The organism is Streptomyces sp. NPDC017448 (genome assembly GCF_044330565.1).
Classification (GTDB): Bacteria; Actinomycetota; Actinomycetes; order Streptomycetales; family Streptomycetaceae; genus Streptomyces.
Genome location: NZ_JBIRLM010000011.1, coordinates 54502 through 110451, shown reverse-complemented (window position 1 = coordinate 110451; position 55950 = coordinate 54502). Strand labels below are relative to the sequence as shown.

The following is a 55950-nucleotide window of genomic DNA, read 5'->3' as shown; positions in this document are numbered from 1 at the left end:
GGTCCGGCAGGGCGGCGACGAAGGCCCGGCCCGCCGCCCCGTTGTACCGGGACTGCGTGGCGGCCAGCTCCGCGGGGATCTCGATCACGCCCCCGATCCTAGGGAGGGGCGCGGCAGCGGAAGGGGAAACGATCCGGACCGGGCGATACGGCACAGGAGACGGATCGGCCCCGCGCGCAGTAACGTCCCGCCAGACATACGCTCGGCATCTCACCGCACAGGGACACCAGGGGCATCATGGGCACCGTCAGTACCGTCGTCGGCGGCATATCGTTCTGGTACGCGCAGGAGGGCGTCCCCGCCCCGCGCGAACCCCTCCCCGGCGACACGAACGTCGACGTCTGCATCGTCGGCGGCGGCTACACCGGGCTCTGGACGGCGTACTACCTGAAGAAGGCGGCCCCCTTCCTCAACATCACCGTCCTGGAGGCCAGGTTCTGCGGGTACGGGGCCTCCGGCCGCAACGGGGGGTGGCTGTACAACGGCGTCGCGGGCCGCGACCGGTACGCGAAGCTGCACGGCCACGACGCCGCCGTACGGCTCCAGAAGGCGATGAACGAGACCGTGGGCGAGGTCGTCCGGGTCGCCGCCGAGGAGGGCATCGACGCGGACGTCCACCGGGGCGGCGTCCTGGAGGTGGCGCGCACCCCGGCCCAGCTCGCCCGGCTCAAGGACTTCCACAGCGTGGAGATCGCTTTCGGGGAGACCGACCGCGTCCTGCGCGGGGCCCGCGAGACGGCCGAACGCGTCCACGTGGCCGGGGCGGTCGGCTCCACCTGGACCCCGCACGGGGCCCGCCTGCACCCGGCCAAACTGGTCAAGGGCCTCGCGGACGCGGTGGAGGCGCTCGGGGTGACCATCCACGAGTCGACGCCGGTCACCGAGATCAAGCCCAAGCACGCGGTGACCCCGTACGGCACGGTCCGCGCCCCGTACGTCCTGCGCTGCACCGAGGGGTTCACCGCGAGCCTCAAGGGCCAGAAGCGCACCTGGCTCCCGATGAACTCCTCCATGATCGTCACCGAGCCGCTGCCCGCCCGGATCTGGGACACGATCGGCTGGGAGGGCCGCGAGACCCTGGGCGACACGGCGCACGCCTACTTCTACGCCCAGCGCACCGCGGACGACCGCATCGCGCTCGGCGGGCGCGGCCACCCCTACCGCTTCGGCTCGGCCACCGACGACGACGGCCGCACCCGGCCGGCCACCGTCGCCGCCCTGCGCGACCTGATGGTCCGGCTCTTCCCCACCACGGCGGGCGTCCCCATCGACCACGCCTGGTCCGGCGTCCTCGGCGTCCCGCGCGACTGGTGCGCCACGGTCACGCTCGACCGCTCCACGGGGCTGGGGTGGGCGGGCGGTTACGTCGGCTCGGGCGTGGCCACCGCCAACCTCGCCGCCCGCACCCTGCGCGACCTGATCCAGCAGGACTCCGGCCAGGCGGGCCCGACGGACCTCACCGCCCTGCCGTGGGTGAACCACAAGGTCCGCCGCTGGGAGCCGGAGCCCTTCCGCTGGCTGGGCGTCCACGGGATGTACGCGGCCTACCGCGCCGCCGACCGCCGCGAGACCACGTCGCCGCGCCCCGGCACCGACCCCGTGGCGAAGGCGGCGGACCGCATCGCGGGCCGCCGCTGAACCCGCTCCCGGACCGCCCCCGCCCCGGTGTCAGTCGCGGGGCCAGGGCCGTCCGTCGAGCTGTTCGATGGAGAGGTTCAGCCGGCTGAGGGAGGCGGCGAGCTGTTCCGCCTCCTCGGGGGTCCAGTCCGCGAGGACCTTCGCGAGGCCCGCCACGTTCCGGGACCGGTCGCTGTCGAGGCGGCGCTCCCCCTCCTCGGTGATGGCGAACTTGCGGGCGATCCCGCCGTCCGGGTCCGCGATGCGCTCGACGACCCCGGCCCGCTGCATCGCGGCGGTCTGCCGGTTGAGCGTGGAGGCGTCCAGGCCGAAGGCGTCCCCGAGCTGCCCGATGGACATCGGGCCCTCCGCCTGGATGCGGCTCAGCAGGATGTAGGCGGAGCGGTCGAGCCGCCACTCCACGCGCGGGGTGAGCAGGTGCATGTACCGGCCGAGGAGCATGGTCTCGCGTTCGATCCGGTCGATGGGCTTGTCCACGCGCTCTTCCGCTCTTCCTTCGGTGACCTGCGCCTCTCACGATAGATGTGCACTGTACACACGATATGCATGATGCACATTACGTGTATCTTGCATGGTCGGACATCCGAAACGACCGCCCGGCCCGCGAGGGCACGAAGGACACGAGGAGCAGTACCCGTGGAGAGTTCACCCCCCGCACCCCGCCCGGGAGGCGTGGTCGGCATCCTGGCCTTCGCCGGCATCGTGGCGGCGCTCACCCAGACCCTGGTGGTGCCGCTGATCGCGGAGCTGCCGAAGATGTTCGACACCTCCGCGTCGAACGCCTCCTGGGTGATCACCGCCACCCTGCTGGCCGCCGCCGTGGCCACACCCGTCGCCGGCCGGCTCGGCGACATGTACGGCAAGCGGCGCATGCTGCTGCTCTCGCTGGCCCCGCTGATCCTCGGCTCGGTGGTCTGTGCCCTGTCCTCGTCGGTGGTCCCGATGATCGCCGGTCGCGGGCTCCAGGGCCTCGGCATGGGCGTCGTCCCGCTCGGCATCAGCCTGCTGCGCGACGTGGTGCCGGCCGAGAAGCTCGGCCCGTCCATCGCGATCATGAGCGCGTCGATGGGGGTGGGCGGCGCGCTGGGCCTGCCGTTCGCCGCCGCCGTCGCGGAGAACACGAGCTGGCGGGTGCTGTTCTGGGTGGTCGCCGTGCTGGCCCTCGCGGTCGGCGCGCTGATCCTGGCCCTGGTCCCCGGGGACCGCCCGGCCACCCGGTCCGGCTCCTTCGACCTGCTCGGGGCGGTCGGCCTCGGCGCGGCGCTCGTCTGCCTGCTGCTCGCCGTCTCCAAGGGCGCCGACTGGGGCTGGACCGACGGCACCACGCTCTCCCTGTTCGCCGCCGTCGCCGTGCTGCTGCCCGCCTGGGGCCGCTGGGAGCTGCGCCGGAGCGACCCGCTGGTCGATCTCCGGGTCACCGTCCGCCCCCAGGTCCTGATGACCAACACGGCCTCGGTCCTGGTCGGCTTCGCGATGTACGCCCAGTCCCTCGTCGTGCCCCAGCTGCTCCAACTGCCCGAGGCCACCGGGTACGGCCTGGGGCAGTCGATGCTCGCGATGGGGCTGTGGATGGCCCCGGCGGGGCTGATGATGATGGCGATGTCCCCGGTCGGCGCGAAGCTGTCCGCCGCCAAGGGCCCCAAGGTCACCCTGGCCGTGGGCAGCCTGCTCATCGCCGCCGGCTACGGCCTGTCCGTCCCCCTGATCGGCTCCGGCTCCCCGTGGAGCCTGCTGGTCGTCACCCTGGTCTGCAACTCGGGCGTCGGCTTCGCGTACGGGGCGATGCCCGCGCTCATCATGGGTGCGGTGCCGCAGTCCGAGACCGCGTCGGCCAACAGCTTCAACGCCCTGATGCGCTCGATCGGCACGTCGTTCGCGGCGGCGGTGATCGGGGTGGTCCTCTCCCGGATGACCACGGACTTCGGCGGCTTCCCGCTGCCCTCCGAGAACGGCTTCCGGGCCGCGATGCTGATCGGCTGCGGGGTCGGCCTCGCGGCGGCCGTGGTCGCCGCCCTCATCCCCGTACGCCCGGCGGCCGGACTCCCCGGCCCCGCCGCCGTCTCCGAACCGGCGGCCGGCGCGGCGAAGGCGTCCCGGTCCACGGCCTGACCGCCCACCGGACACACGACGGCCCGGGGCCCCGCGGTGCGAACCGCGGGGCCCCGGGCCGGACTTCGTACGACGCCGGTACCGATGCGGCTACCGCTGCCGGTGCGGGTGCACCGCCGCACCGGGCGTCGTACGGCTCGGTACGGGCCCGCGTCAGCGCACCGGCCGCAGCAGCCGCCGGGACCTCGCCGTGGCCACCAGCTCCTCGACCGTGGCGAGCTTCACCCGCGGCCGGCCCGTCGCCCGCCCGCGCTCGCGTTCCGCCCGGTCGATCGCCGCCAGGCCGCGGGCGTCCACGACGCGGCGGTTGCGCTGCCGGACCAGGCGGCGGAACGCCTTGGCGTCGCCCGCCGGGGCGGGCAGCCTCCCGGCGACCGCGTCGGCCAGGAGCGTGCCGACCGTCTCGGCCGCGCAGGTGCGGTTGGCGCCGATCCCGCCGGAGGGCCCCCGCTTGATCCAGCCGACCACATAGCTGCCGGGCATCCCGGCGATCCGGCCGCCCTCGTGCGGGACGGTTCCCTTCGCCTCGTCGAACGGCAGCCCGGCGACCGGGAGGCCCCGGTAGCCGATGGCCCGCAGCAGCAGCCCGGCGGAGAGGTCCGCCGTGCCGTCCCCGCCGCCGTCCGTGACGCGTACGGAGCGCACGCCGCCGTCGCCGTCGCCGTCGCCGTCGCCCAGGATCTCCACCGCCTCGGAGTGGAAGCGCAGCACGATACGCCGGGCGGAGTCCCCGGAGGCCGTGGCGGCCGAGGCGTCCGTCCGCACCCGGGCGAGACCCCGCAGGTCCCCGGCCCGGTCGCCCGGACCGGCCGCGTCGATCGCCGCCGCCGTCCGGGGATCATGGTCGTCCACCACCAGCTCCACACCCGACAGGTGCTTCAGCGCGAGGAGTTCGGAGCGGGTGTACGCCGCGTCCTCGGGGCCCCGCCGCCCCAGCACCACCACCTCCCGCACCCGGCTCGCCCGCAACGCGTCCAGCGCGTGGGCGGCGATGTCGGTGGCCGCCAGCGCCTCCGGGTCGGCGACCAGGATGCGGGCGACGTCGAGGGCCACGTTGCCGTTGCCCACCACGACGACCCGCTCGGCGGAGAGGTCCAGCCCCTGCGCGACGGCCTCCGGGTGGGCGTTGTACCAGGCGACGAACGCCGTGGCCGACAGGCAGCCGGGCCGCTCCTCCCCCGGCACGCCGAGCCGCTTGTCCGTGGAGGCCCCGACCGCGTAGACCACCGCGTCGTGGTGGGCGGACAGCTCCTCGGCGGTGACGTCCCGGCCCACCTCGATGCCCAGGTGCATCCGGACCCGGGGGTGGGAGTGGAAGCGGGAGAAGGTGTCGCCGACCTTCTTCGTCGCGGGGTGGTCGGGGGCCACCCCGTACCGGACCAGCCCGCCCGCCACCGGCAGCCGGTCGATCAGGGTCACCTCGGCGGCCGTGTGCAGCAGCAGGTCCTGTGCCGCGTACATCCCGGCGGGCCCGGTGCCGACGACCGCCACCCGCAGCGGCCCGAAGTCGGACGGCAGGGACCGTTCGAAGACCGGCTCGCCCCAGACGTGGAAGTTCGGCCCCTCCACCTCCGCCGCGGGCGGTTCCGCGTCCGCGTAGTAGGCGGCGTTGATCTCCGCGTACTCCTGCTGTCCGCCGGTCAGCGAGTCCACCGGGAAGATGGCGTCCACCGGGCAGGCGTCCGCGCAGGCCCCGCAGTCGATGCACGCCCGGGGGTCGATGTGCAGCATCTCGGTGGAGCCGAAGGCGCGTTCCTCCGGCGTCGGGTGGATGCAGTTGACCGGGCACACGGCCACGCAGGTGGCGTCGTTGCAGCAGGTCTGGGTGATGGCGTAGGTCATGTCCCGGCTCAGATCAGGTTCGCGCGCTTGTAGAACGCGAGGGCGGGCTTGGTGAGCAGGCGGGCGGAGGCCAGGAAGTCCATCAGCCCCGAACAGCTCGACCGCATCATCGACTTGTGGTGCTCGTTGGCCTTCGCGGCGGCCAGCGCCCGCTTCCGGTCGAGCCCGGCCCGCCGGTAGACCTTCGGGTTCACCATGCTGGTCACGATGAAGTACGAGGCGACGGCGACGACGAACGCGTTGATCTGCCGCCGCGCCCACCCCGCCCCCTCCAGCCGCTTGAGGGTCTCGTCCCGGGCGAACTTCATGTGGCGGGACTCCTCCACCACGTGGATGTTGTTGATGGTGCGGACGAACGGCACGACCCGCTCGTCGCGCATCCAGTCCCGCTGCATCACGTCGAGCACCTCCTCGGCCACCAGGATCGCCGCGTACGCCGCCTCGCCGAACGCCAGCGTCTTGAACGCCCGGCCCAGCTCCATCACCGCGCGCCGCGGGCGGTAGTGGGGGGCGCCGAGCTTCCGCGCGCCGCGCGCGAACATGATCGAGTGGCGGCACTCCTCGGCTATCTCGGTGAGCGCCCACTGGAACTCCGCGCCCGCCGGGTCCTTCATGTAGATGTCCCGCAGCACCATCTGCTGAAGGATCATCTCGAACCAGATGCCCGTGCTGGCGACCGACGCCGCTTCCTGCCGGGTCAGCTCCTTGCGCTGCGCCTCGGTCATCTCTCCCCAGTACGCGGTCCCGTAGAGGCTGCACCACTCCGGGCTCGCGCCGTGGAAGTCCTTGTCCAGCGGGGTGTCCCAGTCCACCTCGGTGGCCGGGTCGTACGCCAGCTGCGCGGCCGAGTCGAGCAGCCGCCGTGCGACGTCGTCGCCCTCCGGGCTCTCCTGGACCTTCGACGGAACAGTGCTGCCGGCCATGCTGCGGCTCCTTGGGTCGAGTGCGGTGATCCTTGGTCGTGACGAGGGCGTACGTCGGCGAACCCGTGGGGTACGGGGGCCGCGCGGGATCACTGGAGCCGGGGCGACGGCCCGCACCGCCGCCCGCCCATGCCGGAGTCGGCACCGGCCGGGGCCCCACCCGCTTGTTAGACGCAAGGTATAACAAGGACCCCGGGTCGGCCTACCCCCTGGTAGAAATCAGCCCGGATACTCACCGCATCTCCTTGCCGCACAAGGGAAGTTCACGCCCCGCGCCACTCCGGCCCCAGGGCTCGCACCGCGGCCCCCGGCTCAGCGGACGGGCCCCCGGCAGGCCCGTCCGACGACCGCCGCCGTCAGCCCGTCGAGCTGTTCGCGGAGTTGGGCGACCCGCCGCAGGGCCTCCGCGTCGTCGGCGGTCGGCAGCCGCCGAACGAGGTCGTGGGCCTGCTCCCGTACCCGCCGGGCCAGTTCGGCGACCGCGTCGGCCGAGGGGGCGGGGGGCGCGGGCCGTCGCGGAGGGGTTCTCCCGGCGGGGCGCCCGGGGGCCCGCACGGGCGTCGCGGGGGGTCGCACGGCGGGCACGGCGACGGGCCGTACGGCGGGCGTCGCGGTGGACCGCACGGCGGGCACGGCGACGGGCCGTACGGCGGGCGTCGCGGCGGGGCGTACGGCGGGCGTCGCGGCGGGGCCCGCGCACAGGCGGCGGCGGTGGGCGGCCTGGCGGCACTCCTCCCCGCAGAATCTGCGGGGAGCGCCGGTGACCGGGGCGGCGGCCAGCCCGCGCCCGCAGAACTCGCAGACGCGCCGCACGGGCGTACGCGTCTCCCCGCCCCTCACCAGGACGACCCGTCGCGGTCGCCCGCGCCCGACGTCTCCGCGACGAGGGCTTCCCGGGTGGCGGGTCCGTAGACGCCGGGCTCGTCGTCCACCCCCCGTATCCACTGGAACCGGTACACGGCGTCGGCCAGCTCGTCGTCGTACACCCCGTCGTAGGGGCCGTGGTAGACGCGCACCTGATCCAGCCGCCGTTGGAGTTCGGCCACGACGGGCCCCGTGCTGCCGACCGACAGCCGGGGCGGCGCCTCCGGCTCCCGGGAGGGCCGCGCGGGCGGCGGGGCGGGGGTCGGGGAGGCCGAGGGGGCCCGGGCGGCCTCGCTCGGCGTCGCGCTCGGGCTCGGCGTGGGGGCGGCGGACGGGGTCGCCACGGGGGTGGGCGTGGCGGAGGCGGAGGCGGTCGCGGTCGCGGTGGGCGACGGGACCAGGTCGGGGGCCACGGAGCTCTCGACGGCGGGCGGCGTCGCCGGGGCCGCCGGCGGGGGCCCCTCGACGGTGACGACCCGGTCGGCCTCCTGGGCGCCGGCGAACCCGTACAGCACGGCCGCCGAGGCGGCGCAGACCACCATGCCGCACACGGCGAGCCACCCGAAGGTGCGGCGGCGGGCGCGGCGGCGCGTCTCCTGCGGGGCGGTGGCACGGGGTACCGGTACGGGGCCCGGCTCCTCCTCGGGGCAGGGCCCGGGCGGTCCCGTGTCCGGCGCGGCGGGCCGGGCCGGGGGCTCCGCGAAGAGGCTGAGCACCTCCTGGTCGACGGTGGCGTCGGCTCCGTCCGGAGGAGCGAGGTACCCGAACACGGGGCTCGCCTCGAAACAGACGGCGCCCCGCCTCGGCGCGTCCGCACTTCCCTGCGGGCCGGTCCGCGAGTGCTGCCGGGAAGTCATGGTCCTGTGGCCTCCGTTGTGGTGGTCGTCACGCCCCGGGTATGTCGCGGGGCGGGGCACGGGCGGCGGATCTGCGCTCCGTCCGCCCGTGCGGGGCGACGCCGACGCGCCGCCCCGCACGGGGGGCCGCTCACCCGGTCCGGCGCGTCACGCGCGGCGGCGGCGCGTCATGAAGGCGATGGCCGCGCCTGCGGCGATCACCAGGGCGGCGGCGCCGGCGATCATCCCCGTCGAACCGGCGCCGGTGAGGGCGAGGTCGCCTTCCTTCTCGGGCTCCGGAGCGGGCTCCGACGGCTCGGCGGACGGCTCCGACGGCTCGGCGGAGGGGGTCTCCTCACCGGGCTCGGACGGGGTGCCCGGCTCCTCGGGCGTGCCGGGGGCCTCCGGCTCCTCCGGCGTTCCGGGCTCCTCCGGGGTGGCGGGGGGCGTCGGCGTGGACGGGGCCTCCGGCTCCTCCGGCTTCTCCGGCCCACCCGGCTCGCCCGGCTCGCAGGAGAAGGGCGGAGTGCCGTTCCAGGGGTAGTTGTGGCTCTCGTTCCCCGAGCCCCGGGTGGTCAGATCCCCTCCGACGTACAGCCGGCCGTTGGTGCTCGCGGTGATGTCCGCGGAGGCCGCGGGGGCGAGAACGGACCCCATGAAGTTGCCTCCGCCGCCCAGGGTCAGCGACGTGGAATCCTCGAAGTTGTAAAGAATTCGTGAAGCAGCTTCACCGAATTTCGACGAGCTGTAGACGTCGACCCGGTCGTTGTCGAAGCCGACGGCCATCGGGGAAATCTTCACGGGCTGGGAGCCGGTGACATTGACGACGACGGACGATCCGGCCGGCAGGGACTCGAAGGTGAAGGTCGAGGCGTCGTTGATGTCGGCGGCGGAGATCTCGAAGACCTGGAGCCCGCCCTTCCCGGCGCCCCGGAAGGTGACCGAGCCGCCCTTCGCCTCGGTCTTCCCGGTGGGCTCCAGCGCCCCCAGGCGCGCCGACTCCTTGGTGATCGTGGCGCCGGAGCCGGCGTGCGGCTTCAGCGCGGCGTCCTTGCCGAGCCCGTCGGGACTCTGGCCGCCGTTCGTCTCCAGACCGCCCTGGACGTCGAGCTTGCCGCCCACGCGGACCGAACCGCCGTAGCGCGGGCCGGAGGTGAGGCCGTGTCCGACGTCGAGGGTCACCCCCTTGGCGACCGACAGGTTCCCTCCCACGGCGAGCATCACGTCGCCGGAGGCGGGGATGATCCCCGAGCCCATGCCGACCCGCCCGACGTTGAAGACCCCGCCGCTCTTGGCGAACGTGGCGTTCCCCCCGACGAGGAGCAGCCCCTCGGCCTCCGCCGAGCCGCCTTCGGCGGTGTAGTCGCCACCGGCGAAGAGGGCGACGCCGCCGTCCGTGAACGTCGGGTTGTGGCCGAGGCCGGGCATTTCTCCGGGAGCGGGGCACGAATCAGATCTGCCCGCCTTTCCCGTGGCGAATGCAGGGGTGGCCGAAACGATGGTTCCGGCACCGATGAGACCGAGCGAAAGAGCCAATGCGGCTGTTATGCCGGTACTTTTGAATGTAAGTTCTCGCTTGCGCACAGCGGTGACGATAGCAGCGGAGATCACCCGCAAAAAGGGGCGTCACCACGTTCCCGGAAGTGCCCATTCCGAGAAATTGCTAACGCTGTCTCAGCGCATGGTTAAGGGAGTTATAAGCCGTACGGAGAAAGGGTCCGGAACGGTGGCCCCGGGGGGCGTCCGGGCCGGTCCCACGGCTTCGGGGTCCGCCGGCCGCCCGTACGGCTCCGCCCCCCTCCCCCATTCCGCCGGGAGACGGGGTTAACGCTGCCGAGTCCGGATCGTTACGGACGCGACCGGGCGGTGCCGCAGCGGCTCCCCGGCCGCGCGCCGCCCCGGAGCGTCCGGCTCCCGGCGCCCGTCCACCGCCTCTCGCGACGACCGCCCCGGCGCCGCCGCGGGGCCTGGCCCCCGGTCCGCGATCCCGGCCAGGGGGGGTCACTGCCCCTCGATCCCGGCCGGGGGGGGTCACTGCCCCTCGATCTCGACCAGCGGCGGGTGCTCGTGCCAGCTGCAGAAGACGCTGATCTCGCGGTCGCCCTGGGTGAAGGTCACCCGGATCCAGAGCGGGTGCTTCCAGACCTGCATCCGCCACCCCGCGTTGGGGGCCGCCGAGACCAGTTCCGCGTAGTCCCGCTTCATGTCGAAGGCGACCCGGCCGCCGTCGACGGCGTACCCCTTCACCTCGCCGGTCCCCTCCGTGGGCCGGTCGTCCGAGCCGCCCGCCGCCCCGTCCGGCTCCGGCGAGGGGGAGGCGGCGCCGCGGGACGGTGTCGGGTACGCCCCGATGCTCGGCGTGGGGCCCGGCGAAGGCTTCTCCGCGGGCTCGCCGCTCCCGCCCGTCGGCGTCGGCCGGGCGGTCGCCTTCCCGGCGTCCGGCCGGTGCGTGGGGGCCGGCCCGGAGTCCTCCCGCCGCTTTTCCTCCACCTGCGTCTCCGTCAGGGCTATCGGGGACGGCGGCGGATAGGCGGTGGCCGCCATCACCGTATGCACGCCCCACCACGACACCATGCCCGCCGCCGTCGTGGACAGCGTCCAGGCAATTCCCTGCTTCAGTAGTCGTCGCATCCTGATCCATGGTCGCCGGGGGTTCTTCGCCGAAGGCGCTGCAAATCGTTTCATTGAATAGCGTACGGTTCCGTTCATGGCTAGTGTGCTCCTGGTCGAGGACGACCACTTCGTACGCGCTGCCCTCATTAGGCACCTCACCGACGCCTCCCACAGCGTGCGGAGTGTGGGCACCGCACTGGAGGCGTTGCGTGAGATCTCCCAACTCCATTTCGATGTGGTGATACTCGACCTGGGGCTGCCCGACCTCGACGGCGGCAAAGCCCTGAAGATGCTCCGCGGCATCGCCGACGTCCCCGTCATCATCGCGACCGCCCGGGACGACGAGGCGGGCATCGTCCGGCTGCTCAACGACGGCGCCGACGACTACCTGACCAAGCCGTTCTCGGCCGAGCACCTCACCGCCCGCATCGCCGCCGTCCTCCGGCGCTCCGGCGCGGGCGCGGGCGGCCGGAGAGCCGCCGCACCGCCGCCCCAGGTGATCAGCGTCGGCGGGATATCCGTCGATCCGACGCGCCGGGCCGCCTCCCTCGACGGCAGGGAACTCGACCTGACGCGACGCGAGTTCGACCTGCTGGCCTACCTCGCCGAACGCCCCGGCCGGGTCGTCTCGCGCAAGGACCTGCTGGCCGAGGTCTGGAACCAGCCCTACGGGGCCGACAAGACCGTGGACGTCCACCTCTCCTGGCTGCGCCGGAAGCTGGGCGAGTCCGCCGCCAGCCCGCGCTACCTGCACACCTACCGGGGCGTCGGCGTGAAGCTGGAACCCCCGCGGTGAGATGGGCGCTGATCAAGGTCTGCCTGGCCGTGACCGGCATGGTCGTCCTCGCCTTCGCCGTGCCGCTCGCCCTGGTCGTCAAGGAGATGGCGTCGGACCGGGCGTTCTCCCAGGCCGAACGGCAGGCGAACGCGCTCGGCCCGACGCTCTCCATCACCACCGACCGTGAACAGCTGCTCCAGGCCGTCCTGTCCACCGAGGCGGGCGCGGACGGGCGCATGGCCGTCCACCTCCCCGCCTCCAAGGGCGGCGGGGAGGTGGAGATGGGCCGGGTGCGGACCGACCACGAGGCGGTGGAGATCGCCCGGGAGCTCAAGCACGCCGGGGTCACGGCGGTGCCCGGCGGCTCGGCGTTCCTCCAGCCCTTCGCCCTGGGGTCCGGGAAGATCTGCATCGTGGAGGTCTTCGTACCGGAGGCCGAGGTCGGCCGCGGGGTCGCCTTCGCCTGGCTGGTGCTGGCCGGTGTCGGCGCCGCCCTGGTCACCGGCTCGGTGCTGGTCGCGGACCGCCTCGGCGTACGGATGACCCGGCCGGCCGAGCGGCTGGCCGGCGCGGCCCAGCAGCTCGGCCGGGGAAGCCTGGAGGTCCGGGTGCCGGAGGAGGGCCCCGGGGAGCTGCGACGGGCTGCCGAGGCGTTCAACGCCATGGCCGACCAGGTGGTCGAACTCCTGGCCAACGAAAGGGAGCTGGCCGCCGACCTCTCCCACCGCCTGCGCACCCCGCTGACCGTGCTGCGGCTCAACGCCGCCTCCCTCGGGGAGGGGACCGCCGCCGACCAGACCCGTTCCGCCGTCGCCCACCTGGAGCGCGAGGTGGACACCATCATCCGCGCGGCGCGCGAGGCCAAGCCGAGGACGGCCGGGCCGCTCCTGGGCGCGGGGTGCGACGCGTCCGAGGTCATCCGCGAGCGCATGAACTTCTGGGCGGCCCTCGGTGAGGACGAGGGGCGTGCCATCGACGTCGCGGGGGCCGAGGAGCCGGTGTACGTCCCCGTGCCGCGGGCCGACATGGTGGCCGCTCTCGACGCGCTGCTGGGCAACATCTTCCAGCACACCCCGGAGGGGACCGCCTTCTCGCTGGACATGCACCGCAGCCAGGACGCGGTGATCATCCTCGTCTCGGACGCCGGGCCGGGCATCGCGGACCCGGAGGCCGCGCTGGCCCGGGGCAACGACGGTGGGCGGGACGGTTCGACGGGGCTGGGGCTGGACATCGTGCGGCAGATGGCGGAGTCCACCGGCGGCGACGTCCGGATCGGCCGCTCCGTGTACGGCGGCGCGGAGGTCCGGGTCTGGATCCAGCTCAACGCGGGGCCCGGGGAGCAGTCCCGCCGCCGCGACCGCAGATCGTCCCGGCGTCGCGGCCGACCGGGCGTCACGTCGAGCTGAGCACCGGGGGCCCGCGGCCGGAAACCCGTACGCGGGGGCCCGTACAGGGTTTTCCGCCCACGGCCTCCCCCGCCCCGGCGGCCGACCGGACGGACGAGCCGAGGGGCGTACGGGCCGACGGGCATACGGGCGTACGGATCGAGGGGCGTACGGGCGTACGGGCACGGGCCGAGGGGACGTACGGGCATACGGGCCGCGGGGTGAGGGGACGTACGGGCGGCGGGGCGTACGGCGTACAGGCACGGGCCGAAGGGGGCACGGGCCGCGGGACGTACAGGCGCAGGCGCAGGCGCTGACGGGCGCAACCGTCGTCGGACGGGTCAGGACGCCCGCCCGGACCCCTCCGCGGTGGGCCACAGCACGACGCGGGCGCCGAGCGGTTCGGCCGCCGCCCCCGCAGCACGGCCGGAGGGACGGCCGGAGCCGTGACCGCTGCCGTGACGGGCTCCGGACGCGCGCACGGTCCCGGCCCACCGGGCAGAGACGGGCACGGTCGCAGGGAGCGGGTCGAGCCCGGCGCCGGTCCCCGGCCCGGCCGCCGGACCCCGTTCGGGCCCGCCGCCCGTGCTCGTCCCGCCCCCCGGCTCCCCCCAGGCCGCCGACCCCGTTCCGGTCGTCGTCCAGGCCGCCGTACCCGTCGTCGTACGTCCGTCGTGCCCCGCCTCGGACGACGCGTGGCGGGCACGGCGGCGACGCCGTCCCGAGGGCGGCCCCCCGACCGCGGCCACCTGCGTGTCCGGGTGGGGCAGCCCCTCCGCCGTGCCGGCCGCCGAGCGGACCGGCAGCTCGATCACGTACACACCGCCCCCCGCGCCCGGCGCCTCATACCACTGCACGGCCCCGCCGTGGACGCCCACGACCCCGGAGACGATCGACTGGTGGACCGGGTCGCCGCCGACGTACGGCCCCCGCACCTCGATGCGCACGGCCTCGCCGCTCCGGACCACCGCGACCGTCGTCAGGGCCTCCTCCTCCGGGCCGGCCGAGACCCGGCCCTCCGGGAGGGCGACGTCGGTGAGGAGGTGGGAGAGGGCCACGGCCAGCCGCTCGGGGTCCACCTCCGCCCGGACCGCCGGGCTGCGCAGGGCGAACCGCGCCCGCTCGGGCCCGAGCAGCTCCGTGGACCGGCGCACGCCCTCGCGCACGACGTCGCCGACGTCCACCGGCTGCCGCCGCAGCTCCACCGCGCCGGAGGCGAGCCGTTGGTGGTCGAGCACGTCGTCCAGCACGGCGGCCATCCGCGTGTACCCGGTGGCGAGCCGGTCGAGCAGCCGCCCGGCCTCCGGCCACAGCCGGCCGGCGTCGTCGGCGGCCAGGGTCATGAGTTCGGAGCGCAGCTCCTCCAGGTGCCCGCGCCGCGCACCGTCCACCGCGGCGGTCAGGCTCCGGTGGCGCTCGGCCAGACCCTCGTACCGCTGCTCGTGGCGGCGCAGCTCGGCCCCGTGGCGCTGGGCCTGGGCGGTGAGTTCGGCCGCGTGCCGGTGCGCGAGCCGCTGCTCGGGGCCCCGGTCGCGGAAGGTGAGGACGGCGCCGGCCACCTGGTCCCCTTCCCGGACCGGTACCACGGTCAGGTCGACGAGGAGCCGGTCTCCTTCGCGGTCCCACAGGGTCTGCCCCCGGACGCTGTTCGTCCGTCCGGTGCGCAGGGTGTCGGCGAGCGGCGACTCCGCGAACGGGAACGGTTCGCCGTCCGCGCGGGAGTGCAGGACGAGCGGGTGGAGCTCCTGGCCGCCCAGCTCGCTCGCCCGGTGGCCGAGCATCCGGGCGGCGGCCGGGTTGACCAGCACGATCCGGCCTTCGGCGTCGGTGCCGACGACGCCCTCGGCCACGGCCCGCAGCACGGCCTTCGTCTGCCGCCGGGCTTCCGCGAGTTCGGCCTCGGCGTCCAGTGCGCCGGTGAGGTCCCGGACGACGAGCATGAGCAGGTGGCCCGGGGCGTCCCGGCCGTACGGACCGGAGTCCGGTATGCCCGCGTCCGGTACGCCGGTGACGGAGACCTCGGCGGGGAACGCGGAGCCGTCGGTGCGCCGGGCGCTCATCCGCCGCGCCCCGGCGCGCATCCACGCGCCGGTCCCCTCGGGGCTCGGAGCGGGGCGGTCGGCGGGGCCCGGGGCCTGCCGCCAGTCGAACTCCGGCAGCAGGTCCAGCAGTCCGCGCCCGACGACGGCCGTGCCGGGCGTTTCGAAGAGGGCCAGCGCCATGGCGTTGGCGTTGACGACCGTGCCGTTGTCGTCGACGAGCACGAGACCGTCGGGCAGCGCGTCGAGGACGGCGGCGGGACGGCCGATACCTGGCGGGGACGGGTGGTTCACGACGGCGCTCCCTGTCACGGGCTTCTCTCGCGTGGGCGCTGGGGCGCCACAGCCGGACGGCGAACTCAACCTAGACCCGGCGAACCCCGCCCCCGGCCCGGCCGGAGGGGCGCGGCCGATCTTTAGGGGTGCCTTAACGAGCCCCTGTGCCTGCCCTCACGTACCCCCTCGGCCCCGGGCCCGTACCGGGTCGGCGTCCGGCTGGTACGGGTACGCGCGCCGGGCCCGTACGGCACCCCGTACCGCGCCCTCGCGCCGGGTTCGGGAACGGCGGCGGCCCGCGCTCGGTTCGAGCGCGGGCCGCCGCCGGGGCTTCCGGGACCGTTCGGGGCCCCGGGGCGGGCCGGCTACCGGGGGTCCTGGGCGAACTTCGCGGTCGACCAGAAGTAGCCGAGCACCACGAGCCCGACGCTCCAGCCCACGGCGAGCCAGCCGTTGTGGCCGATCCCGCTGCCGAGCAGCAGCCCGCGCAGCGTCTCGATGGCCGGGGTGAAGGGCTGGTACTCGGCGATCGGCCGGAACCATCCCGGCATCGTCTCCACCGGGATGAACGCGCTGGACAGCATCGGGAGCAGGATCAGCGGCAGGGCGTTGTTGCTGGCCGCCTCGGCGTTCGGGCTGATCAGCCCCATGCCCACGGCGATCCAGGTGAGGGCGGCGGAGAAGAGGACGAGCAGCCCGAACGCGGCCAGCCACTCCAGGGCGGTGGCGTCCACGGACCGGAACCCGATGGCCACGGCGACCGCGCCGACCAGGACCACGCTCAGCACGCTCTGGAGCACGCTGCCGACGACGTGCCCGACGAGCACGGAACCGCGGTGGATCGCCATGGTGCGGAAGCGGGCGATGATGCCCTCGGTCATGTCGTTGGAGACGGAGACCGCGGTCCCGATCACCGTGGAGCCGATGGTGAGCATCAGCAGGCCCGGAACGATGTAGGCGATGTACGTGGAGCGGTCGGCCCCCTCGCCGCCGATGCCCGCGCTCATCACGTCGCCGAAGATGTAGACGAAAAGCAGCAGGAGCATGACAGGCGTGAGGAGCAGGTTCAGGGTGAGGGAGGGGTAGCGCCGGGCGTGCAGCAGGTTGCGGCGCAGCATCGTGGACGAGTCGCGGACGGCGAGGGAGAGGGAGCTCATCGGACAGCCTCCTTCGGCTGGTGGGTCGGGGCGGGCACGGGGGCGCCGGTGAGGGCGAAGAACACGTCGTCGAGGTCGGGGGTGTGCACGGTCAGCTCGTCGGCCTCGATGCCGGCCGCGTCGAGCCGGTCGAGGACGGAGCGCAGATCGCGCTGGCTGCCGTCGCTGGGGATCTGGAGCGACAGGGTCTCGTCGTCCCCGGCGCCGCCGCGCAGGGCGGTGGCGGCGGACCGGTAGGCGACGGGGTCGGTGAACCGCAGCCGGACGTGGCCGCCGGGCACGATCCGCTTCAGCTCGTCGGCGCTCCCCTCGGCCGCGATCCGCCCGCCGTGGAGGACGGCGATGCGGTCGGCCAACTCGTCGGCCTCCTCCAGGTACTGGGTGGTGAGGAAGACGGTGACGCCGTCGGAGACCAGCTCGCGGACGATCCCCCACATGGTGTGGCGCGAGCGCGGGTCCAGGCCCGTGGTCGGCTCGTCGAGGAAGATGATCCGCGGTCCGCCGACCAGCGTCATGGCGATGTCGAGGCGGCGCTTCATACCGCCGGAGTAGCCGGAGGCGGGCTTCTTCGCCGCCTCCACGAGGTCGAAACGCTCCAGCAGTTCGGCGGCGACCCGCCGCCCCTCGCGCCGGGACAGGTGGTGCAGGTCGGCCATGAGCAGCATGTTCTCCTCGCCGGTGATCAGACCGTCGACGGCGGAGAACTGGCCGGTGACGCCGATCGCGGCCCGCACGGCGTGCGGATCGGCGGCCAGGTCGTGGCCGCCGACGCGAAGGTCGCCGGCGTCGGCGGAGACGAGGGTGGAGAGGATCTTGACGGCGGTGGTCTTGCCCGCGCCGTTGGGGCCGAGCAGGGAGAAGACGGTGCCCTGCGGGACCGACAGGTCGATGCCGTCGAGCACGACCTTGTCGCCGTAGGACTTGCGCAGTCCGGTGGCGGCGATCGCCGGTGTCGCGACCTGGGCGGCACGCGGTGCGGGGGGCGGGGTGGCAGTCATGCGGAGTCCCTTTCACAGCGGTGGGCGCGGGCGGCCCGAGGGCAGGAGCGGATACGGACGACCCGGAACAGCGGGGGGCATGGGCAGCCCGGGGGCCGGGGCGGAGGCGGGCCGGAACAGCGGGGGGCGCGGGCGGCCCGGGGGCAGGGGTGGGGGCGGGCCGGCCCCAGGGCGTGCGGGGGCCGGGCCGGCCCGGTGGGAACGTGCGGGGTGAGTGGCGGTGCGGGCGGGGAGAGGCGGTGCGGGGCCCGGAGGTCAGGCGCGGCGGATGAGGATGTCGCCCGCCCCGGTCCGGGCGTGCACCTCGGCGGTCTCGTCGGAGTCCTCGGGGCCGGTGGCGGCGCCGAGGCCGTTGCGCACGGTGCCGTACTTGGGCTCCAGGTCGAGCCAGGCCGCCGTGCCCTCGTGGATGCCGACCTCGACGTCGCCGACGGAGGTGCGGAGGGTGACGCGGCCGCGGACCACGTCACCGACGCGGATGCGCCCGTTGGAGGTGGTCGCCTCCACCCCGGCGTGGGCGGTGCCGATCTCGATCCGGCCGTTGGCGGCCTTGGCGACGGTGCTGCCGTGGACGACGCCGACGGAGATGTCGCCGTTGGCCGCGTTGGCCTTCAGCTCTCCGAAGACCTCGTCGATCCCGGTCGCGCCGTTGCCGTTCTTGACGACGGCCGACCCGGCGACCGCACCGACCTCGACCCGGCCGGAGCCGGTGATCCCGGCGTCCCCGGTGGAGCGGTCCAGCCGGATGTCCCCGTGGTCGGTGGAGAGTTCGGCGCGGGCCGCCTCCTCCACCCGGAGGTCGCCCAGCGAGGTCTTGAGCCGCACGTCCCCGAGAGGCCCTTCGCAGGTGAAGCCGCCCAGGGCGGAGGCGCCCCGCACGTCGGACCCGGCGGGCAGCTCGATGCTCACCACGACGGAGCCCGGCCTGCCGAACAGGGACCGCTTCTTCGGGGTTCTGACGGTGAGGCGTCCGTCCGTGCAGGAGACCTCGGTCTGCTGCACGGCGCGTACGTCGTCCTTGTCGGCCCCGTCCGCCGGCAGCACCTCCACGATCGTGTCGGCGCGCTTGCCGGCGGTGATGCGGGCGGTGCCGGCGTCCAGCTCGATGACGGCGGAGATCGGCGCGGGGGTGGCGAAAGAAGGCATGGTCGTCCCGTCCTCGTGGCTCGTGGTGTGGGTGAGTGCTCGGTTACGTCGGCGGGATCGGGCGATCCGCCGGTGAAGGTGGTACGGAGAGGACCCGGGCCCTCCGGGGCCTAGCGGACCCAGCCGGTGTAGCCGCCGGAGCTCTTGGTCCGGCGCGGCGCGCCCGGCCGCTCGCCGCCGTCGAGGGCGAGGGAGACGGCCCGTACGAGCCAGGCGTTGACCGACAGGCCCTCGGCCGCCGCCGCCCCCTCGGCCCGGCCCTTGAGGTGGGCCGGGAGGCGGAGGTTGATCCGCACCATGGTCCCGTCGTCGGCCTCCCCGGCCGGGGGCGCGGCTACGACGGGGGCCGGGGCCGGCTCCCGCACCTCGGCCGCCGGCTCCGGAGCGGGCGGCGGCGTCACCACGAACTCGGGGTCGAGTCCGCGCAGCCGCACGTCCACCGAGCCGGGCGCCAGCTCCCGGGTGACCTCTCCCATGGCGGCGGAGAGCACGTTGAGAAGGGTCAGCCGGGCGGCGGATTCCAGGGGAACGCTGAGCCGCTCGGCCAGGGCGCGGGCTTCGTCTCCGCTGGCGTCCGCTGCGGCGGCGAGCTCCCGCCGGAGGTTGTCGACATAGGGGGTGAGGTCCATGGCTCAACTATGGCACATGAATGGCACCACGTCGAGCCACATTGGCACAGGTTTCTGAAGAACCTATCTGACCTGCCGCTTTACCGCCTACATCGCCACCACGGCACCACAAGAACCCCTCAACCACCCCGCGGTGGCACCAAACAAGCGCCACATGGCACCACGCGGCACCTGCGTGTGCCACCTGACGCCACTCCGGCGCCCCATGGCACCACCCCCCGCGTGGCGCACCCGCTGTCGCCGTAGGCCGAGGTACAGACGGAGAACGACCACGCCGCGCACCGGGCCGCACGGCCTCGCGCCCCCACCCACCGGAGCCCCATGCCCCCCACGCCCCCGCCGCAGAACCCCGGAAGCCCGCAGAACCCCCGAAACCCGCAGGACCGCCGGAGCCCGCAGAGCCCCGAGGCCGCCCGCCGGGCCGAAGACCCGCCGGCCTCCTGCCTGGCCCTCTGCTCCCACACCCACCTGTTCCCGGGCGTCCGCTGCCGCCTCCAGGGCCTGCACCGCCCGAAGGCGTTCGCCACCGCCCCGGAGCCCCTCGACCTCTACCTGCGGTTCTCCGACGGCACGGCCGCCGCGGCCGAACTCCGCACCGGTACCGCCACGACCCTCACCGTCGCCGCCCACACCACGGCGGCCGGCACTCCCCTCGACGAAAGCACCTGGAGCGTCAAGGGGATGGCCCTCCAGCAGGACGAGGTGGAGCTGACCATCGGAGCCCGGTCCCCCCTGCCTCCGCCCGGCACCCCCGGATGACGCGGCGACGCTCGCCGCCCGCGGGGCGGGACGCGAGGCCGAAGGGGCGCACAGCCGGCTCCCCCGGACAGACGAAAAGAAGGTCCCGCCCGGGTGAGGACCGGGCGGGACCGACTCCGACAGCGGCTGCTCCCGCTCCCGCTCCCGCGAGAGCGGTGCCGAACTCCGCGGAATGATGACCGTACGGATGGGCGCGGCCCCCCGGGGACGGTTCCGGGCCTCCCGGCCCTCGGCCCCCGGGGCGCTTCACTCGACCCAGCGACCGCCGTTCCGGCGACGCTCGGGAGGCGGTCCACCCGTGCCGGTCCGCTGCTCCTTGGGCTGTTTCGCGGCTTCGGGGACCTGCCCGTGGAAGTACACGAGCTTCCCCTGCCCCCGCGCCCCCAACCCGTGCTGGCCCTTCGCCGGTTGCTTCTTCCCCATGAGTCGGCCTCCTCGCGTGCATCGCGTCCAGGACCCTGGCGTTCGGAAGACAACGTTCCCCATCACCGTACTGCGGAGCCCGTGGCGCGGCGACCGGCGGACGCTCGCGCTGCGGCGCCGCGAAATCGGTGTGATGCTCACCACGTGCATATCTCTGAACTGACTTCCCAAATCCGTGCAGAACTGGGAAAGCCTCGGTCGTACCCGGCGATCACCTTGGTCATGCCGACCGACCCGGACTACCGGTTCAACGACAAGGACCGCATCCTGCTGCGCGACCTGGTGACGGAGGCCAAGCGCCGTCTGGCCGACGATCCGGACGTGGAGAGGGAGGCGCGGCTGCAGCTGAGGGACCGCCTGCTGGACCCCGACGCGATCGAGCGGGCCGCCGATCCGTCGCCCGAAGGCGACGCCATGGTGGTGTACGTGGCGGCGAACGAGCCGGTGCAGGTGTGGCGCGTGACGTCACCGCAGGAAGTCCGGCCGCGGGTGGAGTTCGCCCAGGAGTTCCTCGTGCGGTACCTGGTGGACGCCGAGCAGCGGTCCCGGCCGTACCTGGTGCTGGTCCTGGACCAGGAGACGTCCCGGCTCTACCGCGGGTCGGTCCGGAGGCTGACCGAGGTGACCGAGCACGGTTTCCCCGCCGCACCGCAGATCCCGTCGCCCGAGGACGCGATCCCGGGGCCGATCCCGAGCGCGGCCCCGTACCGGGGGCACGAGGAGCGGGTGGAGCAGTACCTGAAGGCGGTCGACGGGCACCTCGGCGAATACCTCGACGCGCACGGCCCGCTGCCGCTGTTCGTCATCGGAGGCACGAAGGTCCTCCCCGCGTTCGAGGGGCTCACCGCCCACGGCAGGCAGGTCGCCGGGACGCTCGCGCTGGCCGGCATGGGCAGCGCCTCCCCGCAGGACCTGGCGGAGCGGCTGCGGCCGGCCCTCGACGACTTCCACGCCCGGCAGACCGCCGAAGCGGTGTCGGAGCTCGATGAGGCGCGCGGGCAGGACAGGGTCGCGGACGGCCCGGAACAGGTGTGGACCGCGGTCGCGGACCGCCGCGTGCGGCGGCTGGTCCTGGAGGAGTCGCTGGTGCTCGCCGGCCGCATCGTCGGCGCGGGCCGCGAACTGGAGACCGTCCAGGTCCCCGACCCCGTGACCCTGCCGAACCCGGACCCCGACGTCCGGCCGTCCCCGCCCGGTGTCGCCACCGACATCGTGGAACGCCTGGTCGACGGCGCCGTGGCGGCGGAATCGGAGGTGCTGTTCGTCCCGGACGGCACCCTCCCCGACTCCGCCGGCGTGGCCGCGCTGCTGCGGTACTGAGACCCGCGCCCGCCCCCGGCGCGGCTGGCTCCCGCCGATGCCGCCGCATCCACGGCGACGACAGAAGCCCAGGTCAGACAAGACCTGACCTGGGCTTCTCGCTGAGCCCCCTGTCGGATTCGAACCGACGACCTGCTGTTTACAAGACAGCTGCTCTGGGCCGGACTGAGCTAAGGAGGCAATGCCGCACGCCGAAGACGCGCATCGGGACGCCACAACTCTACACAGCCCTGCTTCCCCATGAGCAGGCATATCGGGCGGCCGTAACCTCTCACTCACCTGTTCGTTGAACGCACTGCAGTGCCATCCGAATATCGGACAGGGGGCGTGATCGTGGCCGCAGGAGGGAACGGGCGACTCCGCGTCACCGGCGCGGAGGCCGAGCGCGTCAAGCGCGAGGCGCTGGGCGTTCCCGACCGGGTCAAGCATCGGCAGCGGATAGCCGTACCGGTGCAGCGGCAGGCGCCTGGGGCCGATACCCGCCCGCGTGCCTACCGGTACCGCTGCTATCCCTCCCCCGCCCAGGCCGAGCAGCTCATCAAGACCTTCGGCGCCTGCCGCTGGGCCTACAACGAGGGCCTCGCACTGCGGGACAAGGCGTGGCGCGAGCACCGCGTGCCGCTCGGGTTCGCCGAGACCTGCCGGGCTCTCACGGGTTGGCGGAACGCCGAAGGGACACGATGGCTTCAGGAGGTCTCCTCGTCCGTCCTCCAGCAGGCGCTCCGCCACCTCGACGCTGCGTTCGGGCGGTTCTTCCAGGGCTCGGGGAAGCACCCGAAGCGTAAGAAGAAGAGCCGCTCCCCCGACTCCGCGACCTATGTCCGTACGGGCTTCCGCTGGGTGGAGGACCCGGAGCGGCCCGGTACGGGGCTGATCGCGTTGGCCAAACAGTCCGGGCCGTTGCGTATCCGGTGGTCCCGGCCGCTTCCGGCGGGGGAGCGGCCGGTGAAGCTGACCGTGAGCCGGGACCGGGCGGGGCGCTTCTTCGTCTCGGTGCTGGTGGAGGAACGGATCGAGGCGCTGCCGCCCGTGCTGGGGCGGGACGGTGGTGGGCCGAAGGCGGTCGGCCTGGACCTCGGGCTGGCGGCGCTGGTCACGCTGGACGACGGGGAGAAGGTGGGCCGCCCCCGGCTCCTCGAGAAGTACGGGGCACAACTCGCGGATCTGCAGCGGAGCCTGCACCGCAAGGAGAGAGGGTCGAGGAACAGGGACAAGGCGCGGCAGGAGATCGCCCGGTTGTACGCCCTCATCGGTGACGTTCGCAGGAATGCGTTGGACCAGCTCACCACCCGCCTCGTGCGCGAGAACCAAGTGCTCGTGGTGGAGGATCTGGCCATCGCCTCTCTCTTACGGTCGCCGCGGGGAAAGGGGCGCCGACGAAAAACGGGGCTGAACCGGGCGATCCTCGATGCCTCCTGGGGCGAGTTGCTCCGGCAGTTGCGGTACAAGTGCGCGTGGTACGGGCGGACGCTGGTCGTCGTCGACCGCTTCTTCCCCTCGACACGGCGCTGCTCCGCATGCGGGGTGACGGGGCCGAAACTGGATCTGGCGGTGCGCGGCTGGTCGTGCGGCGGATGCGGTGAGGCGCACGACCGGGACGTGAACGCGGCACGGAATCTGCGGGACGAAGGCATGCGGCTGTACGAAGAGGTGGCCTCGTCGCTGCCACCGGGAAGGACCATGCCCTCGATGATCAGGGCATCCGGGATGCCGGACGTGGAGCTGACGACGTAGTCGGCTCAGGAAGAGGTGAGAAGTGTGTGCCGGACCGACGGGCCGTCGGCCGTGATGCCTGTGGAGTCCGTGTGAGACCGGCGGGGCGTGGCTTTCAGGGCCATGTCCGGTCGGCGGCGGGTGCCGAAGCAGGAAGCCCCCCTCGCACAGGGGCAGGTCAAAAGTGCGTTGCTCTGGCATCTCCCGGTTCACGGAGGCGATTTTCGTGACCCGAGAGGTACTGACAGGACGCAGGAACGCCAGGTAGCGTCACGGCAGGTTCGCGTCTGTGGACCAGACCACTCCCTACTCGGATCGTCCGGCACGTTCCTGCCGGTTGAGGAGAAGATTCATCATGGCCAGCGTCACGTTCGACAAGGCGTCCCGTGTCTACCCCGGCTCCACGAAGCCGGCTGTGGACCAGCTCGAGATCGACATCGCCGACGGCGAGTTCCTCGTCCTCGTCGGTCCCTCCGGTTGCGGCAAGTCGACCTCCCTGCGCATGCTCGCGGGTCTCGAGGACGTCAACGGCGGCGCGATCCGCATCGGTGACCGCGACGTCACGCACCTGCCGCCGAAGGACCGGGACATCGCCATGGTGTTCCAGAACTACGCGCTCTACCCGCACATGACCGTCGCGGACAACATGGGCTTCGCGCTCAAGATCGCCGGTGTGAACAAGACCGAGATCCGGGCGAAGGTCGAAGAGGCCGCCAAGATGCTCGACCTCACCGAGTACCTGGACCGCAAGCCGAAGGCGCTCTCCGGTGGTCAGCGTCAGCGTGTGGCGATGGGCCGGGCCATCGTGCGCGAGCCGCAGGTGTTCCTCATGGACGAGCCGCTGTCGAACCTCGACGCCAAGCTCCGCGTCTCCACCCGTACGCAGATCGCCTCGCTGCAGCGCCGCCTCGGCATCACCACCGTGTACGTCACCCACGACCAGGTCGAGGCCCTCACCATGGGCGACCGGGTCGCGGTGCTGAAGGACGGACTGCTCCAGCAGGTGGACTCCCCGCGCAACATGTACGACCGCCCCGCCAACCTCTTCGTCGCCGGCTTCATCGGCTCCCCCGCGATGAACCTCGTCGAGGTCCCGATCACGGACGGCGGCGTGAAGTTCGGCAACAGCGTCGTCCCGGTCTCCCGCGAGGCCCTCACCGCCGCCGCGGACCGCGGTGACACCACCGTCACCGTCGGCATCCGCCCCGAGCACTTCGACATCGTCGAGCACGGCGGCGCCGCCGCGAAGACGCTGACCAAGGGCTCCTCGGACGAGCCGGCCGGTCTCGCCGTCTCCGTCAACGTCGTCGAGGAGCTGGGCGCCGACGGCTTCGTCTACGGCTCCACGCGGGTCGGCGGCGAGCACAAGGACCTGGTCGTCCGCGTCGGCGGCCGCGCCGTCCCGGAGAAGGGCACCGAGCTGCACGTCGTCCCGCGCCCGGACGAGCTGCACGTCTTCGCGACCTCCACCGGCGAGCGCCTCACCAACTGACGCCGGGCCGGTCACCGGGGGCGTCCGTCCCCTCCGGCGCCCGGCGCGCACCCGCCGTACCCACGGCTCCGCACACGGTTCCACGCGCGGCCCCGCCTCCCCGGCGACACCCCGGGGGCGCGGGGCCGTCTGCGTGGTGCCGGTGGGCGGGGGTTTCGACGACGTACGAGGTCAAATACCCCGGCACACTGCGCATTTCACCCCGCCCCGTCAACCTCGTATTCGAAAGGGCACGTCGAACCATCCCCCACGAGAGTGACGAATTGTCGTCGAGTCATCACCGGCCGCTACGCTCGCTGCGTGACCCACACCGCGCGCCGCATCGGCCGATCCCTCGCTCTCGTCCTGCCCGTCGTCATGGTTCTGTCCGGGACTCTGGCGGTCACCACCGTTCCGTGGGCCGCGACGGACAACGACTCCCAGCTGCTCGCCGCCTCCTCGGAGGCCGTGTCCAAGCCCGCGAAGTCGCACGCCCCGCAGGACCTCCTGCGCGAGAAGCTGCTCGTGGAGCTCCAGGAGAAGGACCCGGGCGCCGCGCTCACGGGCCTCCAGCGCGCCGTGGAGCAGCGCCCCTCGCTCGCCCGCCACTGCATGTCGATCGCGAGGGCGCTCGGCAAGGCGGCCGTCGAGCAGTACGGCCCGACCCGGGCCCACCGCTTCTCCCGCCCCGTCTGCGACACCTCCTTCGCCTCCGGCGTCGCGCAGTTCAGCTGAGCCCGGAAGCCGGTCGCGGCGGCTGAGCCCGGAAACCGGTCGCGTCGGCCGGGCCGGGGAGACGGACGCGTCGAGCGCCGCCTTCCCCACCAGGCGGCGTCAGGCGGCGGCAGGTGATGTCAGCCACCGCCTATCGTGCCTGGCATGCATACGTATCCGACGCAGGCCGTGATCCTTGCCGGCGGCCAGGGGTCGCGGCTGCGGCCGTACACCGACGACCGCCCCAAGCCGATGGTCGAGATCCCCGGAACCGGGACGCCGATCATCGGCCATCAGCTGTCCTGGCTGGCCGCCGAAGGCGTCACCGACGCCGTGGTCTCCTGCGGGCACCTCGCCGAGGTGCTCCAGGCATGGCTGGAGTCGGCCATGCTGCCGCTCCGGGTCACCACCGTCGTGGAGCCCGAACCGCTGGGGCGCGGCGGCGGGTTGAAGTACGCGGCGAGCCGGCTGCCCGATCCGGAGCAGCCCTGGTACGCCACCAACGGCGACATCTGGACCCGCTTCTCCCTGCGGGAGATGGCCGCCTTCCACACGGAGCGCGACGCCACCGCCACCCTCGCCCTCGCCCGTCCCCGCATTCCCTGGGGCGCGGTGGAGACGGACGCGTTCGGGCACATCACGGACTTCATCGAGTCGCCGCCCTCGCCGTATCTGATCAACGCGGGGGTGTACGTGTTCTCGCCCGCCTTCACGAAGCTGCTGCCGGACCGGGGCGACCACGAGCGGACCACGTTCCCCCGGCTCGCCCGCGAGCGGCTGCTGGCCGGTTACCCGTTGCCGCACGGGGCGTACTGGCGGGCCATCGACACCGCGAAGGACCTCACCGAGGCGGCCCGCGAACTCGGTTCCCCCAACGGCTGACCCGCGCCTCCGCACACCCCGGCCCCTGCCCCCGCCCAGCACAGGGAGGGGCGGCCCCCACCCGGTTCTTCCGTCCGGGTGGGGGCCGCCCCTTCCTGCCGTCGCGGTCGCGGTCGTACGAGCGTCGTACGGGTCAGCCGAGGAGGCCGCCGATGGGGTTCCGGCCGCCTCCGCCCGAGGTCGAGCCCTCGCCGCCGGAGGAGGTCGAACCGCCGGTGGGCTCCGGTTCGCCGCCGCCGGTGCTGCCGCCGGAGGAGCCGTCGCCGCCGGTGGAACCCGCGGAGGTGGGGCCGGCGCTGGTGGCGGGCGGGGGCTCCTGCGGGGTGGACTGCTGCGGGGGCTCCTGGGCCGTGCCCTGGGTCTGGCTGGGCTGGGTGCCGTCCGAGCCGGTGCTCTGGCCGCCCCCGGTCTCGCGGGCGGCGCCGGAGCCGGTCTGTCCGGCGGTGGGCGTGCTCGCGGCGCCGGAGGGGGTGGGCCGCGGCTTCTGCGGCTGTTCCGGCGTACGGGACGCCTCGCGCTCGCCCGTGGACTCCTCGGGCAGCGGCATGCCGGGGAGGCGGTTGGTGGGGTTGTCGTTGCGGCCGGGGACGGTGACGACCTCCGTGGAGCGGACCGCGCCGCCGAGGATGGAGCCGATGAGCAGCGTGAGGCCGACGACGACCGTGGCGATGACGGTGCCGCGCCGCAGGACCCGGCGGCGCAGCTCCCAGAGGGCCGAGCGCGGGCCGAGCGTGCGCCATGCCTCTCCCGCCAGCCGGCCGTCCAGGGAGTAGACCGGGGCGCCCGCGATGATCAGCGGGGACCAGGCGGCCAGCAGGATGATGTCGGGGGCGTCGTACACCGGGACCGAGCGCCAGCTGACGGTGAGCAGCAGCGCGGCCGAGAGCAGCGCGCCGAACGCGGCGGCGACCCGCTGCCAGAGTCCGAGGACGGTGAGCACGCCGACCACGACCTGGAGGAAGGCGACGGTGAGCCCGGCGCCGACCGGGTGGGAGAGCGCGGCGTCGCGCAGCGGCTCGGCCACCGCCCACGGGTGCAGGGAGGTCAGCCACTTCACCATCGAACCGCGCTCGCCGCCGTCGAAGTAGACGGGGTCGCACAGTTTGCCCATGCCGCCGTAGATGGAGATGAAGCCGAGGAGGACCCGCATGGGGAGCAGGACGACGCCCAGGTTCATCCGGTGGCCCGGGTAGTAGGCGTGCCGGACGGGGTCGCCGTTCCCGCGCCGGGCCCCGGCCGGTTCCGCGGGGTCCGGGGCGTCGGCGTCCTCGTCGTGGTCGACGCCGGGGCCGTCCACCGGGTCGTCGTACGCGCCGACGGCCTGCCGCATGGGCGGCAGCAGGGGGCCGGTGCGCTCCGGGGGGCGGGGCGCGGTCAGGACGGGGTTGGGCTGCGTCTCCTCCAGGAGCGGGATGACCTGCGTCGCGCCCGCTCCGTGACCGCCTCCGGACGACCCGCCGAGTCCGGCGTCGAGGTGTCCGGCGTCGAGGTGTCCGGCGGTGGAGTTGCGCACGGCCTGGAGGAGGCCGGTCGCGCCGGGAGCGGACTTCCCGCTCCAGACGACCGGCGCCCGCCTGCGGCCGCCGCCGGCGCCGCTCATGGCGGGGATGCGGGCCGTCTCCGCGGGGGCACCGCGCAGCCGTGCGCGCTGGCCCGGGGCGAGCTGCACCCGGAAGCTGGCGTGGTTGACGATGACCTGCGCGGGGTCGCTGTCCACCTTGGTCATGCTCAGGGCAGGTTGCTCGTCGAACCGAGGCGTTCTGGTGTCCACACTCATCTAACCGAGTGATGGGTGGTTAGGACACTGCCTTGACCGCACGGGATCTGTCCGAGACCCGTCAAGATCAGGCCAAACTCGGGCATCCTGGATGGGTGTTCGGCTCTCGCGCGTCAACTCCGGTGAACGACGCCTCCGCCGACCGTCCGGGGCCGCCCCGCGGGCGCGGCGCGAGGGCCCCGGACGGGAGGTACGGCTCCGCCCGGCCGCCCCGGACGGAGGACGTCGGGCGGCCGGGTCAGGCGGTCACGCGCGGCGGCGCGCCACCTCGTACAGCACGATGCCCGCCGCGACACCGGCGTTGAGCGACTCCGCCCCGCCCGGCATCGAGATCCGCACCCGGTAGTCGCAGGTCTCGCCGACGAGGCGGCCGAGCCCCTTGCCCTCGCTGCCGATGACGATGACGACCGGGCCGTCCAGCGCCTCCAGGTCCTCCACCGTGTGCTCGCCGTCGGCGGCCAGGCCGACGACCGTGAGGCCCGCCTTCTGGTAGCCCTCCAGCGCGCGGGTGAGGTTGGTGACCCGGGAGACCGGGGTGCGGGCCGCCGTGCCGGCCGAGGACTTCCACGCCCCGGCGGTCATGCCGGCCGCCCGGCGCTCGGGCACGACGACGCCGTGGCCGCCGAACGCGGAGACCGAGCGGACGATCGCGCCGAGGTTGCGCGGGTCGGTCACCCCGTCGAGGGCGACGATCAGCGGGTCCTCGTGGCTGTCGGCGGCGGCGGCGAGCAGGTCGTCCGGGTGCGCGTACTCGTACGGCGGGACCTGGAGGACGAGGCCCTGGTGGTTCAGGCCGTTGGTCATCCGGTCCAGCTCGGGGCGCGGGGCCTCCATCAGGTTGATGTTGCCGCGCTCGCCCGCGAGCTTGAGCACGTCGCGGACGCGCTCGTCGTTGTCGATGAACTGCTGGACGTAGAGCGTCACCGCGGGCACGCCGTCGCGCAGGGCCTCGTAGACCGGGTTGCGGCCGACGACCATCTCCGAGGTGCCCTTCACGCCGCCGCGCCGGGGCGCGGGGCGGCGGGCCGCGGCCTGCTTGGCCTGGGCGTTGGCGACCCGGTTCTTCTTGTGCCCCTTGCGGGCGGAGGCGGGCGGCGTCGGTCCCTTGCCTTCGAGACCACGGCGTCGCTGGCCACCGCTGCCGACCTGCATGCCCTTCTTGTTGGACGTGCGGCGGTTCCTGCGCTGGCTGTTCCCGGCCATGATCTACCTGTTTCGTTGCTTTCAGACGTACGTACGTATGGGGAAAGTGTGCCGCCCGGACCGCCGGGCGGCACATTCGCGCTGTCCGGCCGGGGCGCTCAGCGCGGTCCCAGCGTCCAGCGGGGGCCGCCGGGGCTGTCCTCGATGACGAGGCCGGACTGGTTGAGCTGGTCGCGGATGGCGTCGGCGGCGGCCCAGTCCTTGCGGTCGCGGGCCGACTGCCGCTGGTCGAGGACGAGGCGCACCAGGGTGTCGACGACGCCGTGCAGGTCCTCGCCGCGGTCGTTCTCGCCCGCCCAGTGCGGGTCGAGCGGGTCCAGGCCGAGGACGCCGAGCATGGCCCGGACCTCGGCGAGGCGGGCGGCGGCGGCTTCCTTGTCGTCGGCAGCCAGCGCGCTGTTGCCCTGGCGGACGGTGGTGTGGATGATCGCCAGCGCCTGCGGGACGCCCAGGTCCTCGTCCATCGCCTCGGCGAAGGCGGGCGGCACCTCGGGGGCGGGGGGGACGGTCTCCCCCACCTTCTCGGTGACGCGCTGGACGAAGCCCTCGATGCGGGCGAACGCGGACTCGGCCTCGCGCAGGGCCTCCTCGCTGTACTCGATCATCGACCGGTAGTGCGGGGTGCCCAGGTAGTAGCGCAGGACGATCGGGCGCCAGTGCTTGACCATCTCGCTGACGAGGACCGAGTTGCCCAGCGACTTCGACATCTTCTCGCCGGACATGGTGACCCAGGCGTTGTGCACCCAGTAGCGGGCGAACGTGTCGCCGTACGCCTTGGCCTGGGCGATCTCGTTCTCGTGGTGCGGGAAGACCAGGTCGAGGCCGCCGCCGTGGATGTCGAACGCGGAGCCCAGGTACTTGTGGGCCATCGCGGAGCACTCCAGGTGCCAGCCGGGCCGGCCGCGGCCCCACGGGGTCTCCCAGCTGGGCTCGCCCGGCTTGGCCGCCTTCCACATGGCGAAGTCGCGCGGGTCGCGCTTGCCGGTCTCGCCCTCGCCGGAGGGCTGGCGCAGATCGTCCAGCTCCTGGTTGGACAGCTCCAGGTAGCTCGGGAGCGAGCGCACGTCGAAGTAGACGTTGCCGTCGGCCTCGTAGGCGTGGCCGCTCTCGATCAGGCCGCGCATCATCTCGATCATCTCGGGGACGTGGCCGGTGGCGCGGGGCTCGTAGGTGGGCGGCAGGCAGCCGAGCACGTCGTAGCCGTCGTTGAAGGCGCGCTCGTTCTCGTAGCCGATCGCCCACCACGGCCGGCCCTGCTCGGCGGACTTCGCGATGATCTTGTCGTCGATGTCGGTGACGTTCCGGATGAACGTGACGTCGTAGCCGCGGTACGCGAACCAGCGGCGCATGATGTCGAAGTTCAGGCCCGAGCGGATGTGGCCGATGTGGGGGGCCGCCTGGACCGTGGCGCCGCAGAGGTAGATCGAGACGCAGCCCGCGGTGAGCGGGACGAAGTCACGGATCTGCCGGGCGTTGGTGTCGTGCAGGCGAATAGTCACCCCTCAAGGGTAGTAGGCCGACACCAGTGCCCCGCGACCCTTGGGGATCGCGGGGACAACTTTCTGGTACCGGGAGGGGCCGCGGCGGCCCCGGGAGCGTTCTCCGGGGGCCTTCGCGGCGCCGCTCGCGGTCGTGCCCGGCCCCCCGGGGGGCCTCAGATCCGGCCGACCACCTTGCGCGGGGAGATCCGGACGACCACGCGCGGGGCGTCCTGGGCGGAGTCCGGGTTGAACTCCGCGTACGGCTTGCCGGTGTACTTCACCGACAGCTCGTCGATCAGCTCCTGCCCTCCCTCGGTCGTCAGCGTCGCCTCGCCGCGGATCTCGGCGTAGCTGTAGGGGGCGTCGAAGGGCTGGAGGAGCACGGTGACGCGCGGGTCGCGGCGGAGGTTCTTCTCCTTGCGGCGGCCGAGGGTGGTGGAGATGAGGAGGTCGTCGCCGTCGCGCTTGACCCAGACCGGGGAGACCTGGGGGCTGCCGTCGGGCTGGATGGTGGCGATGTTGACGAAGACGGGGGTGTCGAGCAGGTTCTTGAGCTCGGGGGAGAGTGCTGCGGTCATGCGGGCGTCCTCCTGTGCGCTGCGGTTCGGTCGGTACGGGGGCCGGGTCCTGCCGGACCGGTCCTGGCGTCCCGTACCGCTCCTACCCGGCCGCCGCGCGTGCTCCCGGTTCCTTTCGGCCGCGTCCCGCCGGAAGGGTGAACGCCAGGGCCGCCCCGGCCAGCGGGACCGTCGCGAGCACCGTCCACCGCACGGGCGCGGGCGCGTCGAGCAGGGCGCCGGTCGCCGCGCTGCCCCCGAGGACGGCGAGGCCGGAGACGGAGGAGAGCGCGCCGGTGGCGAGCCCGAGCCGGCCGTCCTCGACCAGGTCCGGCACCAGGCCGCGGGCGGCGGGGACCAGCAGCATCTGGCCCAGGGTCAGCAGGACGACGAACGCGGCGGCGGGCAGCAGGCCGCCGGGGCCCGCGGGCGTGAGCGGTACGGCGGCGAACCCGGCGGCGACCGTCGCGAGGCCGGTGGTCAGCGCGGTGCGCGGGGCGAGGCGGCGGGCGGACCAGCGGGTCAGCGGCAGTTGGACGGCGACGACGAGCAGCGAGGACAGGGCGAAGAGCCAGCCGAGCGCGGCCTGCGACCCGGTGGCCCGTTCCACCTCGGCGGGCAGCGAGAGGTAGAGCTGGTTGTACGCGACGAGGTAGCTGCTGTACGCGGCGCAGAGCAGCAGGAACGCCCGGTTGGCGAAGACCGCCCGCCGGGCCGACGGCTCCGGCCGGGCCGTGCGGGGGGCGGCGTCGGGGGCCGTCCGCGGCATCAGGAGGGCGTGGCCGGCCAGGACGCCGGTGAAGACGAGGGCGCCGGCGAGGCAGGCGGCCCGGAAGCCGCCGCCGAGCAGCAGGAGCAGGGAGCCGAGCAGCGGTCCGAGGAACGCCCCGGCCTGCCCGGCGGCGGAGAACAGGGCGAGGACGTGGGCGCGCGGGGCGCCGGTGCCGTGTTCGTGCCGGACGGCCTCGCGGGCGGCCTCGGACTCCACGGCCGGGGAGAACAGCGCGGCGGCGAAGCCGATGAGGAGGACGGCGGCGATGACAGTGGCCGTGGAGCCGGCGAAGGCGAGCCATCCGAACCCGGCGATCCGCAGGGCGCAGCCCACCAGCACGACGGGGCGCGGCCCGTACCGGTCGGTGAGCGCGCCGCCGACCACGAAGAGGCCCTGCTGGCTGAAGGTGCGCAGCCCGAGGACGAGTCCGACGAGCCAGCCCGCCATGCCGAGGCCGCTGCCGAGGTGGGCGGCCAGGTAGGGCAGGACGGCGTAGAAGCCGATGTTGAAGGCGAACTGGGTGGCGGTGAGGAGCCGCAGATAAGGGGTGGAGGCACGGGTGGGCCGGAGCCGCCGGCGGGTCTCCTCGGCGGACGCGCGCGGGGGCGGGGTCATGGGGCGCCCTCTCCCCGGGCGGGGGTGTGCGCGGCGGCGAGGGCCAGTGCGGGCGTGCGCGCCGGAGTGCGTACGGAGGCGGTGGGGGGCGTGCGTACCGGCGCGGGGCCGGGGTGTGTCCGTACGGGGAGCGGCGCGGGGGCGTTCATCGGGCGCCCTTCAGGGCCGCCGGTGTGCGCCCGCGTACCGCCGCCGAGGTGAGGACGGCCAGCGCGCCGAGGACGGCGAGCGCGGCGGCGGGGGCGAGGACGGCCCAGGGGGCGCGCTCCGCGTAGGGCATGTTCTCCGACAGCATGCGGCCCCACTCCGGGGCGGGCGGCTGGGTGCCGAGGCCGAGGAAGCCGAGGGAGGCCAGGGCCAGCGCGACGGCCGGGATGCGCAGGAGGGCGTGCCGGGCGACGGGCGGGAGGACGCCGGGCAGCACGTGGCGGCGCAGCAGGTGGGCCCGGCCCGCGCCGAGGGCGACGGCGGCGGCGAGGTGCGGGGCCGCTTTCTCCTGGGCGTACAGGGCGGCGGTGTGCGCGGCGAGCGGGGCCCAGGCGACGGCGGCCACGGCGGCGGCCGCGCCCCGGGGCCCGGGTCCGGCGATGCCCGCGACGACGAGTCCGGCGAGGACGGCGGGGAGCGCGTTCGCGGTCTCGGTGAGCGCTCCGGCGCGCAACGCTCCCAGGAGCAGCCCGAGCGCCAGGGTGACGGCTCCGACCGCGACGGCGGCCAGCGCGGTGCGGGCGGCCCCGTGGCCGAGCCGGGCGAGGACGTCGCGGCCGAGGCCGTCGGTGCCCAGGGGGTGCGCGGCGGAGGGTCCGGCGAGCCGGGCGGCCGTGTCGACGTGGAGCGGGTCGCGCAGGAGGCCCGCGACGGTGACCGCGATCAGCAGGCCGCCGAGGACGAGGGCGGCCGCGGCGAGCGTGCGGCGGACGGGCAGCCGGGGTGCGGCGAGGGCGGGCAGGGCGCCCTCGGTGAGGGCGGGGCCGAGCAGGAGGCGGGCGGCGAGGCGGGCGAGCAGTCCGGCGGCGATCCCGAGGAGCAGCAGGACGAGCACGGCCGCCCGGAGGACGGGCAGGTCCTGGGCGAGGGCGGCGGCCAGTGCCGTGCCGCCGAGGCCGGGGATCGCGTACAGCGTCTCGACGGCGACGGCGCCGCCGGTCAGTCCGACCACGACCAGGCCGAGTTGGGGCAGCAGCCCCGGAAGCGTCCGGCGCAGGGCGTGCCGGGCGATGATCCGCCCGGGTATCCCGCCGGCGGCGGCGGTCCGCGCCCAGGGTTCGGCGAAGGCGCCGGGCAGCGCGTCGTCGAGGAGCCGGCCGAGCAGCGCCCCGGCGGGGACGCCCATGGAGAGCGCGGGCAGCACCAGGTGGTGGGGGGCGCCCCAGCCGAGCGCCGGGAGCCACCCGAGGTGCACGGCGAACACGGTGGCGAGGACGGCGGCGAGCAGGAACTCCGGCAGCGCGGCGAGCACCGCCGCGCCCACTCCGGCGCGGGTGCGGACGATCCGGCGCCCGGCCCCGCGCCGGAGGGTGGCGGCGCTCAGCGCGAGGGCGAGGAGGACGGCGGCGGCGAGCGAGGCGCCCATGAGGGTCAGGGAGTTGCCGAGGGCGGCCGCGACGTCCGGCCCGACGGGCTGCCCGGAGACCCAGGACACCCCCGCGTCGCCCCGCGACAGCCCGCCGAGCCAGTCGCCCAGGACCTGCCGCGGTCCGCCGTCGAGGCCGGTCTCGGCGCGGATCGCGGCGAGCGTCTCGGGGGTCGGGGCCCGGTCGGCGTACCGGGCGTGCAGGATCGTGCGGGCGGGGTCGGTCCGGGTCAGCCAGGGCAGCAGCCCGAGCACCGCGACGACGGCGAGGAGGGCGCCGAGCCGCCCGGCGAGGTACTTCACGCGGTCACCCGAGGCGGGTGTCGGCGGTGATGAGGGTGCGTTCCATCGGGTCGAGGGCGACGCCCCGGACGCGGGTCTCGTCGTACCCCTGCACGAAGCGTTCGTGGACGAGGGGGACGAGGGCGTCCGCACCGAGGATCGCGGCCTCGGCCGCCATCTCGGCCCGGTGGCGGGCGTCGGTGTCGGCGAGGGAGGCGGCCTTGTCGACGGCGGCGTCGACGGGCTTCGAGCAGAGCTGCGAGATGTTGAAGCTGCCGTCGCAGGTGAAGTCGGAGGCCAGGTAGGAGACCGGGTCGGCGGTGTCCAGGAGGGTGTTGCGGGCCTGGATGAAGGCGTCGTACTTCCCGGCCAGCGCGTCGGCCTCCATCTGCGCGTAGTCGCGGACGACCTGCTTGACGGTGAAGCCGCGCTTCTCCAACTGCTGTTGGACGACGGTGGCGGCCTCGGGCAGTTCGGGCCGGTTGGTGTAGGTGGCCAGCACGATCTCCGGCGCCCTCCTCACCTCGGCGGGGGCGGCGGCCTTAGCGCGTCCGGCGGGTGCGGTGCGCAGCTTCGCGGCCCACGGGACGCCGGGGCCGAGCAGCCCCCGCGCGGTGTCGGCGCGGCCCTCGTAGACGCCGTCGGCCAGGGCCTTGGAGTCGACGGCCTCGCGGGCGGCGGCGCGCATCGCCGGGTCGGCGAAGACGCCGCGCCCGGTGTTGAGGGAGAGGCCGTTGGTACGGGCGGAGGGGAACGCGTGGACCAGGCCGTCCCCGAGCAGCGACGCCTGGGAGATGGGGACGTACTCGGCGACGTCGACGTCCTTGGTCCGCAGGGCGTTGGCGCGGGCGGTGCCGTCGGCGACGAACCTCACGTCGACGCCGGGGGCCTTCGCCTTGGCGCCCCAGTAGGCGTCGTTGCGCTCCAGGGTGGCGCTGACCGCGCCGTTGACCCGGGCGAGGGTGAAGGGGCCGGTGGCGTGTCCGGCGGGGTCCACCCTGCCGCCGCCCCCGTACGCGGCGGCGGAGAGGATGCTCAGCGAGGGGTTGGCGAGCCGCTGGGGCAGCAGCGGGTCGGGGTCCTTCGTCGTGATCCGTACGGTGTCCGTGCCCTCGGCCGTCGCGGTGAGGGTGGTGTCGGAGAGCACCCGGGGCTTCGGGGACGCCTTCTGGGCCGCGGTCAGGGAGCGGGCTGCGGCGGCGGCGTCGAGCTTCGTCCCGTCGTGGAAGACCGCGCCCTCGCGGACGGTGAACACCCAGGCGCGGTCGCCGTCGCGCTTCCAGGAGACGGCGAGCGCGGGCCGGGCCTCGCCGTTCCGGTCGAGCCGGGTGAGCCCTTCGACGACGGCGAGCCGGCTCAGGGTGACGGCGTCGTCGCCGTAGGGGGACATGGCCTGGGCGGGCGGGAAGGCCAGGGCCACCTTCAGCCGTCCGTCCCCGCCCGCGCCCCCGGAGCCGGAACCGGAGCCCCCGGAGGAGGTGCAGGCGGTGGAGGCGAGGAGCGCGGCGGCGGCGAGGGGGAGCGCGGCGCGGCGGAGGCGGCGGGTCTGGGACATGAGAGCGACCTTATATGAAAACGATTGTCATCTAACGGGCAGGGGTGTCACCCGCGTCCAGGAGCGGCATCGGCAGCTCGAAGTGGATGATCCCCTGCCCGCCGCCGGGCAGGCTCCGCTCGTCGCACACCTCCTGGGCCAGCGAACGCCAGAAGGGCTCGGCGCCCGGCACGGCGGGGTCGGTGTGCAGGTACAGCGCCTCGTACCCTCCGGCCCGCACCGCGAACTCCCCCAGCGCGCGCACCATGCGCCGGGCCAGCCCGTGGCGGCGGTGCTCGGGGCGCACGTAGATCCGGCAGAGCTGCGCGGTGGTGCCGGAGGGGAAGCGGTCGGCGATCCGGCGCGGGTTGGGCGGCGCCTGCGGGCCCCGGTCGCGCACGGCCCCGGTGGCGACGATCTCGCCGCGGTGCTCGACGACGAGCAGGGTGCAGCGTTCCGGGCGCAGGTAGGCGGCCTCCGGATCGATGATGTCGGCGTGCCAGTGGGGTACGTAACCGGACTTCAGGTCGCGGTAGACGGTGTCGAGCATCACGGCGCGCGCCCCGCCGAGGTCGTCGGCGGTGGCGGTGCGCAGGGCGTAACCGGGGGCCGCGAGGACGGCGGCCGTTCCGGCGCTCCCGGCGGCGGCTCCGGCGCGGCTCCGGTGGTCGGCCGCCCCCGTCATCACCGTGGTCGCACTGGTCACCGGTACCACTCCCGCCTCACGCCGCACATCGCTTGCACCTTCAGCGTACGTGCAAGCGATGTGCAGGAGCAGGGGGGCGGCCTGGGCGGTGCCCGCCGGAACCGGCCCCGGCGGGATGCCGGGGCCGGGGGCCGGGAGCGGGGGGCTGGGGGGGCCGGATCAGCCCGCGCGGTAGACCAGGGCGGTCGCGATACCGGCGACGCCCTCGCCGCGGCCGGTGAAGCCGAGGCCGTCGGAGGTCGCGGCGGAGAGGGAGACCGGGGCGCCCACGGCGGCCGAGAGCACCTTCTGGGCCTCCTCGCGCCGCTTGCCGATCTTCGGGCGGAGGCCGACGACCTGGACGGCGACGTTCCCGATCTCGAAGCCTCCGGCGCGCACGATCCGGGCCGCCTCGCCGAGCAGGGTGATGCCCGCCGCCCCTGACCACTCGGGCCGGCCGGTGCCGAAGTGCTGGCCGAGGTCGCCGAGGCCGGCGGCGGAGAAGAGCGCGTTGCAGGCGGCGTGCGCGACGACGTCGGCGTCCGAGTGGCCGGCCAGGCCGGGGCCCTCGCCCTCCCACTTGAGGCCCGCGCACCACAGCTCGCGGCCCTCCTCGAAGGCATGGATGTCGGTGCCGATGCCGACGAGCGGGATGACGGGGGCGGCGGGGGTTCCCGCGCCGGGGGTCTCAGAAACCATCGTGGGCCCTCCTGCGGGCGAGTACCGCCTCGGCCAGCACCAGATCGAGCGGCCGGGTCACCTTGAAAGCCTCCTCGTGGCCGGGGACGACGACCACCGGGGCGCCGAGCCGCTCCACCATGCCCGCGTCGTCCGTGGCGCCCTCGCCGTCGAGCGCGACCTCGGCGTGCGCCCGCTCCAGCGTGGCCCGCTCGAACCCCTGCGGCGTCTGCACCGCGCGCAGCCTGGCCCGTACGGGAGTGGCGAGCACCGGCTCCGGATCTCCGGGCGTCCCGGCGGGCTCCACCTCCTTGACGGTGTCCGCGAGGGGCAGCGCGGGCACGACGGCGGGCGCCCCGTCCCGTACGGCGGCGGCCACGGCGTCGACCGTGTCGACCGGCACCAGCGGGCGGGCGGCGTCGTGGACCAGCACGGCGGAGACGTCGGCGGGCAGCGCCTCGACGCCCAGGCGCACGGACTCCTGACGGGTTCCGCCCCCCGGCACCACCAGGTAGTCGGTGCGCTCGGGCAGCGCGTGGGCGTCGAGGAGGTGCTTCACCTCGGCCGCGCCGTCCGGCGGGGCGACGACCACGACGAGGGAGACGGCCCGGGAGGCGGCCATGGCGCGCACGGCGTGGATCAGCATGGGCGTGCCGCCCAGGAGGCGCAGGGCCTTGGGCGCGCCCGGTCCCAGCCGCACGCCCCGTCCGGCCGCGGGGATCACCGCGGCGGTACGGGGAGGGCGCGGCCGGTCGGTCGGGGGTGGCGTCGATGACATCGGGTGCACTCCGAGGGGTCCGAGAGGTCGGGAAAAGGTGCGGGGGGTCCGGCAGGTTTGTTGCCACGACCGACATGGGTAGGGGCCCCATCGAGCCGGGCGTGACGCCCGCCCCGCACCGGGCCCCTTCCGTGACACCCGGTCGAGGACGGGTCATGCGCAAGGCTCGCAGAACACCGGGGGCCGCCCCGCACCGGCGGTCGCCGCTTCACGCGGACCGCACCGCGGGCACGGGGGTCACCGGCAGTCGGGCTCGGGACGCCGCGCACCCGTGTGTCCGGGGTCGTGCGCACCCCCGCGCCCGGGGCGGGGCGACGGCTCCGGCGCCTCCGCGGGCCCGTGGCACACCTCGTCCCTCGGTGTGCCCGTGCCGCGCGTCGGCGTGGTGCCATCCGTGGGGCAGCAGGGTACGAAGATGCCGCAGCGCCCGACGACACAGCGTGAAAACGACTGGTCAGCGGGCACCGCGGCACATTCATATGACCGGTGTGATCCGGTTTCAGGACGCGAGGACCTCGTCGAGCAGAGCCTCGGCCTTGTCTTCGTTCGTATTCTCCGCGAGGGCGAGCTCGCTCACCAGGATCTGGCGGGCCTTGGCGAGCATGCGCTTCTCTCCGGCGGAGAGACCGCGCTCGCGCTCCCGACGCCACAGGTCACGCACGACTTCCGCGACCTTGATGACATCGCCGGAGGCGAGCTTCTCGAGATTTGCCTTGTAACGCCGGGACCAGTTCGTCGGCTCTTCGGCGTACGGCGCACGCAGCACCTCGAAGACCCGGTCCAGCCCGTCCTGCCCGACCACGTCGCGCACGCCCACGAACTCCGCATTGTCCGCCGGCACACGAACCGTCAAGTCGCCCTGGGCGACCTTGAGCACCAAGTAGGTCTTGTCCACGCCTTTGATCTGGCGAGTTTCGATAGCCTCGATCAGCGCGGCCCCGTGATGGGGATAGACCACGGTGTCGCCAACCTTGAACGTCATGTGACAGGTACCCCTTCCGTGGCTATCCAGAGTAACACGAGAATCGCATCTCCTGAATGGCGTTTTCGCAGGTCAGGGCATATCTCGGGGCTTGACAACAGCGACACGGACGTGCTGCGGAAGGCTTCCGGAGGGCGGTATTCGCAGGTCGGAGCGGTTGTGCGACCGAGGCGAAACGTCCATGTCGCGCGGCCCGGAAGCCCCACAGAAGAGGGCGAAAGTCCCGTTTTGCCTGTTTCGTGAACGTGACCTTTCCCTACTCCGTTCGAGGATCGATCACCCGTACGGACGAAACTGTCCGGCCGCAATGAAATTGATCAAGCCACATGCGGCCCGGTTCCTTTCCGCCGCGAACCCGGAAAGGCGAAGAAGCACGGGACACGGGCAGAAGGCGCGGGCGGAAGAATTGATCACGCGGAATAGATGAACAGCGCATGTCGCACCCGCCGGTGGAACCCCGCGCACCCCGCCGGCCGCACGCCTCGCACCCGGCCGCCGGAGCCCCCGGGGCCGCCGCGGGACCGTCCGGCACGCCTCCCGCGCCCGTTTCCGGAGCGTGCCGGGGGCCCGCCGGGGAAGAGGCGGGACGCGTAGGGGCGGGTCGGGTGCGGGCCGGGCGGGGCGGCTCGGTAGCCTAAGGCCGCTGACACACCCTTAGGGCGGCTTTACACCACCGTCCGAGGCCCGACGTCCGAAGCCCGCAGTCCGATCGTTCAAGGAGTTGCCGCCGCCGTGAGCCGCAGCCTTCGACACGGCGCTCTCGCCGCCACCGCCACCGCGTTCTCGATCGTCTCGCTGTCCGCCTGCGCCGCGGGCAACAACGCCGAGACGCTCAAGATCAGGCCGGACAACGCGGCCACATCGGTGGGCAGCATCAAGGTCCAGAACGTCAACGTCATCACGCAGCCCGCGGGGGGCGAGGACGGCCCGGCCGTCGTCGCCGCGACGCTGTTCAACGAGGGCACCGAGCGCGAGGTGCTGGAGGCCGTCACGCTGCCCGGCAGCAACGCCGAGGTGAAGCTCCAGGCCGCCAAGGGCAAGGGCCCGATCGTGGTCCCGGCCGGCGGCCGGGTCATCATCGGCGGCAAGGGCAACGCCGCCGCCGTGATCGAGAACGGTAGCGAGGCCGCCCGTGACGGCGACGTCCAGCAGGTCGTCTTCAAGCTGAGCCGGACCGGTGACGTCGCCCTCGGAGCCGGCGTCTTCCCCGCCGAGGGCTTCTTCAAGGACTTCGGCCCCAGCCCGAAGGCGGAGGCGCCCGCCCGGCAGCCGAGCCCGAAGCCGTCGTCCTCCGCGTCCGGTGACGCCGCCGGCGAGGCGGAGGCCCCCGGCACGGGCGCCGAGGGCGCGCAGGGCGACGCGGCTGCGCAGGGTACGGACGACGCCGCGGTGCCCGCCGCCCACTGACGCGGCGGCCCGGTCCCGTGACCGCGCGGACTGTTCTCCGGTGCACGCCGAGGCCCGCTGTTTCCACGGCCGTAGAACCCGGGCGACGATGAGGTTCCCCCGTGCATGCCGAAGGGCGCTTCCCGGCCGGGAAGCGCCCTTCGGCATGCACGGTGCGGTTCGGCCTACGGCTCGAACTTGTACCCCAGGCCGCGCACGGTGACGAGGTAGCGCGGGGCGCCAGGGTCGGGCTCGATCTTGGCGCGCAGGCGCTTCACGTGGACGTCGAGGGTCTTGGTGTCGCCGACGTAGTCCGCGCCCCAGACCCGGTCGATGAGCTGCATCCGGGTCAGCACCCGGCCCGCGTTGCGCAGGAGCATCTCCAGCAGGTCGAACTCCTTGAGCGGGAGGTCGACCTTGCCCCCGGAGACGGTGACCACGTGCCGGTCGACGTCCATGCGGACCGGGCCCGCCTCCAGGGCGGCCGGGGTGACCTCCTCCGGCTCGCCACGGCGGCGCAGCACGGCCCGGATGCGGGCGACCAGCTCACGGGAGGAGAAGGGCTTGGTGACGTAGTCGTCGGCCCCTATCTCCAACCCGACGACCTTGTCGATCTCGCTGTCCTTGGCGGTGACCATGATCACCGGGACGTTGGAGCGGCTGCGGAGCTGGCGGCACACCTCGGTGCCGGGCAGGCCGGGCAGCATCAGGTCGAGGAGGACCAGGTCGGCGCCGTTGCGCTCGAACTCGTCGAGGCCGTCGGGGCCGGTCGCCGCGATGGCGACCTCGAACCCTTCCTTGCGCAGCATGTAGGACAGGGCGTCGCTGAAGGATTCCTCATCCTCGACGACAAGCACTCGGGTCACGGAAGAGCCTCCGGGGCGGGGATCGGGTCAAAGGTGTCGGTCTCGTACGGCCCCTCGTCGTCGCCGTTGACGATAAGCGGTCCGCCGGTGGTGCGCTCCCTCGTGGCGCCCGTTTCGGGGAGCCTGAGGGTGAAGGTGGAGCCCTGGCCCTCGGAGCTCCAGACGGTGACCTCCCCGCCGTGCGAGGCGGCCACGTGCTTGACGATGGCGAGGCCGAGACCGGTGCCACCGGTGGCCCGTGAGCGGGCGGGGTCGACGCGGTAGAACCGTTCGAAGACCCGTTCGCGGTCCTTCTCGGAGATGCCGATGCCCTGGTCGGTGACGGCGATCTCGATGAGGTCCCCGCCCGGGGAGGCGAGGCGGCGTGCGGCGATGCCGACGCGGGTGTGGGCGGGGCTGTAGTTGACGGCGTTCTCGACGAGGTTGCCGAGGGCGCCGACGAGCTGGCCGCGGTTGCCCCAGACCGTGAGGCCCTCGGCCCCCGCCGAGGCCATGGTGATCTGCTTGGAACCGGCCTGCTGGCGGCAGCGGTCGATCGCCTCGGCGACCAGCGTCTCCACCTTGACCGGTTCGGCGTCCTCCAGCGGGTCGTCGTTCTGCACCCGCGAGAGGTCGATGAGCTCCTGCACGAGATTGGTCAGCCGGGTCGCCTCGATCTGCATCCGCCCGGCGAACCGCTCCACCGCCTCCGGGTCGTCGGAGGCGTCCATGACCGCCTCGGAGAGCAGCGAGAGCGCCCCGGTCGGGGTCTTCAGCTCATGGCTGACGTTGGCGACGAAGTCGCGCCGTACCGCTTCTATCCGGCGGGCCTCGGTGAGGTCCTCCACCAGCAGCAGCACCAGCCGCGAGCCCAGCGGGGCCACCCGGGCCGATACGGCGAGGGTGTCCCCCCGGCCCGTACCGCGCCGGGGCAGGTCCAGCTCCACCTGCCGTATCTCGCCGTCCCGCCGGGTGTCCCTGGCCATGTTGAGCATGGGCTCGACGGCCAGCCGGCCGCCCCTGACCAGGCCCAGGGCGTACGCCGCCGAGCTGGCCTTCACCACGCCGTCGCTCTCGTCGAGGACGACGGCGGAGGAGCTGAGGACGGAGAGGACGGTGTCCACTCCGGGGGGAAGGGCCGCGTTGCCGTCCGGCCGCAGCGACGTGCGCGTGGGCCGTTTCAGGTCGCGCTCGCTCCAGCGGAACGCCAGCATGGCGATCACACCGGTGCACAGCCCGGCGATCGCTGCTGCTGCGGCGACCGCCGCGTTCACGTCCATGCTTCAAGGTTATGCGGGTGCGACACGTCCCTCCCAGCCGTCCGAGTGCCATCTCGAACACTCGTCGCCCAGAGTTCACCGAGGGGTGGGGGCCGGTTCACTTAGGGGGCCGGATCCGGACGCGTTGCGGCCCCACCGTGGCACCGTGGGGGTCGGTCCGAGACCCCGGCCTCAGTTGGAACTGGAGAGGGACTTCCCATGCGCGACGCTTACCACGAGGAACTCGATTCGATCGGAGAGGGCCTGGTCGAGATGGCACGGCTGGTCGGCTCGGCGATCGGACGGGCCACCACGTCCATGCTCGACGCCGACCTGACCCTGGCGGAGAACGTGATCGCCGGGGACCAGAAGGTCGACGACCTCCAGCACGACCTGGAGGCCCGCGCCATCGCGCTCCTGGCCCGGCAGCAGCCGGTGGCGACCGACCTGCGCATCGTGGTGACCTCGCTGCGGATGAGCGCCGACCTGGAGCGCTCGGGCGACCTCGCCCAGCACGTGGCGAAGCTGGCCCGGCTGCGCTTCCCGCAGTCGGCGGTCCCGCACGACCTGCACGCCACCATCCTGGAGATGGGCCAGCTCGCCCAGCGCCTGATGGCGAAGGCGGCCGAGGTCATCATCACCAAGGACGTCGACCTGGCCCTCCAGCTGGAGCAGGACGACGACGAGATGGACCAGCTGCACCGCACGCTGTTCCAGCACCTGATGGACGACCGCTGGAAGCACGGCATCGAGACGGCGGTCGACGTGACGCTGCTGGGCCGCTACTACGAGCGCTTCGCGGACCACGCGGTGTCGGTGGCCAAGCGGGTCGTGTACCTGGTGACGGGCGAGCACGCGGACGAGCTCCAGGCGCCGACGCCGGTCGAGGGCGCGTAAGCGGGACGCGGGGCAGGACGCGGGGCGGGCCCCGCCCCGTACCCCCTCGGCCCCGGGACGTCACCGGCGTACGCGATTCGCACATGCGTTCCTGCGCGCGTGCGCCGTTGATGCGCCCGCCGGATTGGGCATGCAATGGGGCGGGGCGGCGCTCCATGCCGACGGCCGCCCCAGCCGTACGCCCCCGAGGAGGGACCATGGCCGACTCCCCCATGACCGAAACCCAGCAGGAGAACCCGACCGAAGTGGTGCACCTGACCGTGCTCGGCGCCTGCGGCTGCGGGTCGGGCTGCGGGTGCGGCTGCCAGTCCGGCGCCCCGTGCCAGTGCGGCGGCTGCTGCGGCTGACCCGTACCGCGCGGCCGTACGCGCACCACGCGCCGGTACCGCTGACGCGACCGACGGCGCCCACCCGGATCTCTCCGGGCGGGCGCCGTCGTCGTACAGGGCCGGGGGGGCGGGCAGCGGACCGGGGTCAGCGGGCCCGCTCCGCCTCGGCCGCCGCAGACGCGGTCGCGGACTCGGCCTCCACCGCCGACGCGGGGCCGGGCGCGGCCGCGGCCTCCATCGCCGCCGCGGGCGCCGCCTCCGGTTCGGCCTGGTCGGGCCGCGCCCCGGCCGGTACGGGGGCGGGCTCGGGCAGTACGTCCGCCACGGCCGGCACCTCGCGCGGCAGGTCGCGCATCAGCAGCCAGTAGCCGAGGCCGGCGACGGTGCCGATCACGGCGCAGGCGGCCCAGAGCCAGGCGGCCCCGTAGTGGTCGATGACGAAGCCGGACATCAGCGGCGCGACGAGCGCGGCCACCGACCAGGACATCGTGTACATGCCCTGGTAGCGCCCCCGGCCCCGGACGGGCGACAGCTGCACGACCAGCCCTGTCTGGGTGGGCGCGTTGACGATCTCGGCCAGGGTCCAGACGCACACGGTGAGGGCGTACACGGCGACGGACCCGGCGAAGGCGGTCAGCCCGAAGCCGTACCCGGCGAGGAGCGAGGAGGCGATCAGCAGCAGCCGCGGGTCGCGGTTCTGGATGAACCGGGTGACGGGGATCTGGAGGACCACGATCAGCACGCCGTTGACGGCGATGGCGGTACCGAAGTCGGAGCTGGAGAGCCCGTCCGCGCCCATGGCCACCGGCAGCGCCACGTACCCCTGCATGAAGATCAGCGACACCAGGAACGAGAGCCCCACGACGCCCATGAAGCGGCCGTCGCGCAGGACGGTCGTCAGCCGCACCTCGTCCTTGGGCCGCTTGCCGCCGACGGAGTTCACCACCGTCTCCTCGGGCCGCGACTCCGGCACCTTCACGAAGACGAGGACGGCGCAGACGAGCGTCATCAGGGCCTCGCCCAGGAAGCCGGCGAGGTAGCTGTACTCGGCGATGAACCCGGCCCCGGCGGAGGAGATCGCGAAGCCGAGGTTGATGGCCCAGTAGTTGAGCGAGAAGGCCCGCACCCGGTCCTTCGGGGGAACGATGTCCGCCATCATCGCCTGGACGGCGGGCCGGGAGGCGTTGCTCGCCATCCCGACGAAGAACGCGACGGCCGCGATGGCGAACGGATGCTGCATGAACCCGAGCACCGCCACCGACACGGCGGTCGACGTCTGCGCGATCAGCATGGTGGGCCGCCGCCCGAGCCGGTCGGTCATGACACCCGCGCCGAGCGAGGAGATGACCCCGCCGAGCCCGTGGAGCGCGGCGACGAGCCCGGCGTAGGTCGCGGAGTAGCCCTGGTCCAGGGTGAGGTAGAGGGCCATGAAGGTCGCGACGAACGCCCCGAGGCGGTTGACCAGGGTGCTGGTCCACAGCCACCAGAACTCGCGCGGCATCCCGCTGACGGTTTCGCGGGCGGCTGCTCTCAGGCCGGCGACGGACATAAGGATTCCCCCCACGGGACGTACGGACGGACACGGGACGGGCCTACGGACACGGGTCCGCCGCTGCGGAACCGCGCATGCGGGACCGCGCCTGCGATCCGGGCTGCGGGTAACACCCCCGCCTCGGTACGAGACCTTACGAAGCCCAGCTCCCCGACCGCCAGTGGATTGACGCCTGCCGTCAATCGTCCGCACGCCGGGCGCCCGTGGACCGGCGCTGTCCGCGGTGCGGGCGGGCGCGCGGACGCCGCGGGGGTTCGATTACGCTCGGACCCATGGCCGACGCACCGTACAAGCTGATCCTCCTCCGCCACGGCGAGAGCGAATGGAACGCGAAGAACCTGTTCACCGGCTGGGTGGACGTCAACCTCACCGAGAAGGGCGAGAAGGAAGCGGTCCGGGGCGGTGAGCTGCTCAAGGACGCCGGTCTGCTCCCCGACGTCCTGCACACCTCCCTCCAGCGCCGCGCGATCCGCACCGCGCAGCTGGCCCTGGAATCCGCCGACCGCCTCTGGATTCCGGTCCGCCGCTCCTGGCGTCTGAACGAGCGCCACTACGGGGCGCTCCAGGGCAAGGACAAGGCGCAGACGCTCGCCGAGTTCGGCGAGGAGCAGTTCATGCTCTGGCGCCGCTCGTACGACACCCCGCCGCCGCCGCTGGCCCGCGACGCCGAGTACAGCCAGTTCGACGACCCCCGCTACGCGACCCTCCCGCCGGAGCTGCGCCCGGAGACGGAGTGCCTGAAGGACGTCGTCGTCCGCATGCTCCCGTACTGGTTCGACAGCATCGTCCCGGACCTCCTCACCGGCCGCACGGTCCTGGTCGCCGCCCACGGCAACAGCCTCCGCGCCCTGGTGAAGCACCTGGACGGCATCTCGGACGAGGACATCGCGGGCCTCAACATCCCGACCGGCATCCCGCTCTCCTACGAGCTGGACGCCGACTTCACGCCGCTGAAGCCGGGCGGCACGTACCTCGACCCGGACGCGGCGAAGGCCGCCATCGAGGCCGTGAAGAACCAGGGCAAGAAGAAGTAGGTTCACTGATCATGCCCCCGACCTGCGCATACGGCGCGGATCGGGGGCATTTTCACGGCCTGGGCCCTCTGTGGGACCTCAGCGGGGTGAATCCTCCGGCGGCCGGGGTGCCTGCCCGAGTGCTTTTCGGGCTCGGTCCCGGCTGCTCGGCATGAGGTGTGCATACACCTTCAGCGTCAGTCCGGGGTCAGAGTGTCCGAGGTATTCGCTGACTGCCTTGATGCTCTCCCCTGCGTCCAGCAGGACGGACGCGTAGAAGTGCCTCAGCGCGTGCATGCCGTGCTCCCAGGCAGCCGTGTGCTCACGGCTCTTGGCCTTCGGGCAGATCGCGGACGCGCTGCGGGAGCAGATCACGTCCGGGACGCTCGAACCAGATGCGAAGCTCCCGACAGAAGCAGAGCTGCGCGATCAGTACGGCGTCTCACGAGAGACCGTGCGCAAGTCGCTCGCTCTGCTCGTGAACGAGGGGCTCGTCGTATCGGCGCGTCCGCAGGGCCACTTCGTCCGCCGCCGTCGGCCCATGGTGTTCCGCCCTCAAGCGGAGTTCCGGAAGCGGCCGTACTCGCCGGAGATGGACGCTTTCACGACCGAGTACGCGGCTGAGGGACGCGAGCCACGGCAGGAGATCGAGGTGGCCATCGTGGAGCCACCGGAGGAAGTAGCCAAGAGGCTCCGGCTAGAACCGGGCGAGCTGGTCGCGGTGCGGAAGCGCGTGCGCTATCTCGACGGGGAGCCGTTCAACATCAACGACAGCTATTTCCCGCTCGCACTCGTACGAGACTCGGAGATCATGCGCCCGCAGGACATCACTCGCGGCGCGAACCAGGTACTGGCGGAGCTCGGGTACCGGCAGGAGCGAGCCCTGGACGAGTTGTACGTCCGGATGCCCACCCCTGAACAGGTGCATCGGCTTGACTTGGGCCCCGGAACCCCGGTCGGGATTCATGTCGTCACCGGCCACACGGCCGAGGGGAAGCCCGTGAGAGTCGCAGTGACTGTGCTCCCCGGCGACAGGCATGTGATCTCGTACGAGCGACAGCGCGAAGATCCGAACGAGGACGCATGAAGAACCTGTGCGTCCGCGCCGGCCGTCCCAACGAATTGGACGTGATGGAGGCTCTGCTGCGCGAGGCATCAGCCTGGCTTGCCTCGCGCAGCATCGATCAATGGCAATACCCGCCGCACCGTGACCGCATCACGGAGGCCCTTGAGCAGGGCGTGTGCTTCCTCGCGTTCGAGGACGGCAAGCCGATCGCGACCATCCAGGTTGACAACTTTGCGGACCCCGAGTTCTGGACCCCGGAGGATCGGCCAGATGCGGCCCTCTACGTTCACCGCATGGCCGTAACGCGCGCAGCCTCCGGCGCGGGCATCGGCAGCCTGCTGCTCGACTGGGCGTCGGAGCGTGCCTCAGCCCAGGGCAAGCGATGGTTGCGGTTGGACGCCTGGAAGGACAACAACGGGTTGCATCGGTTCTACAAGGGCGCGGGCTTCACACTCCTCCGCATCGTGGATCTCCCGCACCGCAGATCAGGCGCCCTGTTCCAGCGGTCGACCGAGTCGGTGGCTGACAACAGCATGTGAGCGAGACCCAGTTACAGGTTTCTCTACCTCGTCAAGGCACCCGGCTGCGCTCCACTCCGCCGGGCGCGCTTCCCGGCTCTGGCTGCGCCCGCGCTCCTGCCTTCGGCCCGCTCGACGCTGCCGCCGCCGACGCGCGCCCACAACTGGATAGGCCCGGGGCATGAGACGAGAACCAAGCCCGCGGCTTCAAGAGGATGCCTCCGGCGGGGACGCTCAGACTCCGGGATGGGTCGGGACGCCGTTCGCGAGTACCGGCCGGAGCGGGGCGAGCGTCGGGGAGCTCCCATCCCGACCGCCTTCGACCCAGGCAGAGCCGAGCAGTCGCGGCCCAGGGCGTCAAGGTCGTTCGTACAGTAGCGCGCTCCACCTTGACGCCCTGAACCACGACCGCTCCACGGTGTGTGGGTCGAAGGCGGACGGGATGGGAGCCGAGGTGAGTGGTGGGTTTCTTTACCACGCCGCTACCAGCAGGATTCCGGTGACAGCGCGAAGGCCGGATGCCATACTCCGTACGTGATGGCAACAGGTGCTGCAAGTACATCAGGCTCCCTACCCGCGGCTGCCATCGTTGCCGCTTGCGCTCTTATTTTTACCGTCGCATCCTTCTGGTGGCTAAACGCTCGGCAAGGCAAGCTCCGCTCGTACCCACCACATACTTTTGCGGCCGCAGTCACGCGACAGAAGACACTCATCCGTATACCACTCGTCCTCTTCAATACAGGACCAAAGCCCATCGTGATCCTGGACATGCGCCTCGATGTAGCAAGAGAATCCCAGGAAGAAGCCACCCTTCCTTGGAGCAGCACCCGAGATCGGATTAGGCCAGAGCCAGAAGACGGGTTGCGTCTTCCGGCAGTTTTTGCAGTTAGTGGCCGAACTGCCGACCAGGTATTTATCGAATTCTCTACGCCTTTCCCCAACTTCACACCCAGGCTTCGCGAATACCGAGCATCACTAAAATGCCGGGTTGGGCATCGCAAAAAATGGATCACTGTATTGGAATTCCCGCTACACCTTGAGAACGTTTCAGCCCCGGGAAGCTACATCGCCTATAGTAATGCACCGAACGTCGTCGAGGAAAGCAAAAGCGCCTCAGCCAGAGAAGAGCTTAATAGATTGGCGTCAGAGGCGGATATCCGCCAATCCGAAAACTAATATTTTCGCACCAAACCGGATGGTAGTTATATGCCGATTCCCGCATTGCCTCGCTTCCTGTACCTCGACGAAAGATCTCTCAACGAGTACCTCTCCGTCGTGGAGGAGGGTATTTCCGATGAAGCTCGCCATCGGACACAGAGTGACGCAAAGGGCCCCCCCGAGGAACTGGGAGTTGTAGCTCCGGAAGCCGGATCTAGTGAGCGCGAACGAGTGGTCAGGGAGACTGCGAGTCAACGCTTTATTCGACTCGTTTCAGCGCTTGACGCCGATTCTTCCCGATGGAAGTACCGCGACATCGAGAGCCTGCGACCTCTCTTCGATGGACTGAAGATTATGGACTTCCTGCATGGGCGCTTCGAAGTCGAGGTTCCCCCTATGATCCAGCTAATGAGCCAGCCAGACCAATTGGGCGACATGCTAGACCTCCTAGAGGCATTTCGCCCGATGGCCTCCTTGATGGGCCAGGATATAGACGGAATGCCCGGCCAGGAAGAAACAGCAGCCATGCGGGGATTCGCCAAGGCAATTAAGTCGGACATTGTCATCGTCGGGGACCAAGAAGACGATGGTCCGAAGATCACGGGAAAGCTAACCAAAGAATACGTCAGAGACACCATTGAAGGTGAAGTCTTTATTCTTGGGAAAATCGCCAGAAAATGGGAGAAGGGTGAGAGTCACTCCCTAATGGCTCTCCCTGGGGCATCCCTAATGAGCCGGGAGCAGCGTCGGCAGGCTGCGCGACAACCGAAGACGGATGACGCGGAAACGTTGACGGGACCGGCTCTCACGCTGGACATCCTCGCGATCTATCGCTAGGGCCCGGGCGTGATGCCTAAGTCGGCTGAGGTTCCTGACCCTCTGCAGCAGGACGAGTAGTGTCCTGCTGAGCCGTAGCAGGTGAGTGTCTTACTGCGTGACAACCACGACGCACAACCGCGAACAACCGTGGACGCCAGCGGACCATCTGCCCAGGTGAAAGGCGCACCAGCCTAAGCACAGCGACCACCCCGAGTTGCTTCGGGACGAAGAGGTCTGCGTGGGGCCAGGTCCGCACCCTTGTATGCGGAGGGCTCCGTAGACGCGACCTGAGCTGAGACTTGCGGGACATGCCGACCGAACGGTCCCGTCGGTGGATCTGCGGTGACTGCTCCTCTTCGCGACTCGGCAGCAGAGGCAACACCGCCGGGCCCTCTCTGGGCCCTCCGCAGGTGACAAGCAACGCCCAACAACGACCGCCCGACCGCAGGTCAGATACGACGGGCACCCTGCTGACCAGGGCCGGAAAACGGGCCTGCCAGACCCAGGGCAAGAAGAAGTAGGCGGAGACGAAGAAGCCCCCCGCCCGCGGGTTTTCCGCGTGGTGGGGGGCTTTTGGGCGTGCTGGGCCCCCGGGGGCCGTCGCGGTCGGATACCGCGGAGTCCCACCCGTACCGGCACCAAGATGGCTCCGGTCGCGGCCGGAGCCTGTTTCCCCGCCTCCTCGTTCAGCGGGGTGCGCCGGACAGGACCACCGCGCGGTCCCGTGAGGGGAAAGCGACCGTCCTCCACGGGGCTGCCCCGCCCCTCATCCGTCCCGTCCCACCAACGGGCTCCTCCGTTCGATCAGGACGACGTCCCGCCAGACCCCGTGATGCCGGCCGATGCGTTCGCGGACGCCGATCTCCCGGAAGCCGAGGCCGCGGTGCAGGGCGAGGCTGGCGGTGTTCTCCGGGAAGACGCCGGACTGGACCGTCCAGATGCCGGCCGCCTCGGTCGAGGTGATGAGAGCGCGGAGGAGGGCTTTCGCCACGCCCCGGCCGCGGGCGTCGGGGTGGACGTACACGGAGTGCTCGACCACCCCGGCGTACGCGCACCGGTCGGAGACCGCGGACGCGGCGGTCCAGCCGAGCACCGTGCCGGCGCGGTCGAGGGCCACGTGGCGTTGGCCGGGCAGCTTGGCGGCGTCGAAGGCCGGCCAGGCGGGGGCGGTGGTCTCGAAGGTGGCGTTCCCCTCCTCGATGCCGAGGCGGTAGATCTCCAGGACCTCCCCGGCGTGCGCGGCGCACATCGGTTCGACGGAGACACCCGGGGCGCCGGTCATGGGCGGGCCGCCGGTGCGGTCTCGTCGGGCGGGGTGCGGACGCGGCGCTCCACTTCGTCGCGGTGGGGCCGGACGGCGGCGACGCGGCCTCCGGCGGGGCGGGCGAGGACGCAGTCTCCGCCGGGGCGCGTGGTGGCGCGGTCTCCGCCGGGGCGGGTGGGGGCGGCGCCCTCCGCCGGGGAGCATCCGGCGTCGGGGAGGCGGACGTACCGTGTCGGCGGCCGCTGCTGGGGGTCGGGCACGGGCGGGCTCTTCCTGCGGGGCGGGGCGGAGGGGGCGCTGGAGCAGCGGTGCGCGGTCGGCTCTGGCAGATCTTCCACTGGCCATCGACGAAGCCCGGTCGACGGTTGGGTCCCGGACGCGTTCTCCGGGCCGCCCCCGGACAGACCGGGGATGCAGCCATCCCTTTCAGAGCTGGAACTCCCGGAAGCCGACCGCGCACCGGCGACTCTAAAGGCCGGCACTGACAACGGCCGGTCTCCTGCTCGCGCCGGCCCTCTGCGAGCAGGGGGCCGGCCCGGCACCGGGGCCGGCAGGGCGCGGGCGGGCCGGCGGAGAACGGGGCGCCGCTCTCACGCCACCGGCTTGCGCCAGACCGAGACGTGCTGGTCGGAATCCGCCGTGAACGGCGCCCCGGTCCAGTCCGCCACCCGCTGTTCCAGCTCCAGGCCCGCGATACGGGCCATCAGGTCCAGCTCCGCCGGCCAGACGTAGCGCTGGCGGCAGGCGCCGCGGCGGTAGCGGCCGTCCTCGCCGTCGCGGGTGAAGTGGTGGGAGACCAGCGTCTGCTGGACCAGGTCGAAGGTGTCGAAGCCCAGGTGCCGGTCGGAGACGTCGAACGCCACCGCGACCTGGCCGGGCGGCAGGAATCGCAGCGGGGGCACGGCCAGTTCGATGACGAAACGGCCGCCGGGGGCCAGGTGGCGGGCCGCGTTCTCGAAGCACGCGACCTGTTCGTCCTGGGTGAGCAGGTTGCCGATGGTGTTGTAGACGAGGTAGACGAGGGTGAACTCGCCGGGGACGACCGTGGTGGCCATGTCCCCAATGACCACCGGGAGAGTCTCCTCGTCGGCCTTGGTGCGGAGCACGGCGGCCATCGGTTCGGACAGTTCGATGCCCGCCACCGGTACGCCGCGCTCCCGGAGCGGCACGCCCACGCGCCCGGTTCCGATGGCGAACTCCAGGGCCCGGCCGTCCCCGGCGAGGCGGGCGAGGAAGTCGAGGGTGGGATTGAGGGCTGCGGGCGAGGAGTTCTCGGCCTCCTCAGCGTCGTAGCGTTCGGCGGTCTCACGGCTCCACAGTTCGCTGCTCGTCATGGGCGGCCACTCTGCCGGGCGGACGCGGACCTGTCGACGCGATTACGGGGAGGGCGGCCGGGGCGCCGCGCTCCCCCGCCGTACGTACCGTCACCGTCGATCGCGGGGGGGGGACATGCCACCATGGAAGCGGACGACAGGACGAGCGGAGCGGGGTGGGGCGGACGGTGGCCGAGAAGCGGTCGTACCTCGACACACCGGCGTACATGGCGGTCCTGGCGACCGTGGCGTTCTGGGCGGCGGCGAGTACGGGAAACGCGCTCCCCGCACGGGTGTTGGCAGGTGTCTGCGCGGTCGGCGCCGCCGCCAACCTCGTCCGTCTCCTGGTCGGGCGGAGGCGCGGCCGACGTACGGCCGCCGAGGCCCCGGCGGCCGCCGACGGCTAGGACGGCCGTCGCGGCCGCCGGCAGCTGGTACGGCCGCCGGCCGCCGGCACCGCGCTGTCAGTGCCGCCTGCCACGATGGCGCTCATGACGATCTACCTCCTCACCGACATCGAGCAGGCCGTGCGCAGCAGCTGGAGCGCCGAGACCTGCACCCCGGAGTACCGCGACCGCTGGACACCGGACAACCCGGCGCGGGATCAGTGCGGGGTGACCGCCATGGTGCTCAACGACCTGCTCGGCGGGGAGTTGATCCGGGGCGAGGTCCATGTCGACGGCGTGCGCACCGACTTCCACTGGTGGAACCGGCTGGGCATGGGCGTGGAGATCGACCTCACCCGGGAGCAGTTCGCCCCGGAGGAGACCGTCGTCGGCGGTGACGTCATCGTCCGGCCGCCGGTCACCGAGTGGCGGCGGCTGCGGGAGGAGTACGAGCTGCTGCGCGACCGGGTCGCGGACCGGCTCGGGGCGGGACCGCGCGTGTCGTAGCCGATCCGTGGCCGTTCCGTGCCCGGCCGGACCGGCCGAAGTGCCCCTCGTACGCACTACGGTGAGCTCATGCCGTCATACCGCCGCGCCCCGCGTCGCGGTCCCGTCGGCGCCGCGGGCGCGCGGCCGGCACACCGGCTTCCAGGGCGAGGAGAGCGGGGAGAGCGATCATGGGTGAGTCTCTGAAGACCTTCGTCGGCGGCACCGAGGTCGAGGTGCCCAACAGCATCCCGGACATCCGGGCGGCGCTGCCCGACGAGAGACGCGAGGAGTTCGACCTCGCGATCAACGGGGCCGGTGTGCACGAGATCCAGGCCGTCATGCGGCACTGGATGCTGGAGGCCGTCCCCGATCCCGAGGCCGAGAAGATCCTGGACCGGCTGGCGCGGGACGAGGCCGAGAGGCGGAGCGTCGCTTGAGCTTCCGTATCTCCTACGCACCGCCCGCGGACGACACCCTGGCCAAGATGCGCGACGGTGACACGTTCCGGGAAGCGATGGTCCGCACGCTCGGCGAGGAGCCGTACGGCCACGCCTCCTCCGCCGTCAAGCGCGAACGGGACCGGCGCGAGGCGACCGTCGCCGGGGCCATCGTCCTCTATTACGTCTCCCGGTCCGTCCTGACCGTCACCGTGGTCCGGCTCGTGCCCCTGCCCTGAGGCCGGCCGCGGGGAGCCGATCCCCCGCGCCGGTCGGCCGGCGGACCGCCGGAACTCTCGCCGTCCCGAACGGGCCGCCGACCGCGCGCCCTTGACCGGTTCCCGGGGGCCGTCGCCCGTTCTGGGCAGCCGGCCGGGAGCACGCGTCCGTGCGCCGGGTCAGGCGAGCTTCTCGTCCTGCGCCGCCACGACCTCCGCAGGCACCTCGAACGTCACGCCGCCGCCGGTCGCCGCCAGGTTGAAGGCGAAGAACGTCGCGACCGTGTTCCCCTTGCGCAGCGCCACCAGCTTGAACGGGGCCTTCTCGCCGTCGTCCTGCGAGGTGACGGTCCACGCCGCGGACTCGTCGCCACCGGTGATCTTCTCCTCGGCGACCGAGACGACCTTCGTCGGCGTACCGGCGACCGTCGCGGTGAAGCCGCCCGCGCACTCCGCCGCCGCCTTCTTCAGCGCGGTGAACGCCTCTGCGCCCGCCGCCCCCTCGTAGGAGTGCAGCGCGACGAAGGTGGACGTCAGGTCGAACGCGTCCTTGAGCGCGTCCTCGGCCCCGCCCTCCGCCAGCTCCTCCAGCGACTTCTTCTTGCCGTCGCCCTTCGGTTCGTCGATCACCTTGCGCCTCACGCTCGCGGCCGAACCCTCCTGCGCCACCCCGTACATGGCGTGGGCGACGGGCAGGCACTCCTCCTTGTCGGCCTTGACGCCGGCCGCCGGGACCTCGTCGGCCGGGCCCGCCGCGGTGATCTTGGTGCCCTTCACGTCGCCCTGGGCGAGGGCGGCCTTCCCCAACTCGTCGGCGGTGAGCGTCTTCGCCGGGGTCTTCGGGGCCGAGGAGGACCCGGCGGCGGCGCCCTTGTCGTCCTTGCCGTCGGCGTCCGACGAGCCGCCGCAGGCGGTGGCCAGCAGGGTGAGGGCGGCCGCGGAGGCGGCGAGGGCGGTACGGCGTGCGGTGGTGGCGCGCATGGGTTCATCTCTCCGGTTTCGGGGGCGACCGCCCTTCCACCGTGCGGCACGTCGACGCCGTCCGGACGGGCCGTCGCAGTGGTCCACACCCTACGATCGAACGCGCGGTCGACGCCCGGTCCGGCGGGGGTCCTCCCGGGATCGTGATTCCGCTGTGATCATCCGGTGCACGCACGGCGCGGAACGGCTCTGCCGCCCCCCGCCCCGCACGGTCGCCCCCGGTGCGATACGCGCCCTCCGGGGCGGACGGTAACGGCGGGAGCGGCACGCCGGTCACGCCGCAGCCGCTCCGGGCGGTCGAGCCCGTCGCCCTTCGGGGCGGAACCGGGGTCAGTCCTCGGCCGGACCCCTGGTCAGGTGGCGGAACGCGTCCAGGTTCCGGGTGGACTCGCCGCGCGCCACCCGCCACGCGTACTCCTTGCGGATCGAGTCGGCGAACCCCAGCTCCAGAAGGGTGTTGAACGCCCCGTCCGCCGCTTCGAGCACCACGCCGAACAGCCGGTCCAACTCGTCGGGAGTGACCACCGACAGCGGCAGCTTGCCGACCAGGTAGACGTCCCCGAGCGAATCGATCGCGTAACTCACTCC

Annotated in this window: 54 protein-coding genes, 1 tRNA gene and 1 pseudogene (2 of these 56 cut by a window edge); 21 read left to right on the top strand and 35 right to left on the bottom strand. The window is 72.9% G+C overall.

The annotated features are described in order from the left end of the window. Nucleotides 1-88 carry the 5' portion of an aminoglycoside phosphotransferase family protein gene (locus ACH4K1_RS19845; protein ID WP_398090597.1) on the bottom strand. It extends 827 nt beyond the left edge of the window, so 88 of the gene's 915 nt are visible here — the first part of the coding sequence; its start codon is at nt 86-88; its stop codon lies off the left edge, out of view. A 149-nt stretch (nt 89-237) separates the two neighbouring features. On the opposite strand from ACH4K1_RS19845, the gene ACH4K1_RS19840 reads away from it, so the two are divergent. Beyond that, nucleotides 238-1638 carry an NAD(P)/FAD-dependent oxidoreductase gene (locus tag ACH4K1_RS19840; protein WP_398090596.1) on the top strand — a complete coding sequence of 467 codons (1401 nt, stop codon included), beginning with the start codon at nt 238-240 and terminating at the stop codon, nt 1636-1638. A 30-nt stretch (nt 1639-1668) separates the two neighbouring features. On the opposite strand, the gene ACH4K1_RS19835 is transcribed toward ACH4K1_RS19840, so the two are convergent. Beyond that, nucleotides 1669-2115: a MarR family winged helix-turn-helix transcriptional regulator gene (locus tag ACH4K1_RS19835; RefSeq protein ID WP_073771126.1), complete on the bottom strand. Its 447-nt coding sequence runs from the start codon at nt 2113-2115 to the stop codon at nt 1669-1671. A 159-nt stretch (nt 2116-2274) separates the two neighbouring features. Between ACH4K1_RS19835 and ACH4K1_RS19830 the strand changes: the two genes are divergently transcribed. Continuing rightward, the gene (locus tag ACH4K1_RS19830; RefSeq protein WP_398090595.1) at nt 2275-3747 is read left to right on the top strand and encodes an MFS transporter; all 1473 of its coding nucleotides are present in this window, start codon (nt 2275-2277) and stop codon (nt 3745-3747) included. A gap of 153 nt (nt 3748-3900) precedes the next feature. Here ACH4K1_RS19830 and ACH4K1_RS19825 read toward each other — a convergent pair whose 3' ends face one another. The 6 genes from ACH4K1_RS19825 to ACH4K1_RS19800 all read right to left on the bottom strand — a co-directional run bounded on the left by ACH4K1_RS19825 (nt 3901) and on the right by ACH4K1_RS19800 (nt 10843). Then, entirely contained in the window at nt 3901-5589 is a 1689-nt protein-coding gene (locus ACH4K1_RS19825) for an FAD-dependent oxidoreductase (RefSeq protein ID WP_398090594.1), read from the bottom strand. An 8-nt stretch (nt 5590-5597) separates the two neighbouring features. Next, entirely contained in the window at nt 5598-6512 is a 915-nt protein-coding gene (locus tag ACH4K1_RS19820) for a diiron oxygenase (RefSeq protein ID WP_398090593.1), read from the bottom strand. A 312-nt stretch (nt 6513-6824) separates the two neighbouring features. Next, nucleotides 6825-7325 carry a hypothetical protein gene (locus tag ACH4K1_RS19815; protein ID WP_398090592.1) on the bottom strand — a complete coding sequence of 167 codons (501 nt, stop codon included), beginning with the start codon at nt 7323-7325 and terminating at the stop codon, nt 6825-6827. Nucleotides 7326-7348: 23 nt separating this feature from the next. After that, nucleotides 7349-8146 carry a peptidoglycan-binding protein gene (locus ACH4K1_RS19810; RefSeq protein WP_398090591.1) on the bottom strand — a complete coding sequence of 266 codons (798 nt, stop codon included), beginning with the start codon at nt 8144-8146 and terminating at the stop codon, nt 7349-7351. 234 nt (nt 8147-8380) lie between these two features. Beyond that, entirely contained in the window at nt 8381-9640 is a 1260-nt protein-coding gene (locus ACH4K1_RS19805) for a choice-of-anchor A family protein (RefSeq protein WP_398090590.1), read from the bottom strand. A 603-nt stretch (nt 9641-10243) separates the two neighbouring features. Further along, the gene (locus tag ACH4K1_RS19800) at nt 10244-10843 is read right to left on the bottom strand and encodes a hypothetical protein (RefSeq protein ID WP_398090589.1); all 600 of its coding nucleotides are present in this window, start codon (nt 10841-10843) and stop codon (nt 10244-10246) included. A 76-nt stretch (nt 10844-10919) separates the two neighbouring features. Here ACH4K1_RS19800 and ACH4K1_RS19795 point away from each other — a divergent pair, with 76 nt between their 5' ends. Together ACH4K1_RS19795 and ACH4K1_RS19790 are read left to right on the top strand one after the other, a co-directional pair. Continuing rightward, the gene (locus ACH4K1_RS19795; RefSeq protein ID WP_398090588.1) at nt 10920-11621 is read left to right on the top strand and encodes a response regulator transcription factor; all 702 of its coding nucleotides are present in this window, start codon (nt 10920-10922) and stop codon (nt 11619-11621) included. Continuing rightward, nucleotides 11618-13009: an ATP-binding protein gene (locus ACH4K1_RS19790; RefSeq protein ID WP_398090587.1), complete on the top strand. Its 1392-nt coding sequence runs from the start codon at nt 11618-11620 to the stop codon at nt 13007-13009. Before ACH4K1_RS19795 ends, ACH4K1_RS19790 begins: the two co-directional genes overlap by 4 nt. A 320-nt stretch (nt 13010-13329) precedes the next feature. Here ACH4K1_RS19790 and ACH4K1_RS19785 read toward each other — a convergent pair whose 3' ends face one another. From ACH4K1_RS19785 to ACH4K1_RS19765, 5 genes are all read right to left on the bottom strand, one after another. After that, nucleotides 13330-15321: a PAS domain-containing protein gene (locus ACH4K1_RS19785; RefSeq protein WP_398090586.1), complete on the bottom strand. Its 1992-nt coding sequence runs from the start codon at nt 15319-15321 to the stop codon at nt 13330-13332. A 347-nt stretch (nt 15322-15668) separates the two neighbouring features. Beyond that, on the bottom strand, nt 15669-16460 hold the full coding sequence (locus ACH4K1_RS19780; RefSeq protein ID WP_398090585.1) for an ABC transporter permease: 792 nt from the start codon (nt 16458-16460) through the stop codon (nt 15669-15671). Next, entirely contained in the window at nt 16457-17458 is a 1002-nt protein-coding gene (locus ACH4K1_RS19775; RefSeq protein ID WP_398090584.1) for an ATP-binding cassette domain-containing protein, read from the bottom strand. The genes ACH4K1_RS19780 and ACH4K1_RS19775 overlap by 4 nt, the downstream gene beginning before the upstream one ends. 255 nt (nt 17459-17713) lie before the next feature. Further along, nucleotides 17714-18604 carry a DUF4097 family beta strand repeat-containing protein gene (locus tag ACH4K1_RS19770; protein WP_398090583.1) on the bottom strand — a complete coding sequence of 297 codons (891 nt, stop codon included), beginning with the start codon at nt 18602-18604 and terminating at the stop codon, nt 17714-17716. 110 nt (nt 18605-18714) lie between these two features. Further along, entirely contained in the window at nt 18715-19233 is a 519-nt protein-coding gene (locus ACH4K1_RS19765; protein WP_398090582.1) for a hypothetical protein, read from the bottom strand. Nucleotides 19234-19554: 321 nt separating this feature from the next. Here ACH4K1_RS19765 and ACH4K1_RS19760 point away from each other — a divergent pair, with 321 nt between their 5' ends. After that, nucleotides 19555-19992, top strand: a complete 438-nt coding sequence (locus ACH4K1_RS19760; protein ID WP_398090581.1) for a hypothetical protein — start codon at nt 19555-19557, stop codon at nt 19990-19992. 246 nt (nt 19993-20238) lie between these two features. Here ACH4K1_RS19760 and ACH4K1_RS19755 read toward each other — a convergent pair whose 3' ends face one another. Then, a complete protein-coding gene (locus ACH4K1_RS19755; RefSeq protein ID WP_398090580.1) occupies nt 20239-20415 on the bottom strand; it encodes a hypothetical protein in 177 nt (58 codons plus the stop codon). Nucleotides 20416-20637: 222 nt separating this feature from the next. Between ACH4K1_RS19755 and ACH4K1_RS19750 the strand changes: the two genes are divergently transcribed. Continuing rightward, nucleotides 20638-21735, top strand: a complete 1098-nt coding sequence (locus tag ACH4K1_RS19750) for a hypothetical protein (RefSeq protein WP_398090579.1) — start codon at nt 20638-20640, stop codon at nt 21733-21735. Between the two features lie 104 nt (nt 21736-21839). Here ACH4K1_RS19750 and ACH4K1_RS19745 read toward each other — a convergent pair. Next, a tRNA-Thr gene (locus ACH4K1_RS19745) sits at nt 21840-21915 on the bottom strand. 147 nt (nt 21916-22062) lie between these two features. Here ACH4K1_RS19745 and ACH4K1_RS19740 point away from each other — a divergent pair. From ACH4K1_RS19740 to ACH4K1_RS19725, 4 genes are all read left to right on the top strand, one after another. Then, the gene (locus ACH4K1_RS19740) at nt 22063-23469 is read left to right on the top strand and encodes an RNA-guided endonuclease InsQ/TnpB family protein (RefSeq protein ID WP_398090578.1); all 1407 of its coding nucleotides are present in this window, start codon (nt 22063-22065) and stop codon (nt 23467-23469) included. A 334-nt stretch (nt 23470-23803) separates the two neighbouring features. Then, nucleotides 23804-24940, top strand: a complete 1137-nt coding sequence (locus ACH4K1_RS19735) for an ABC transporter ATP-binding protein (RefSeq protein WP_398090577.1) — start codon at nt 23804-23806, stop codon at nt 24938-24940. Between the two features lie 300 nt (nt 24941-25240). Then, on the top strand, nt 25241-25654 hold the full coding sequence (locus tag ACH4K1_RS19730; protein WP_398090576.1) for a hypothetical protein: 414 nt from the start codon (nt 25241-25243) through the stop codon (nt 25652-25654). A 144-nt stretch (nt 25655-25798) separates the two neighbouring features. Continuing rightward, a complete protein-coding gene (locus ACH4K1_RS19725; protein ID WP_398090575.1) occupies nt 25799-26515 on the top strand; it encodes an NDP-sugar synthase in 717 nt (238 codons plus the stop codon). Nucleotides 26516-26648: 133 nt separating this feature from the next. On the opposite strand, the gene ACH4K1_RS19720 is transcribed toward ACH4K1_RS19725, so the two are convergent. From ACH4K1_RS19720 to ACH4K1_RS19670, 11 genes are all read right to left on the bottom strand, one after another. Further along, nucleotides 26649-28241, bottom strand: coding sequence for a DoxX family membrane protein (locus tag ACH4K1_RS19720; protein WP_398090574.1), 1593 nt, complete (start codon nt 28239-28241; stop codon nt 26649-26651). Nucleotides 28242-28538: 297 nt separating this feature from the next. Continuing rightward, on the bottom strand, nt 28539-29495 hold the full coding sequence (rlmB, locus tag ACH4K1_RS19715; RefSeq protein WP_073771105.1) for a 23S rRNA (guanosine(2251)-2'-O)-methyltransferase RlmB: 957 nt from the start codon (nt 29493-29495) through the stop codon (nt 28539-28541). A gap of 98 nt (nt 29496-29593) precedes the next feature. Further along, nucleotides 29594-30994 carry a cysteine--tRNA ligase gene (cysS, locus tag ACH4K1_RS19710; protein ID WP_398090573.1) on the bottom strand — a complete coding sequence of 467 codons (1401 nt, stop codon included), beginning with the start codon at nt 30992-30994 and terminating at the stop codon, nt 29594-29596. Between the two features lie 155 nt (nt 30995-31149). Next, entirely contained in the window at nt 31150-31554 is a 405-nt protein-coding gene (locus ACH4K1_RS19705) for a PPOX class F420-dependent oxidoreductase (RefSeq protein ID WP_398090572.1), read from the bottom strand. 82 nt (nt 31555-31636) lie between these two features. Further along, nucleotides 31637-32920, bottom strand: coding sequence for an MDR family MFS transporter (locus ACH4K1_RS19700; protein ID WP_398090571.1), 1284 nt, complete (start codon nt 32918-32920; stop codon nt 31637-31639). A 145-nt stretch (nt 32921-33065) separates the two neighbouring features. Then, complete coding sequence (locus ACH4K1_RS19695; protein WP_398090570.1) at nt 33066-34796, bottom strand: ABC transporter permease subunit; 1731 nt, start codon at nt 34794-34796, stop codon at nt 33066-33068. Between the two features lie 4 nt (nt 34797-34800). Continuing rightward, on the bottom strand, nt 34801-36330 hold the full coding sequence (locus ACH4K1_RS19690) for an ABC transporter substrate-binding protein (protein WP_398090569.1): 1530 nt from the start codon (nt 36328-36330) through the stop codon (nt 34801-34803). 31 nt (nt 36331-36361) lie between these two features. Continuing rightward, nucleotides 36362-36994: a GNAT family N-acetyltransferase gene (locus ACH4K1_RS19685; RefSeq protein WP_398090678.1), complete on the bottom strand. Its 633-nt coding sequence runs from the start codon at nt 36992-36994 to the stop codon at nt 36362-36364. Between the two features lie 180 nt (nt 36995-37174). Next, nucleotides 37175-37693, bottom strand: a complete 519-nt coding sequence (ispF, locus tag ACH4K1_RS19680) for a 2-C-methyl-D-erythritol 2,4-cyclodiphosphate synthase (protein WP_398090568.1) — start codon at nt 37691-37693, stop codon at nt 37175-37177. Further along, nucleotides 37683-38450, bottom strand: coding sequence for a 2-C-methyl-D-erythritol 4-phosphate cytidylyltransferase (ispD, locus tag ACH4K1_RS19675; protein ID WP_398090567.1), 768 nt, complete (start codon nt 38448-38450; stop codon nt 37683-37685). The genes ispF and ispD overlap by 11 nt, the downstream gene beginning before the upstream one ends. Before the next feature lie 499 nt (nt 38451-38949). Next, entirely contained in the window at nt 38950-39432 is a 483-nt protein-coding gene (locus ACH4K1_RS19670) for a CarD family transcriptional regulator (RefSeq protein WP_003953493.1), read from the bottom strand. Between the two features lie 732 nt (nt 39433-40164). Here ACH4K1_RS19670 and ACH4K1_RS19665 point away from each other — a divergent pair. Beyond that, entirely contained in the window at nt 40165-40839 is a 675-nt protein-coding gene (locus ACH4K1_RS19665) for a DUF461 domain-containing protein (RefSeq protein ID WP_398090566.1), read from the top strand. A gap of 164 nt (nt 40840-41003) precedes the next feature. On the opposite strand, the gene ACH4K1_RS19660 is transcribed toward ACH4K1_RS19665, so the two are convergent. Continuing rightward, entirely contained in the window at nt 41004-41684 is a 681-nt protein-coding gene (locus ACH4K1_RS19660) for a response regulator transcription factor (protein ID WP_003968183.1), read from the bottom strand. After that, entirely contained in the window at nt 41681-42943 is a 1263-nt protein-coding gene (locus ACH4K1_RS19655; RefSeq protein ID WP_398090565.1) for a sensor histidine kinase, read from the bottom strand. Before ACH4K1_RS19655 ends, ACH4K1_RS19660 begins: the two co-directional genes overlap by 4 nt. Nucleotides 42944-43141: 198 nt before the next feature. Here ACH4K1_RS19655 and phoU point away from each other — a divergent pair, with 198 nt between their 5' ends. After that, complete coding sequence (gene phoU / locus ACH4K1_RS19650) at nt 43142-43819, top strand: phosphate signaling complex protein PhoU (RefSeq protein ID WP_228993105.1); 678 nt, start codon at nt 43142-43144, stop codon at nt 43817-43819. A 197-nt stretch (nt 43820-44016) separates the two neighbouring features. After that, nucleotides 44017-44166: a hypothetical protein gene (locus ACH4K1_RS19645; RefSeq protein ID WP_398090564.1), complete on the top strand. Its 150-nt coding sequence runs from the start codon at nt 44017-44019 to the stop codon at nt 44164-44166. 127 nt (nt 44167-44293) lie between these two features. Here the strand turns inward: ACH4K1_RS19645 and ACH4K1_RS19640 are convergent, their stop codons facing one another. After that, entirely contained in the window at nt 44294-45697 is a 1404-nt protein-coding gene (locus ACH4K1_RS19640) for an MDR family MFS transporter (RefSeq protein WP_398090563.1), read from the bottom strand. A gap of 275 nt (nt 45698-45972) precedes the next feature. On the opposite strand from ACH4K1_RS19640, the gene ACH4K1_RS19635 reads away from it, so the two are divergent. After that, nucleotides 45973-46734 (top strand): phosphoglyceromutase, encoded by a 762-nt coding sequence (locus ACH4K1_RS19635; RefSeq protein WP_398090562.1) that lies wholly within the window; start codon nt 45973-45975, stop codon nt 46732-46734. A 78-nt stretch (nt 46735-46812) separates the two neighbouring features. Here ACH4K1_RS19635 and ACH4K1_RS19630 read toward each other — a convergent pair. Further along, nucleotides 46813-47061, bottom strand: a pseudogene (locus ACH4K1_RS19630) (tyrosine-type recombinase/integrase); the annotation flags it as partial. Between ACH4K1_RS19630 and ACH4K1_RS19625 the strand changes: the two are divergent. From ACH4K1_RS19625 to ACH4K1_RS19615, 3 genes are all read left to right on the top strand, one after another. Further along, nucleotides 47045-47800, top strand: coding sequence for a GntR family transcriptional regulator (locus ACH4K1_RS19625; RefSeq protein WP_398090561.1), 756 nt, complete (start codon nt 47045-47047; stop codon nt 47798-47800). The pseudogene ACH4K1_RS19630 and the gene ACH4K1_RS19625 sit on opposite strands and share 17 nt — an antisense overlap. Beyond that, a complete protein-coding gene (locus ACH4K1_RS19620) occupies nt 47797-48318 on the top strand; it encodes a GNAT family N-acetyltransferase (RefSeq protein WP_398090560.1) in 522 nt (173 codons plus the stop codon). Before ACH4K1_RS19625 ends, ACH4K1_RS19620 begins: the two co-directional genes overlap by 4 nt. A 1185-nt stretch (nt 48319-49503) precedes the next feature. Next, nucleotides 49504-50292: a hypothetical protein gene (locus tag ACH4K1_RS19615; RefSeq protein ID WP_398090559.1), complete on the top strand. Its 789-nt coding sequence runs from the start codon at nt 49504-49506 to the stop codon at nt 50290-50292. Nucleotides 50293-51040: 748 nt separating this feature from the next. Here ACH4K1_RS19615 and ACH4K1_RS19610 read toward each other — a convergent pair. From ACH4K1_RS19610 to ACH4K1_RS19600, 3 genes are all read right to left on the bottom strand, one after another. After that, nucleotides 51041-51556, bottom strand: a complete 516-nt coding sequence (locus ACH4K1_RS19610) for a GNAT family N-acetyltransferase (protein ID WP_398090558.1) — start codon at nt 51554-51556, stop codon at nt 51041-51043. After that, a complete protein-coding gene (locus ACH4K1_RS19605) occupies nt 51553-51798 on the bottom strand; it encodes a hypothetical protein (RefSeq protein ID WP_398090557.1) in 246 nt (81 codons plus the stop codon). The genes ACH4K1_RS19610 and ACH4K1_RS19605 overlap by 4 nt, the downstream gene beginning before the upstream one ends. 330 nt (nt 51799-52128) lie before the next feature. Next, entirely contained in the window at nt 52129-52872 is a 744-nt protein-coding gene (locus ACH4K1_RS19600; RefSeq protein ID WP_398090556.1) for a class I SAM-dependent DNA methyltransferase, read from the bottom strand. A 167-nt stretch (nt 52873-53039) separates the two neighbouring features. Between ACH4K1_RS19600 and ACH4K1_RS19595 the strand changes: the two genes are divergently transcribed. From ACH4K1_RS19595 to ACH4K1_RS19580, 4 genes are all read left to right on the top strand, one after another. Then, nucleotides 53040-53258, top strand: a complete 219-nt coding sequence (locus ACH4K1_RS19595) for a hypothetical protein (RefSeq protein ID WP_398090555.1) — start codon at nt 53040-53042, stop codon at nt 53256-53258. A gap of 84 nt (nt 53259-53342) precedes the next feature. Next, nucleotides 53343-53744: a hypothetical protein gene (locus ACH4K1_RS19590; RefSeq protein WP_398090554.1), complete on the top strand. Its 402-nt coding sequence runs from the start codon at nt 53343-53345 to the stop codon at nt 53742-53744. A gap of 170 nt (nt 53745-53914) precedes the next feature. Further along, entirely contained in the window at nt 53915-54163 is a 249-nt protein-coding gene (locus tag ACH4K1_RS19585) for a hypothetical protein (RefSeq protein ID WP_228994819.1), read from the top strand. Beyond that, nucleotides 54160-54402 (top strand): hypothetical protein, encoded by a 243-nt coding sequence (locus ACH4K1_RS19580; protein WP_398090553.1) that lies wholly within the window; start codon nt 54160-54162, stop codon nt 54400-54402. Before ACH4K1_RS19585 ends, ACH4K1_RS19580 begins: the two co-directional genes overlap by 4 nt. A gap of 159 nt (nt 54403-54561) precedes the next feature. Here the strand turns inward: ACH4K1_RS19580 and ACH4K1_RS19575 are convergent, their stop codons facing one another. Next, nucleotides 54562-55362 (bottom strand): sensor domain-containing protein, encoded by an 801-nt coding sequence (locus ACH4K1_RS19575; protein ID WP_398090552.1) that lies wholly within the window; start codon nt 55360-55362, stop codon nt 54562-54564. A gap of 330 nt (nt 55363-55692) precedes the next feature. Further along, nucleotides 55693-55950: the 3' portion of a YbjN domain-containing protein gene (locus ACH4K1_RS19570; protein ID WP_398090551.1), read on the bottom strand. 255 nt of this gene lie beyond the right edge of the window; the window shows 258 of its 513 coding nt (coding positions 256-513); the start codon falls outside the window, past its right edge — the gene reads right to left on this strand; its stop codon occupies nt 55693-55695.

Coding starts and splice junctions, on each gene's coding strand:
- ACH4K1_RS19840 (WP_398090596.1), top strand. CDS start 238: ATGGGCACCGTCAGTACCGTCGTCGGCGGCATATCGTTCTGGTACGCG.
- ACH4K1_RS19825 (WP_398090594.1), bottom strand. CDS start 5,589: ATGACCTACGCCATCACCCAGACCTGCTGCAACGACGCCACCTGCGTG.
- ACH4K1_RS19820 (WP_398090593.1), bottom strand. CDS start 6,512: ATGGCCGGCAGCACTGTTCCGTCGAAGGTCCAGGAGAGCCCGGAGGGC.
- ACH4K1_RS19805 (WP_398090590.1), bottom strand. CDS start 9,640: ATGCCCGGCCTCGGCCACAACCCGACGTTCACGGACGGCGGCGTCGCC.
- ACH4K1_RS19800 (WP_398090589.1), bottom strand. CDS start 10,843: ATGCGACGACTACTGAAGCAGGGAATTGCCTGGACGCTGTCCACGACG.
- ACH4K1_RS19795 (WP_398090588.1), top strand. CDS start 10,920: ATGGCTAGTGTGCTCCTGGTCGAGGACGACCACTTCGTACGCGCTGCC.
- ACH4K1_RS19780 (WP_398090585.1), bottom strand. CDS start 16,460: ATGAGCTCCCTCTCCCTCGCCGTCCGCGACTCGTCCACGATGCTGCGC.
- ACH4K1_RS19775 (WP_398090584.1), bottom strand. CDS start 17,458: ATGACTGCCACCCCGCCCCCCGCACCGCGTGCCGCCCAGGTCGCGACA.
- ACH4K1_RS19770 (WP_398090583.1), bottom strand. CDS start 18,604: ATGCCTTCTTTCGCCACCCCCGCGCCGATCTCCGCCGTCATCGAGCTG.
- ACH4K1_RS19765 (WP_398090582.1), bottom strand. CDS start 19,233: ATGGACCTCACCCCCTATGTCGACAACCTCCGGCGGGAGCTCGCCGCC.
- ACH4K1_RS19760 (WP_398090581.1), top strand. CDS start 19,555: ATGCCCCCCACGCCCCCGCCGCAGAACCCCGGAAGCCCGCAGAACCCC.
- ACH4K1_RS19755 (WP_398090580.1), bottom strand. CDS start 20,415: ATGGGGAAGAAGCAACCGGCGAAGGGCCAGCACGGGTTGGGGGCGCGG.
- ACH4K1_RS19750 (WP_398090579.1), top strand. CDS start 20,638: ATGCCGACCGACCCGGACTACCGGTTCAACGACAAGGACCGCATCCTG.
- ACH4K1_RS19735 (WP_398090577.1), top strand. CDS start 23,804: ATGGCCAGCGTCACGTTCGACAAGGCGTCCCGTGTCTACCCCGGCTCC.
- ACH4K1_RS19725 (WP_398090575.1), top strand. CDS start 25,799: ATGCATACGTATCCGACGCAGGCCGTGATCCTTGCCGGCGGCCAGGGG.
- ACH4K1_RS19720 (WP_398090574.1), bottom strand. CDS start 28,241: ATGACCAAGGTGGACAGCGACCCCGCGCAGGTCATCGTCAACCACGCC.
- rlmB (WP_073771105.1), bottom strand. CDS start 29,495: ATGGCCGGGAACAGCCAGCGCAGGAACCGCCGCACGTCCAACAAGAAG.
- ACH4K1_RS19705 (WP_398090572.1), bottom strand. CDS start 31,554: ATGACCGCAGCACTCTCCCCCGAGCTCAAGAACCTGCTCGACACCCCC.
- ACH4K1_RS19700 (WP_398090571.1), bottom strand. CDS start 32,920: ATGACCCCGCCCCCGCGCGCGTCCGCCGAGGAGACCCGCCGGCGGCTC.
- ACH4K1_RS19690 (WP_398090569.1), bottom strand. CDS start 36,330: ATGTCCCAGACCCGCCGCCTCCGCCGCGCCGCGCTCCCCCTCGCCGCC.
- ACH4K1_RS19685 (WP_398090678.1), bottom strand. CDS start 36,994: ATGACGGGGGCGGCCGACCACCGGAGCCGCGCCGGAGCCGCCGCCGGG.
- ispF (WP_398090568.1), bottom strand. CDS start 37,693: ATGGTTTCTGAGACCCCCGGCGCGGGAACCCCCGCCGCCCCCGTCATC.
- ispD (WP_398090567.1), bottom strand. CDS start 38,450: ATGTCATCGACGCCACCCCCGACCGACCGGCCGCGCCCTCCCCGTACC.
- ACH4K1_RS19670 (WP_003953493.1), bottom strand. CDS start 39,432: ATGACGTTCAAGGTTGGCGACACCGTGGTCTATCCCCATCACGGGGCC.
- ACH4K1_RS19655 (WP_398090565.1), bottom strand. CDS start 42,943: ATGGACGTGAACGCGGCGGTCGCCGCAGCAGCAGCGATCGCCGGGCTG.
- phoU (WP_228993105.1), top strand. CDS start 43,142: ATGCGCGACGCTTACCACGAGGAACTCGATTCGATCGGAGAGGGCCTG.
- ACH4K1_RS19645 (WP_398090564.1), top strand. CDS start 44,017: ATGGCCGACTCCCCCATGACCGAAACCCAGCAGGAGAACCCGACCGAA.
- ACH4K1_RS19640 (WP_398090563.1), bottom strand. CDS start 45,697: ATGTCCGTCGCCGGCCTGAGAGCAGCCGCCCGCGAAACCGTCAGCGGG.
- ACH4K1_RS19635 (WP_398090562.1), top strand. CDS start 45,973: ATGGCCGACGCACCGTACAAGCTGATCCTCCTCCGCCACGGCGAGAGC.
- ACH4K1_RS19620 (WP_398090560.1), top strand. CDS start 47,797: ATGAAGAACCTGTGCGTCCGCGCCGGCCGTCCCAACGAATTGGACGTG.
- ACH4K1_RS19615 (WP_398090559.1), top strand. CDS start 49,504: ATGCCGATTCCCGCATTGCCTCGCTTCCTGTACCTCGACGAAAGATCT.
- ACH4K1_RS19610 (WP_398090558.1), bottom strand. CDS start 51,556: ATGACCGGCGCCCCGGGTGTCTCCGTCGAACCGATGTGCGCCGCGCAC.
- ACH4K1_RS19600 (WP_398090556.1), bottom strand. CDS start 52,872: ATGACGAGCAGCGAACTGTGGAGCCGTGAGACCGCCGAACGCTACGAC.
- ACH4K1_RS19590 (WP_398090554.1), top strand. CDS start 53,343: ATGACGATCTACCTCCTCACCGACATCGAGCAGGCCGTGCGCAGCAGC.
- ACH4K1_RS19585 (WP_228994819.1), top strand. CDS start 53,915: ATGGGTGAGTCTCTGAAGACCTTCGTCGGCGGCACCGAGGTCGAGGTG.
- ACH4K1_RS19575 (WP_398090552.1), bottom strand. CDS start 55,362: ATGCGCGCCACCACCGCACGCCGTACCGCCCTCGCCGCCTCCGCGGCC.